Origin of the sequence: Salmonella sp. NW1250 (assembly GCF_051812965.1) — a bacterium.
In the GTDB taxonomy this organism is placed as follows: domain Bacteria; phylum Pseudomonadota; class Gammaproteobacteria; order Enterobacterales; family Enterobacteriaceae; genus Salmonella; species Salmonella enterica.
Map to the genome: position 1 here is coordinate 114,357 of NZ_JAMNDD010000006.1, position 57,671 is coordinate 172,027.

At 50.5% G+C, this 57,671-nt stretch carries 46 protein-coding genes, 1 tRNA gene and 2 pseudogenes (2 of these 49 cut by a window edge); 27 read left to right on the plus strand and 22 right to left on the minus strand.

Annotation, left to right across the window (positions count from 1 at the left end):
* A protein-coding gene (opgB, locus tag NBA72_RS12460; protein WP_042947772.1) for a phosphatidylglycerol--membrane-oligosaccharide glycerophosphotransferase crosses the window boundary here: on the plus strand, positions 1-1,402 show its 3' portion. The gene continues 890 nt to the left of window position 1, outside the view; the window shows 1,402 of its 2,292 coding nt (coding positions 891-2,292); its start codon lies beyond the left edge, outside the window; its stop codon occupies positions 1,400-1,402.
* A 168-nt stretch (positions 1,403-1,570) separates the two neighbouring features.
* On the opposite strand, the gene tsr is transcribed toward opgB, so the two are convergent.
* The gene (gene tsr / locus NBA72_RS12465; RefSeq protein ID WP_000919512.1) at positions 1,571-3,232 is read right to left on the minus strand and encodes a methyl-accepting chemotaxis protein; all 1,662 of its coding nucleotides are present in this window, start codon (positions 3,230-3,232) and stop codon (positions 1,571-1,573) included.
* A gap of 366 nt (positions 3,233-3,598) precedes the next feature.
* Between tsr and btsT the strand changes: the two genes are divergently transcribed.
* The 3 genes from btsT (at position 3,599) to yjiA (ending at position 7,014) form a co-directional block, all read left to right on the plus strand.
* Positions 3,599-5,749, plus strand: coding sequence for a pyruvate/proton symporter BtsT (btsT, locus tag NBA72_RS12470; protein WP_000379928.1), 2,151 nt, complete (start codon positions 3,599-3,601; stop codon positions 5,747-5,749).
* A gap of 94 nt (positions 5,750-5,843) precedes the next feature.
* The gene (locus tag NBA72_RS12475; RefSeq protein WP_000460616.1) at positions 5,844-6,047 is read left to right on the plus strand and encodes a YbdD/YjiX family protein; all 204 of its coding nucleotides are present in this window, start codon (positions 5,844-5,846) and stop codon (positions 6,045-6,047) included.
* A gap of 10 nt (positions 6,048-6,057) precedes the next feature.
* Positions 6,058-7,014 carry a GTPase gene (yjiA, locus tag NBA72_RS12480; protein WP_000187840.1) on the plus strand — a complete coding sequence of 319 codons (957 nt, stop codon included), beginning with the start codon at positions 6,058-6,060 and terminating at the stop codon, positions 7,012-7,014.
* Between the two features lie 74 nt (positions 7,015-7,088).
* On the opposite strand, the gene NBA72_RS12485 is transcribed toward yjiA, so the two are convergent.
* From NBA72_RS12485 to NBA72_RS12495, 3 genes are all read right to left on the minus strand, one after another.
* On the minus strand, positions 7,089-7,391 hold the full coding sequence (locus NBA72_RS12485; protein ID WP_000063143.1) for a BrnA antitoxin family protein: 303 nt from the start codon (positions 7,389-7,391) through the stop codon (positions 7,089-7,091).
* On the minus strand, positions 7,378-7,665 hold the full coding sequence (locus NBA72_RS12490) for a BrnT family toxin (protein WP_001131963.1): 288 nt from the start codon (positions 7,663-7,665) through the stop codon (positions 7,378-7,380). The genes NBA72_RS12485 and NBA72_RS12490 overlap by 14 nt, the downstream gene beginning before the upstream one ends.
* 268 nt (positions 7,666-7,933) lie before the next feature.
* Positions 7,934-8,848: a restriction endonuclease gene (locus tag NBA72_RS12495; RefSeq protein WP_000290515.1), complete on the minus strand. Its 915-nt coding sequence runs from the start codon at positions 8,846-8,848 to the stop codon at positions 7,934-7,936.
* Positions 8,849-9,045: 197 nt separating this feature from the next.
* Between NBA72_RS12495 and hsdR the strand changes: the two genes are divergently transcribed.
* The 5 genes from hsdR (at position 9,046) to NBA72_RS12520 (ending at position 17,054) form a co-directional block, all read left to right on the plus strand.
* A complete protein-coding gene (gene hsdR, locus NBA72_RS12500) occupies positions 9,046-12,555 on the plus strand; it encodes a type I restriction-modification system endonuclease (protein WP_042947773.1) in 3,510 nt (1,169 codons plus the stop codon).
* Between the two features lie 193 nt (positions 12,556-12,748).
* Positions 12,749-14,338 (plus strand): type I restriction-modification system methyltransferase, encoded by a 1,590-nt coding sequence (gene hsdM, locus NBA72_RS12505; RefSeq protein WP_042947774.1) that lies wholly within the window; start codon positions 12,749-12,751, stop codon positions 14,336-14,338.
* Positions 14,335-15,720 (plus strand): restriction endonuclease subunit S, encoded by a 1,386-nt coding sequence (locus NBA72_RS12510; protein ID WP_042947775.1) that lies wholly within the window; start codon positions 14,335-14,337, stop codon positions 15,718-15,720. Before hsdM ends, NBA72_RS12510 begins: the two co-directional genes overlap by 4 nt.
* A 226-nt stretch (positions 15,721-15,946) precedes the next feature.
* Entirely contained in the window at positions 15,947-16,279 is a 333-nt protein-coding gene (symE, locus tag NBA72_RS12515; protein WP_042947776.1) for an endoribonuclease SymE, read from the plus strand.
* Between the two features lie 73 nt (positions 16,280-16,352).
* Positions 16,353-17,054 (plus strand): hypothetical protein, encoded by a 702-nt coding sequence (locus NBA72_RS12520; RefSeq protein WP_042947777.1) that lies wholly within the window; start codon positions 16,353-16,355, stop codon positions 17,052-17,054.
* Between the two features lie 74 nt (positions 17,055-17,128).
* Here NBA72_RS12520 and yjiS read toward each other — a convergent pair whose 3' ends face one another.
* Complete coding sequence (gene yjiS, locus NBA72_RS12525) at positions 17,129-17,293, minus strand: DUF1127 domain-containing protein YjiS (RefSeq protein WP_000397916.1); 165 nt, start codon at positions 17,291-17,293, stop codon at positions 17,129-17,131.
* Here yjiS and NBA72_RS12530 point away from each other — a divergent pair.
* The gene (locus NBA72_RS12530; RefSeq protein ID WP_001541460.1) at positions 17,260-17,403 is read left to right on the plus strand and encodes a hypothetical protein; all 144 of its coding nucleotides are present in this window, start codon (positions 17,260-17,262) and stop codon (positions 17,401-17,403) included. The two genes, yjiS and NBA72_RS12530, sit on opposite strands and share 34 nt — an antisense overlap.
* Before the next feature lie 94 nt (positions 17,404-17,497).
* Here NBA72_RS12530 and NBA72_RS12535 read toward each other — a convergent pair whose 3' ends face one another.
* Together NBA72_RS12535 and NBA72_RS12540 are read right to left on the minus strand one after the other, a co-directional pair.
* Positions 17,498-18,868, minus strand: a complete 1,371-nt coding sequence (locus NBA72_RS12535; RefSeq protein WP_042947779.1) for an NAD-dependent succinate-semialdehyde dehydrogenase — start codon at positions 18,866-18,868, stop codon at positions 17,498-17,500.
* 180 nt (positions 18,869-19,048) lie between these two features.
* Positions 19,049-20,002, minus strand: coding sequence for an Rpn family recombination-promoting nuclease/putative transposase (locus NBA72_RS12540; protein ID WP_000749996.1), 954 nt, complete (start codon positions 20,000-20,002; stop codon positions 19,049-19,051).
* A gap of 478 nt (positions 20,003-20,480) precedes the next feature.
* Between NBA72_RS12540 and mdtM the strand changes: the two genes are divergently transcribed.
* The 7 genes from mdtM (at position 20,481) to hypT (ending at position 28,686) form a co-directional block, all read left to right on the plus strand.
* Complete coding sequence (gene mdtM / locus NBA72_RS12545; RefSeq protein WP_001188918.1) at positions 20,481-21,722, plus strand: multidrug efflux MFS transporter MdtM; 1,242 nt, start codon at positions 20,481-20,483, stop codon at positions 21,720-21,722.
* A gap of 86 nt (positions 21,723-21,808) precedes the next feature.
* A complete protein-coding gene (locus tag NBA72_RS12550) occupies positions 21,809-23,080 on the plus strand; it encodes a DUF445 domain-containing protein (RefSeq protein WP_001033033.1) in 1,272 nt (423 codons plus the stop codon).
* Between the two features lie 208 nt (positions 23,081-23,288).
* Positions 23,289-24,473: an MFS transporter gene (locus tag NBA72_RS12555; protein ID WP_000233266.1), complete on the plus strand. Its 1,185-nt coding sequence runs from the start codon at positions 23,289-23,291 to the stop codon at positions 24,471-24,473.
* Between the two features lie 871 nt (positions 24,474-25,344).
* Entirely contained in the window at positions 25,345-26,016 is a 672-nt protein-coding gene (locus tag NBA72_RS12560) for a nucleoside recognition domain-containing protein (RefSeq protein WP_000068752.1), read from the plus strand.
* A complete protein-coding gene (locus NBA72_RS12565) occupies positions 26,013-26,474 on the plus strand; it encodes a YjiG family protein (protein ID WP_000211979.1) in 462 nt (153 codons plus the stop codon). Before NBA72_RS12560 ends, NBA72_RS12565 begins: the two co-directional genes overlap by 4 nt.
* Before the next feature lie 12 nt (positions 26,475-26,486).
* Positions 26,487-27,659, plus strand: coding sequence for a beta-aspartyl-peptidase (gene iadA / locus NBA72_RS12570; protein WP_023194440.1), 1,173 nt, complete (start codon positions 26,487-26,489; stop codon positions 27,657-27,659).
* A gap of 118 nt (positions 27,660-27,777) precedes the next feature.
* Entirely contained in the window at positions 27,778-28,686 is a 909-nt protein-coding gene (gene hypT, locus NBA72_RS12575; protein WP_000383513.1) for a hypochlorite stress DNA-binding transcriptional regulator HypT, read from the plus strand.
* 5 nt (positions 28,687-28,691) lie between these two features.
* On the opposite strand, the gene NBA72_RS12580 is transcribed toward hypT, so the two are convergent.
* Both NBA72_RS12580 and NBA72_RS12585 read right to left on the minus strand, forming a co-directional pair.
* The gene (locus NBA72_RS12580) at positions 28,692-29,426 is read right to left on the minus strand and encodes an aspartate/glutamate racemase family protein (RefSeq protein WP_000683247.1); all 735 of its coding nucleotides are present in this window, start codon (positions 29,424-29,426) and stop codon (positions 28,692-28,694) included.
* Positions 29,427-29,664: 238 nt separating this feature from the next.
* Positions 29,665-30,195: an Hcp family type VI secretion system effector gene (locus NBA72_RS12585; protein WP_000907671.1), complete on the minus strand. Its 531-nt coding sequence runs from the start codon at positions 30,193-30,195 to the stop codon at positions 29,665-29,667.
* Between the two features lie 717 nt (positions 30,196-30,912).
* Here NBA72_RS12585 and trpS point away from each other — a divergent pair.
* Positions 30,913-31,926: a tryptophan--tRNA ligase gene (trpS, locus tag NBA72_RS12590; RefSeq protein ID WP_042947789.1), complete on the plus strand. Its 1,014-nt coding sequence runs from the start codon at positions 30,913-30,915 to the stop codon at positions 31,924-31,926.
* Here trpS and uxuR read toward each other — a convergent pair whose 3' ends face one another.
* The gene (uxuR, locus tag NBA72_RS12595) at positions 31,927-32,700 is read right to left on the minus strand and encodes a Uxu operon transcriptional regulator (protein ID WP_000841654.1); all 774 of its coding nucleotides are present in this window, start codon (positions 32,698-32,700) and stop codon (positions 31,927-31,929) included.
* Positions 32,701-33,049: 349 nt separating this feature from the next.
* Between uxuR and NBA72_RS12600 the strand changes: the two genes are divergently transcribed.
* On the plus strand, positions 33,050-33,724 hold the full coding sequence (locus NBA72_RS12600; RefSeq protein ID WP_042947792.1) for a dienelactone hydrolase family protein: 675 nt from the start codon (positions 33,050-33,052) through the stop codon (positions 33,722-33,724).
* Here the strand turns inward: NBA72_RS12600 and NBA72_RS12605 are convergent.
* From NBA72_RS12605 to NBA72_RS12620, 4 genes are all read right to left on the minus strand, one after another.
* Positions 33,721-34,182, minus strand: coding sequence for a DUF302 domain-containing protein (locus NBA72_RS12605; RefSeq protein WP_001654330.1), 462 nt, complete (start codon positions 34,180-34,182; stop codon positions 33,721-33,723). The two genes, NBA72_RS12600 and NBA72_RS12605, sit on opposite strands and share 4 nt — an antisense overlap.
* A 204-nt stretch (positions 34,183-34,386) precedes the next feature.
* Positions 34,387-35,298, minus strand: a complete 912-nt coding sequence (locus tag NBA72_RS12610; protein WP_042947795.1) for an STM4504/CBY_0614 family protein — start codon at positions 35,296-35,298, stop codon at positions 34,387-34,389.
* Between the two features lie 275 nt (positions 35,299-35,573).
* Complete coding sequence (locus NBA72_RS12615; protein WP_001240360.1) at positions 35,574-36,569, minus strand: membrane protein; 996 nt, start codon at positions 36,567-36,569, stop codon at positions 35,574-35,576.
* 251 nt (positions 36,570-36,820) lie between these two features.
* Positions 36,821-37,429, minus strand: a complete 609-nt coding sequence (locus tag NBA72_RS12620; protein WP_000864866.1) for a DUF1062 domain-containing protein — start codon at positions 37,427-37,429, stop codon at positions 36,821-36,823.
* Between the two features lie 487 nt (positions 37,430-37,916).
* Between NBA72_RS12620 and NBA72_RS12625 the strand changes: the two genes are divergently transcribed.
* The 3 genes from NBA72_RS12625 to NBA72_RS12635 all read left to right on the plus strand — a co-directional run bounded on the left by NBA72_RS12625 (position 37,917) and on the right by NBA72_RS12635 (position 41,085).
* A complete protein-coding gene (locus NBA72_RS12625) occupies positions 37,917-38,174 on the plus strand; it encodes a YjhX family toxin (RefSeq protein WP_001054380.1) in 258 nt (85 codons plus the stop codon).
* 4 nt (positions 38,175-38,178) lie between these two features.
* Positions 38,179-39,810, plus strand: coding sequence for a class I SAM-dependent methyltransferase (locus NBA72_RS12630; protein WP_077917526.1), 1,632 nt, complete (start codon positions 38,179-38,181; stop codon positions 39,808-39,810).
* 558 nt (positions 39,811-40,368) lie between these two features.
* Positions 40,369-41,085, plus strand: coding sequence for a YebC/PmpR family DNA-binding transcriptional regulator (locus NBA72_RS12635; RefSeq protein WP_000532939.1), 717 nt, complete (start codon positions 40,369-40,371; stop codon positions 41,083-41,085).
* A 479-nt stretch (positions 41,086-41,564) separates the two neighbouring features.
* Here NBA72_RS12635 and NBA72_RS12640 read toward each other — a convergent pair whose 3' ends face one another.
* The gene (locus NBA72_RS12640; protein WP_042947800.1) at positions 41,565-42,440 is read right to left on the minus strand and encodes a phosphorothioated DNA-binding restriction endonuclease; all 876 of its coding nucleotides are present in this window, start codon (positions 42,438-42,440) and stop codon (positions 41,565-41,567) included.
* 77 nt (positions 42,441-42,517) lie between these two features.
* A complete protein-coding gene (locus NBA72_RS12645; RefSeq protein WP_000422448.1) occupies positions 42,518-42,712 on the minus strand; it encodes a hypothetical protein in 195 nt (64 codons plus the stop codon).
* Between the two features lie 309 nt (positions 42,713-43,021).
* Between NBA72_RS12645 and NBA72_RS12650 the strand changes: the two genes are divergently transcribed.
* From NBA72_RS12650 to NBA72_RS12660, 3 genes and pseudogenes are all read left to right on the plus strand, one after another.
* The gene (locus NBA72_RS12650) at positions 43,022-46,321 is read left to right on the plus strand and encodes an STY4851/ECs_5259 family protein (protein ID WP_023194730.1); all 3,300 of its coding nucleotides are present in this window, start codon (positions 43,022-43,024) and stop codon (positions 46,319-46,321) included.
* A gap of 12 nt (positions 46,322-46,333) precedes the next feature.
* Positions 46,334-52,654: a DEAD/DEAH box helicase gene (locus tag NBA72_RS12655; protein ID WP_042947803.1), complete on the plus strand. Its 6,321-nt coding sequence runs from the start codon at positions 46,334-46,336 to the stop codon at positions 52,652-52,654.
* 157 nt (positions 52,655-52,811) lie between these two features.
* Positions 52,812-52,928 (plus strand): annotated as a pseudogene (locus tag NBA72_RS12660) (transposase); the annotation flags it as partial.
* Between the two features lie 225 nt (positions 52,929-53,153).
* Here the strand turns inward: NBA72_RS12660 and NBA72_RS12665 are convergent.
* A complete protein-coding gene (locus NBA72_RS12665; protein WP_042947805.1) occupies positions 53,154-54,170 on the minus strand; it encodes an IS110 family transposase in 1,017 nt (338 codons plus the stop codon).
* A 66-nt stretch (positions 54,171-54,236) separates the two neighbouring features.
* Here NBA72_RS12665 and NBA72_RS12670 point away from each other — a divergent pair.
* Positions 54,237-55,219: pseudogene (locus NBA72_RS12670) on the plus strand (IS3 family transposase); the annotation flags it as partial.
* A gap of 123 nt (positions 55,220-55,342) precedes the next feature.
* Here the strand turns inward: NBA72_RS12670 and NBA72_RS12675 are convergent.
* The 5 genes from NBA72_RS12675 to NBA72_RS12695 all read right to left on the minus strand — a co-directional run bounded on the left by NBA72_RS12675 (position 55,343) and on the right by NBA72_RS12695 (position 57,410).
* Complete coding sequence (locus tag NBA72_RS12675; protein WP_001199743.1) at positions 55,343-55,651, minus strand: CcdB family protein; 309 nt, start codon at positions 55,649-55,651, stop codon at positions 55,343-55,345.
* A 2-nt stretch (positions 55,652-55,653) separates the two neighbouring features.
* Complete coding sequence (locus NBA72_RS12680) at positions 55,654-55,893, minus strand: type II toxin-antitoxin system CcdA family antitoxin (protein ID WP_000016244.1); 240 nt, start codon at positions 55,891-55,893, stop codon at positions 55,654-55,656.
* A gap of 112 nt (positions 55,894-56,005) precedes the next feature.
* Positions 56,006-56,254 carry a CopG family ribbon-helix-helix protein gene (locus NBA72_RS12685; RefSeq protein WP_042947811.1) on the minus strand — a complete coding sequence of 83 codons (249 nt, stop codon included), beginning with the start codon at positions 56,252-56,254 and terminating at the stop codon, positions 56,006-56,008.
* Positions 56,255-56,330: 76 nt separating this feature from the next.
* Complete coding sequence (locus NBA72_RS12690) at positions 56,331-56,876, minus strand: DUF4942 domain-containing protein (RefSeq protein ID WP_223149441.1); 546 nt, start codon at positions 56,874-56,876, stop codon at positions 56,331-56,333.
* A 449-nt stretch (positions 56,877-57,325) separates the two neighbouring features.
* Positions 57,326-57,410 (minus strand) — tRNA-Leu (locus NBA72_RS12695).
* A gap of 222 nt (positions 57,411-57,632) precedes the next feature.
* Here NBA72_RS12695 and ahr point away from each other — a divergent pair.
* Positions 57,633-57,671: the 5' end (the start) of an NADPH-dependent aldehyde reductase Ahr gene (ahr, locus tag NBA72_RS12700; RefSeq protein ID WP_000152563.1), read on the plus strand. The gene runs 981 nt beyond the window's last position; only the first 39 of its 1,020 coding nucleotides appear in the window; its start codon is at positions 57,633-57,635; the stop codon falls past the right edge of the window.

Consider the following 57,671-nt stretch of genomic DNA (forward strand, 5'->3'; position numbering starts at 1 on the left):
TCGTAACGACTGGGGCTTCTACGACGATACGGTGCTTGATGAGGCATGGAAGAAATTTGAAGCGCTTTCCCGCTCAGGCCAGCGTTTTTCGCTGTTTACGCTGACCGTAGATACTCACCACCCGGACGGGTTTATCTCACGCACCTGCAACCGCAAACGCTACGATTACGACGGCAAGCCCAACCAGTCCTTTAGCGCCGTAAGTTGCAGCCAGGAAAACATCGCCGAGTTTATCAACAAAATCAAAGCGTCACCGTGGTTTAAAGATACCGTTATCGTCGTCTCTTCCGACCATCTGGCGATGAACAATACCGCCTGGAAATACCTGAATAAGCAAGATCGCAACAATCTGTTTTTCATTCTGCGCGGCGATAAACCGCAGCAGGAGACGCTGGCGGTCAAACGCAACACGATGGACAACGGCGCAACGGTGCTGGATATTCTCGGCGGCGATAATTTTATCGGTCTGGGACGTAGCAGCCTTTCCGGGCAGTCGCTGTCGGAAGTGTTCCTGAATGTAAAAGAGAAAGTGCTGGCGATGAAGCCGGATATTATTCGCCTGTGGAATTTTCCGAAAGAGATAAAAGCGTTCACTATCGATCGGGACAAAAACATGATCGCGTTTTCCGGCAGCCACTTCCGCCTGCCGTTACTACTGCGCGTATCGGATAAGCGTGTTGAACCGTTACCGGAAAGTGAATACTCCGCTCCGCTGCGGTTCCAGTTGGCCGACTTCGCCCCGCGCGATAATTTCGTTTGGATCGATCGCTGCTACAAAATGGCGCAGCTATGGGCACCGGCGCTGGCGCTCTCCACCGACTGGTGCGTCTCGCAGGGGCAGCTTGGCGGGCAGCAAACCGTACAGCATGTCGATAAAGCGCAGTGGCAGGGTAAGACGGCGTTTAAAGATACGATGATCGATATGGAACGCTACAAAGGCAACATCGATACCTTAAAGATTGTCGATAACGATATTCGTTATAAAGCCGATAGCTTTATCTTTAATGTGGCGGGCGCGCCGGAGGAGGTGAAGCAGTTTAGCGGCATTTCCCGGCCGGAGTCCTGGGGGCGCTGGTCAAATGCGCAGTTGGGCGATGAGGTTAAAATCGAATATAAAGCGCCGCTGCCGAAAAAGTTTGATCTGGTGATCACCGCCAAAGCCTTCGGCGACAACGCGAATCGGCCGATTCCGGTACGCGTAGGCAACGAAGAACAGACGCTGGTGCTGGGTCACGATGTGTCCACTATCACGCTGCATTTCAACAACCCGACGGACGCGAATACCTTAGTCATTGCGCCGCCCGCTCCCGTCTCCACCAACGAAGGTAATATTTTGGGCCATTCGCCGCGCAAATTGGGGATTGGCATGGTGGAGATCAAAGTGGTGAATGTTGAGAGTTAAAAGAGAATGTCATATATGCCGGGTGGCGGCTGCGCCTTACCCGGCTTACACATCATCTTTATCAATAAACTGGCGCACAGGCCTGATAAGCGAAGCGCCATCAGGCAAAAGTGTGAACATCTCATCCGGCCTACGATCATCTGTAGGCCGACTGTTCACCATACGCCCTTAAAACGTTTCCCAATTATCGCTGCCGTCGGCCACAGCGGCCTTTGGTGACGACACGGCTGCCGGGGTTTTTACCGCTGCCACATCACGCGCACGCTGCTGTTGCTGTTGAATACGGAACACCGCGACGGCCTGGGTCAGACGGCTGGCTTGCTCTTCCAGCGCCGCAGCCGCGGCGGCGGACTCTTCTACCAGCGAGGCGTTCTGCTGCGTTACGCGATCCATCTCCGCTACCGCCAGGCCCACCTGGTCGATGCCACGACTTTGCTCGTCAGACGCCGAGGCAATCTCGCCCATGATATCGGTCACGCGGGTCACTGCATTGACGATCTCATCCATGGTTTCACCGGCGCTTTCGACCAGCGTCGACCCCACATCAACACGGCTCACGGAATCCTCAATCAGACTCTTGATCTCTCGTGCCGCCTGCGCGCTACGCTGGGCCAGATTACGGACTTCACCGGCTACCACCGCGAACCCGCGTCCCTGCTCGCCTGCGCGCGCCGCTTCTACCGCCGCATTCAGCGCCAGGATATTGGTCTGGAAAGCAATACCGTCGATTACGCTGATAATATCGGCGATTTTCTGCGAACTGGAGGCGATATCGCGCATTGTTTGTACGACGTTATCCACCACTTTTCCGCCTTTTTGCGCTGTTTCAGAGGCGCTCAATGCCAGGTGACTGGCCTGACGGGCGTTTTCGGCGTTCTGTTTCACGGTGGCGGTCAGTTGTTCCATACTGGCGGCGGTCTCTTCCAGAGACGCTGCCTGCTGCTCAGTACGGGAAGAGAGATCGTTGTTACCCATCGCAATCTCGCTGGCACCGCTATAGATCGCATTCGCGCCGTTACGTACATCGCCAACGGTACGCATCAGTTCACTTTGCATATGACGCAGGTTTTCAGCCAACTGCCCCATTTCGTTGGAGCCTTCCACGTCGATACGCTTCACCAGATCGCCGCTGGCGATATGACGAATGCTTTCAATCAGACGATTCATCGGGGCGATAAGCGACAGTTTGATGCCGAACCAGACGGCGATAATGACCACCAGAACGGCAATCAGCACACTGACCAGTACCCACATCGCCTGGTTGTAGGAACTGTTGTTATCCTCAACAGCAATATCGTACAGACGATCGTTTTGCTGCATATAGGCCATGTACTGCTTCTCAAAAGCGTCCTGATAGCTTTGAGTCGGTTGATCAAAAAACTCGTTAATCTTACCCGCGCCAAGAAGCTGAATAAGCTCCGCCAACGCACCGTGGTAGATATCATAGGTTCGTTTGATCTCAAGGAAAGCCGCTTCACTCTGACGTGGATCGCGCGGTAACGCCTCATACTGCGCCCAGTTTTTTTCGGTCAGCTTCAGCGTATTGGTCGCCCCCTGCATCAGTTCAGCGACAGTTGCGCCGCTGCCAATATTGCTCTGGTCCATCATCCAGCGGATACCCGCGCGATTCAGGGTATTACGCGTTTGCAACAGCTCCACCCAGGTTGCATTCAGGGCAGACTGCTGCTGACGAATGGTTTGCAATACGGTGAAGTTTTCTTTGTCATTCTTCAGCGAGTTGAAGAACAGCCCGCCGGATGTCAGTTGTAAAAGGCCAAATAGCGCCAATACCAGCAGTAAGCTGGTAACAATTTTAATTCGCTTTAACATGTTTTCTCTTTCCGCTAGACAGATACAGAATTTTCGGCCTGGAAAGGGAAAACTTTATGGGATGCGCGCCATTAATATCACGATTAGCTCAGTGAAGTCGTTATGACGCCCCGCGCAACAAGGATCGTCCCATTTTATATCGTGATCTCAATCACATAAAATAGCCCACGCCCTCCTCCGCGAAACCGCTTACCGGTACGTCCGACCGCTTAAACCGCCATACAACCACTCACTGATTTACCTAACTTTACGCGCGCGATGATCTGGCAAGATCCTCTCAGCATAGCAGTCAATCTACCTCCTCAAACACGAACTCAATGTCCACCCAGCTTCGGCTGATAATTAAACTTACAACCAGGTTTTACTATGGATACGAAAAAGATATTCAAGCACATACCCTGGGTGATTCTCGGAATCATCGGTGCTTTCTGCCTCTCGGTCGTTGCCCTACGTCGGGGTGAACACGTGAGCGCCCTGTGGATCGTGGTCGCTTCCGTTTCCGTCTATCTGGTGGCTTACCGCTACTACAGCCTGTATATCGCCCAGAAGGTCATGAAACTCGACCCGACGCGCGCGACGCCGGCGGTTATCAATAACGACGGCCTGAACTACGTGCCGACTAACCGCTACGTGCTGTTTGGTCACCACTTCGCCGCCATCGCCGGCGCAGGTCCGCTGGTCGGGCCGGTATTGGCTGCGCAGATGGGCTATCTGCCGGGGACACTGTGGTTACTGGCGGGCGTGGTGCTCGCGGGCGCAGTGCAGGACTTTATGGTGCTGTTCATCTCCTCCCGCCGTAACGGCGCCTCTCTTGGCGAGATGATCAAAGAAGAGATGGGGACCGTTCCAGGCACCATCGCGCTGTTCGGCTGCTTCTTAATTATGATCATCATCCTCGCGGTGCTGGCATTAATCGTAGTTAAAGCGCTGGCCGAAAGCCCGTGGGGCGTCTTTACCGTCTGCTCCACGGTGCCGATTGCGCTGTTTATGGGCATCTACATGCGCTTCCTGCGTCCGGGACGCGTAGGCGAAGTCTCCGTTATTGGTATCGTGCTGCTGGTGGCGTCTATTTACTTCGGCGGCGTGATTGCCCACGACCCTTACTGGGGCCCGGCGCTGACCTTTAAAGACACCACCATTACCTTCGCGCTGATCGGCTACGCCTTTGTTTCCGCGCTGCTGCCGGTATGGCTGATCCTCGCCCCGCGCGACTATCTCGCTACCTTCCTGAAAATCGGCGTGATCGTCGGTCTGGCGCTGGGGATTGTGATCCTCAACCCGGAACTGAAAATGCCGGCATTGACGCAATATGTCGACGGTACTGGCCCGCTGTGGAAAGGCGCCCTGTTCCCGTTCCTGTTCATCACCATCGCCTGTGGCGCCGTCTCTGGCTTCCACGCGCTCATCTCTTCCGGTACCACGCCGAAACTGCTGGCCTGTGAGACCGATGCGCGTTTTATCGGCTACGGCGCGATGCTGATGGAGTCCTTTGTTGCGGTGATGGCGCTGGTGGCGGCCTCGATCATTGAACCGGGTCTCTACTTCGCGATGAACACCCCGCCGGCAGGTCTGGGCATTACCATGCCAAACCTGCACGAGATGGGCGGCGAGAACGCGCCGCTGATTATGGCGCAGTTGAAAGACGTTACCGCACACGCGGCGGCGACCGTCAGCTCCTGGGGCTTTGTGATTTCCCCGGAACAAATCCTGCAAACGGCGAAAGATATCGGTGAACCGTCAGTATTGAACCGCGCAGGCGGCGCGCCAACGCTGGCAGTAGGTATCGCGCATGTGTTCCACAAAGTCCTGCCGATGGCGGATATGGGCTTCTGGTATCACTTTGGTATTCTGTTCGAAGCACTGTTTATCCTGACCGCACTGGATGCGGGTACCCGTTCCGGCCGCTTTATGTTGCAGGATTTGCTGGGTAACTTCGTCCCGTTCCTGAAAAAAACCGATTCTCTGGTCGCGGGTATCATCGGTACCGCAGGCTGCGTCGGTTTGTGGGGCTATCTGCTGTATCAGGGCGTGGTCGACCCGCTGGGCGGCGTGAAGAGCCTGTGGCCGCTGTTCGGTATCTCTAACCAGATGCTGGCCGCCGTGGCGCTGGTGTTGAGCACCGTGGTACTGATCAAAATGCAGCGCACCAAGTACATCTGGGTGACGGTAATCCCGGCGGTATGGCTGCTGATCTGCACCACCTGGGCACTGGGCCTGAAACTGTTCAGCGCCAACCCACAGATGGAAGGTTTCTTCTACATGGCAAACCTGTATAAAGAGAAGATTGCCAACGGCACCAACCTGACCGCGCAGCAGATTGCCAATATGAACCATATCGTGGTGAACAACTACACTAACGCTGGTTTGAGTATTCTGTTCCTGGTGGTGGTGTACAGTATTATCTTCTACGGTTTCACCACCTGGATGAAGGTACGCAACAGCGATAAACGTACCGATAAAGAAACCCCGTATGTGCCCGTGCCGGAAGGCGGCGTGAAGATCTCTTCACACCACTAAAACTGATGCCGGGTAGCGCACAGCGACCCCGGCTAGTGTAGGCCGGATAAGGCGCAAGCCGCCATCCGGCTTTATTCATTAACAGGACGGCAGAATGTTTGATACTTTAGGTCAGGCAAAAAAATATCTCGGCCAGGCGGCAAAAATGTTGATTGGTATTCCGGACTACGACAACTATGTCGAGCACATGAAAACCAACCATCCCGACAAGCCGTACATGACCTATGAAGAGTTCTTCCGCGAACGTCAGCAAGCACGTTACGGCGGCGATGGCAAAGGCGGTATGCGCTGTTGTTAATGGAGAGACTATGACCCCGATTGCAGTTACCCTACTTACCGGTTTTCTTGGTGCCGGCAAAACCACCCTACTACGCCATATCCTCAACGAACAACATGGTTTTAAAATCGCCGTTATCGAAAACGAATTTGGCGAAGTCTCCGTTGACGATCAACTGATTGGCGATCGCGCTACACAGATCAAAACCCTGACTAACGGCTGCATCTGCTGTACCCGCTCCAACGAGCTGGAAGATGCGCTATTAGACCTGCTCGACAGCCGCGACCGCGGCGATATTGCTTTCGACCGCCTGGTGATTGAATGCACCGGCATGGCTGACCCCGGCCCGATTATTCAGACCTTTTTCTCCCATGACGTATTATGCGAACGCTACCTGTTAGACGGCGTGATTGCGCTGGTCGACGCGGTGCACGCTAACGAGCAGATGAACCAGTTCACCATCGCCCAGTCGCAGATAGGCTACGCCGACCGCATTCTGTTGACCAAAACCGACGTGGCAGGCGACAGCGAGAAACTGCGCGAGCGGCTGGCGCGTATCAACGCCCGCGCCCCGGTTTACACCGTGGTACACGGCGATATTGACCTGAGTCAGTTGTTTAATACCAGCGGCTTTATGCTGGAAGAGAACGTGCTGGCAAGCCAACCGCGTTTCCACTTTATTGCCGATAAACAGAACGATGTGTCGTCAATTGTGGTGGAACTGGATTACCCGGTGGATATCAGCGAGGTTTCGCGGGTGATGGAAAACCTGCTGCTGGAATCAGCGGATAAACTGCTGCGTTACAAAGGGATGCTGTGGATCGACGGCGAACCCAACCGCCTGCTGTTCCAGGGCGTGCAGCGTCTCTACAGCGCCGACTGGGACAGACCGTGGGGCGACGAAACGCCGCACAGCACGCTAGTGTTTATCGGGATCCAGTTGCCGGAAGACGAGATTAGAACGGCATTTGCGGGGTTAAGGAAGTAACCATTAAGCGCTTATCTGGCCTGGCGGGAATTTGTAGGCCGGATAAGGCGCAGCCGCCATCCGGCATCTTCGGGCTATTTCTTATTTTGCTCGCGCAGCATCGCCTCGCGCAGAATGGCATTGAGCCGCGTCTGGTAGCCTTTTCCTGGCCGTTTCAGCCACTCCATCACATCGGCGTCAATACGCACCGAGGCCTGAGTTTTTAACGGGCGAAAAAACTTACCACGCACTGCTTCAGACCACTGCCCATCCTCCGAAGCGGGAATGTCGCTGTAATCAATCTCATCATCTGATTTTTTCACCAGCGCCTTCAGTTCAGCCTCATGCTGAGCACTCAGCGCGGATGCGTTGCCGCGTTTATGTTTAACCATGCTCATAACGATTCCTCTCTTTTCTGTCTGCCTTGCGGGCGCTGATGATACGGATAACTTCAAAACCACTTTCGAACCGAACGCTATGAGCAACCAGAATGACCACAATGCCATGAACAAGGCCGAGGGTCTGCCAACGATATTCTCCATTCTCATAACGCTCCTGACGTGACAGGTGTCGGGGATCGTCAAACACCAGTACCGCATCCTCAAAGCGGACACCGTGCTTCCTCAGGTTGCTTTTAGCCTTGTTCGCATCCCATTCAAACTCCATCGGCATGTGTTTTCCCTAATTGTATATACAAAAATGTATATACAATTATCTTACGATTATACCTGGATTGTTGGAAATAGCTTCACAATTTGCGTATTCGAGATAAAAGAAAATTGACCAGAAGAGTAGGCTGCAGAAGGCGCAGCCGCTATCCGGCATGGGTTTAGGCTGATACGCAGCCATAGAAAGTCACGTGATTTCTGGGCGAGAGGAAACACTGGTGCCCACAACGTGATCCATCTCAATTACCCGCAATCAGGTTCCAGCGTTACCACTACTCAAAGTAATCCATATCGAGCTTTGGCAACTTGAGTAAACGTGAGGATACGCCAATATCATTATCAATCATCAGATGCACCAGCCTGTCGCCATCCACCAGCACCAGACCTTCAACTTTGTTAGCATAGTCTCTGGCATGCGCCGTAAAGCCTGAGGTGGTAATAAAGACGCCACGTTTCACTTTTTGCTCAGGCAATGCACCATAAAAGCCCCTGACTTCAGCGCTCCCAACGGTGCCTTTCCAGCGTTTGGCCTGAACGTAGACTTTTTCCAGCCCGAGCTTATCGAGAGAGATAATACCGTCAATGCCGCCATCGCCGGTTCCCCCGACGCGCTGCAAATCACCGCGATGACCGCCATATCCCAGGCGGTGCAACACATCTAACACAATCACTTCAAAACGCGCCGGCGAAACCTGAAGCAGGTTCTCCAGCAATTCTTCGGCAACAGATTCACGAATCTCATTGAGCGCTTGCTCCAGGCGATCGTCCGGGCTGCTTCTGGCAAGCTCATCATCCTCAATCGATTCTGGCTGTGGATCTAACGCCACCGCATCTGCCGGCTTACTGAGCTTTACGCCGTTAAAATCACAAGCAAAATGACTCACTTCCTGCTCGGTCATCGGCTGCGGATGCGAGGCAACCCAGCTCATTCCCGCTGGTGTTAAACACCATTTTCCCCGGGATAGGCTCTGCGATAACCCGGCGCGTTTGAGACGATCGTGCGCCCAACCGGTGCGGTTCTGGTACGTCAGTTGTCCACTGGTAATCACCTCTGCACGCTGCTGCTCATTTAACCCAAGCATTTCGGCTGCAGCTTCACGCACTTCTCTGACCAAAGCGCCCTCGGGTCGAGTGGCCAGAAAACGCAACACTGGTTCAATAAATTTGTCATATGTTGGAACAGCCATAAATCCATCCCTGCTATTGATATAGATTAGATACCCCGCCGGAGAACGATACTCTTCAGGAAAACATTAGGAAAGAAGCAGTTACTCTCTGATTGTTCGTTGATCACACACAATATGAAGTCTACCATGGGTCTGTTATTTTCCCTTTACGGCACAGGGTAATAACGTCTTCCCGCTCAGGAACCGGATAGATAAAAATGAACAAATCTAACTTCGACTTTCTCAAAGGCGTCAACGACTTCATTTACGCCATCGCCTGCGCGGCGGAAAACAACTATCCGGACGATCCTAATACCACTCTGATAAAAATGCGCATGTTTGGCGAAGCCACCGCGAAACATCTCGGCCAGTTGCTGGATATACCCGCCTGCGAAAACCAGCATGACCTGCTGCGCGAACTGGGCAAGATTGCGTTTATTGATGACAGCATCCTTTCTGTTTTCCATAAGCTGCGCCGTATCGGTAACCTGGCCGTCCACGAATTTCATAACGATCTGGACGATGCCCAGATGTGCCTGCGGCTCGGGTTCCGCCTCAGCGTCTGGTACTACCGGCTGGTGACCAAAGATTACGATTTCCCGGTGCCGATGTTTGTTCTGCCAGAACATGGCGAGAATCTTTATCACCAGGAAGTGCTGACGCTGAAACAACAGCTGGAACGCCAGGCGCAAGAAAAAGTACAAAGCCAGGCCGAGCTGGAAGCTCAGCAGCAAAGACTGGTTGCGCTCAACGGCTACATTGCCATCCTTGAGGGCAAACAGCAGGAAACCGAAGCCCAGACCAAAGCACGTCTGGCTGCGCTGGAGGCACAGCTTGCGGCAAAAGATGCCGAACTGGCGAAGCAAACCGAACAGGAACGTAAGGCCTATCACAAAGAGATCACCGATCAGGCTATTAAGCGCACGCTGAATCTCAGCGAAGAAGAGAGCCGCTTCCTGATCGACGCCCAGTTGCGTAAAGCGGGCTGGCAGGCCGACAGTAAAACGCTGCGCTTTGCCAAAGGCGCTCGCCCGGAACCCGGCGTCAATAAAGCGATTGCCGAATGGCCAACGGGTACAGATGAAACGGGAAAAACAGGCTTTGCCGATTACGTATTGTTCGTTGGCCTGAAGCCCATCGCTGTCGTTGAAGCGAAACGCAAAAATACCGATGTCTTCAGCAAACTCAACGAGTCTTACCGTTACAGTAAATACTTCGATAACGGATTTTTACGCGACACGCTGCTGGAGCACTACGCTCCCGACGAAGTGCATGACGCCGTGCCGGAGTATGAAATCAGTTGGCAGGACACCAGCGGTCAGCAGCGCTTTAAAATCCCCTTCTGCTACTCCACCAACGGACGCGAATACCGCGCAGCGATGAAGACCAAAAGCGGTATCTGGTATCGCGATATCCGCCACACCACCAATATGTCAAAAGCGCTGCCGGAATGGCATCGCCCGGAAGAGCTGGTCGCCATGCTGGGCAGCGATCCGCAGAAACAAAACCAGTGGTTTGCCGAAAACCCCGGAATGAGCGAACTCGGCCTGCGCTATTACCAGGAAGATGCCGTCCGCGCGGTGGAAAAAGCTATCGTTAACGGTCAGCAACACATCCTGCTGGCGATGGCGACCGGTACCGGTAAAACCCGTACCGCCATCGCCCTGATGTTCCGCTTGATCCAGTCGCAGCGTTTCAAGCGCGTGCTGTTTCTGGTCGACCGTCGCTCGCTCGGCGAGCAGGCGCTGGGATCGTTCGAAGACACGCGCATTAACGGCGACACCTTTAACAGCATTTTTGATATCAAAGGGTTAACCGACAAATTCCCGGAAGACAGCACCAAAATTCACGTCGCCACGGTGCAGTCACTGGTCAAGCGCACGCTGCAATCCGATGAACCGATGCCGGTTGGCCGCTACGACTGTATCGTGGTCGATGAAGCGCACCGTGGCTACATTCTCGATAAAGAGCAGACCGAAGGCGAGCTGCAGTTCCGTAGCCAGCTGGATTACGTTTCCGCCTACCGTCGCATTCTCGATCATTTCGACGCGGTAAAAATCGCCCTGACCGCCACGCCAGCGCTGCACACGGTGGATATTTTCGGCGAGCCGGTTTACCGCTACACCTACCGTACGGCGGTGATCGACGGTTACCTGATCGATCAGGATCCCCCTATTCAGATCGTCACCCGCAACGCACAGGACGGGGTCTATCTTTCCGAGGGTGAACAGGTGGAACGCCTGAACCCACAGGGCGAGCTGATCAACGACACGCTGGCCGACGATCAGGATTTTGAGGTCGCCGATTTTAACCGTGGCCTGGTGATCCCGGCGTTTAACCGCGCGGTATGCGGCGAGCTCACCAAATATCTGGATCCCACCGGGCAGCAAAAAACGCTGGTGTTCTGCGTCACCAACGCCCATGCCGATATGGTGGTCGACGAACTGCGTACCGCGTTTAAGAAAAAGTATCCGCAGCTTGAGCACGACGCGATCATCAAGATCACCGGCGATGCCGATAAAGACGCGAAGAAAGTGCAAAGCATGATCGTCCGCTTTAACAAAGAGCGGCTGCCCAATATCGTGGTCACCGTCGATCTGCTGACTACCGGCGTGGATATCCCGTCTATCTGCAATATCGTGTTTCTGCGCAAAGTCAAAAGCCGCATTCTCTACGAGCAGATGAAAGGACGCGCCACGCGTCTGTGCCCGTCAGTAGGGAAAACCAGCTTTAAGATTTTCGACTGCGTGGATATATACAGCTCGCTGGAAAGCGTCGATACCATGCGCCCGGTGGTCGTGCGTCCGCAGGTGGAGCTGCAAACGCTGGTCAACGAAATTACCGACTCAGAAACCTACAAAACTATCGAAGCGGATGGCCGCAGTTTTGCTGAACACAGCCATGAACAGCTGGTTGCTAAACTACAGCGGATCATCGGTCTTGCCACCTATAACCGTGACCGCAGCGAAGCGGTGGATAAGCAGGTCCGCCGTCTGGACGAACTGTGTCTGGACGCGGCAGGCGTCAACTTCGGCGGTCTGGCCTCGCGCCTGCGGGAAAAAGGGCCGCACTGGAGCGCCGAGATTTTCAATAAGCTTCCCGGCTTTATCGCCCGCCTCGAAAGGCTGAAAACCGATATCAACGCCCTGCGCGATGCCCCCATTTTCCTTGATATTGACGATGAGGTGGTGAGCGTCAAATCGCTGTACGGCGATTACGACACGCCGCAGGATTTCCTCGAAGCGTTTGATGCGCTGGTGCAGCACGCCCCTAACGCCCAGCCGGCGCTGCAGGCGGTGATCAATCGTCCGCGTGACCTCACCCGTAAAGGGCTGGTGGAATTGCAGGAGTGGTTTGACCGCCAGCATTTTGAAGAGTCCTCTCTGCGCAGCGCGTGGAAAGAAACACGCAATGAAGATATTGCCGCCCGCCTGATCGGCCATATCCGCCGCGCGGCGGTGGGCGATGCGCTCAAACCGTTCGACGAGCGTGTCGATCACGCGCTGGCGCGTATCAAAGGCGAGAACGACTGGAGCCCTGAGCAGCTAAGCTGGCTCGACCGTTTAGCGCAGGCGCTGAAAGAGAAAGTGGTGCTCGACGACGACGTCTTCAAAACCGGCAATTTCCACCGCCGCGGCGGTAAGCCCATGTTACAGCGCACCTTTGACGACAACCTCGACAGCGTGCTGGATAAGTTCAGCGATTATATCTGGGACGAGCTGGCTTAACGCGTATACACTTCATCCTTCAAGCTGCCTCCGCGTTGGCTGCGCTCATTCACCCCAGTCACGTACTTATGTACGCTCCTGGGGATTCATTCCCTTGCCGCCTTGATGCAACTTGAATGATTTTGTGTATATTACCCAACAATTTCTTCTTCTGCGGCCCCGATAAGGGCCGCTGTTTTACATGGGATCTTCAATGAACAATAACGATCTGGTCGCCAAACTGTGGAAACTGTGCGACAACCTGCGCGACGGCGGCGTCTCCTATCAAAACTACGTCAATGAACTCGCCTCGCTGCTGTTTTTGAAAATGTGCAAAGAAACCGGCCAGGAAGCGGACTACCTGCCGGAAGGCTACCGCTGGGATGACCTGAAATCGCGCATTGGCCAGGAGCAGTTGCAGTTTTACCGTAAAATGCTGGTGCATCTGGGGGAAGATAAGAAAAAACTGGTGCAGGCGGTATTTCATAATGTGAGTACAACCATCACTGAACCCAAACAGATAACAGAATTAGTCAGCAACATGGATTCGCTGGACTGGTACAGCGGTACACGCGGCAAGTCCCGCGACGACTTCGGCGATATGTACGAAGGGCTGCTGCAGAAGAACGCTAACGAAACCAAATCCGGCGCGGGCCAGTACTTCACCCCGCGTCCGCTGATCAAAACCATTATTCATCTGCTGAAGCCGCAGCCGCGTGAGGTGGTGCAGGACCCGGCTGCCGGGACCGCAGGTTTTTTGATTGAAGCCGACCGTTACGTGAAGTCGCAGACCAACGATCTGGATGACCTTGATGGCGACACCCAGGATTTCCAGATCCACCGCGCGTTTATCGGCCTCGAGCTGGTGCCCGGCACCCGTCGTCTGGCGCTGATGAACTGTCTGCTGCACGATATTGAAGGCAACCTCGACCACGGCGGCGCCATCCGTCTGGGCAACACCTTGGGCAGCGACGGCGAGAATTTACCGCAGGCCGATATCGTCGCCACCAACCCGCCGTTTGGCAGCGCCGCGGGCACCAACATTACCCGCACCTTCGTGCACCCGACCAGCAACAAACAGCTGTGCTTTATGCAGCATATTATTGAAACCCTGCGCCCCGGCGGCCGCGCGGCGGTGGTGGTGCCGGATAACGTGCTGTTTGAAGGCGGCAAGGGTACCGATATTCGTCGCGACCTGATGGACAAATGCCATCTGCACACCATCCTGCGCCTGCCGACCGGCATCTTTTACGCTCAGGGCGTCAAAACCAACGTGCTGTTCTTTACCAAAGGCACGGTCGCCAATCCGCATCAGGATAAAAACTGCACCAACGATGTGTGGGTGTATGACCTGCGTACCAATATGCCGAGCTTTGGCAAGCGCACGCCGTTTACCGAACAGCACCTGCAACCGTTTGAAACCGTCTATGGTGAAGATCCGCACGGCTTAAGCCCGCGCGCCGAAGGCGAGTGGAGCTTTAATGCCGAAGAGAGCGAAGTCGCCGACAGCGAAGAGAACAAGAACACCGACCAGCACCAGGCCACCAGCCGCTGGCGCAAGTTCAGCCGCGAGTGGATCCGCAGCGCAAAATCCGATTCGCTGGATATCTCCTGGCTGAAGGATAAAGACAGCATCGACGCCGACAACCTGCCGGAGCCGGACGTGCTGGCGGCAGAGGCGATGGGTGAGCTGGTGCAGGCGCTGGGCGAGTTGGATGCATTGATGCGCGAGCTGGGTGCGGGCGATGAAGCCGATGCTCAGCGTCAGTTGCTGAATGAAGCGTTTGGCGAGGTGAAGGCATGAGTGGGGGGAAATTGCCGGAGGGGTGGGGTAAAACAGTAATAGGTGATATTGCCGACGTTATCTCAGGTGGTACTCCAAAATCAGGGATTGCAGAAAATTTCGCCCCCTCTGGTGAAGGTATTGCCTGGCTAACGCCAGCAGACCTGAGCGGATATAAAAAGAAGTTCATTTCTCATGGAGCCCGAGATTTATCTACAGAGGGATATTCATCCTGTTCAGCAAAATTGATGCCAGCAGGAGCGATACTGTTTAGCAGCAGGGCCCCCATAGGCTACGTTGCGGTTGCATCAAATGAGATTTCAACTAATCAGGGATTCAAAAGTTTCGTTTTTACAAATGATATTTATCCCGATTATGCTTATTACTATCTCCGTAATATCAGGCATCTTGCGGAAGAAATGGGAACGGGTACAACATTTAAAGAAATCTCGGGTAGTGCAGCTAAAACACTTCCCTTCGTGATGGCCCCGCTCGCTGAACAAAAAATCATCGCCGAAAAACTCGATACGCTGCTGGCGCAGGTAGACAGCACCAAAGCACGTCTTGAGCAAATCCCACAAATCCTGAAACGTTTTCGTCAGGCTGTGCTGGCTGCGGCAATGAGAGGAGAACTGACTGAAATATGGAGAGCTCGTAATTCATTTAATCTTTCATTGCAAAAATATTATGAATTAACGAAAGGACAAAAATTAAAAGCCAAAAATATCTCTGAGCCTTGTGAGGAGAAGACGTGGTTACGTTGTAATATCGGGCATATTTTTAATGTTAAATCAGGTGATGGCCTTACAGCGAAAGAAATGAATGCCTCAGGAGATATCCCTGTTTACGGAGGCAATGGTATTACAGGTTACCATGATAAATATAACACTGAAGAACCAATCATTGTTATTGGTAGAGTGGGATATTATTGTGGTTCAGTTCATTTGACTCCTGAAAAATCGTGGATAACTGATAACGCATTACTTGTTGATTTTAACAGGGAATTGATTGCAAAACAGTTCGCGTATTGGCTACTTAAGGCTACAAATTTAAGGGTGGATACATCCTCCTCAGCTCAACCTGTTATAAGTGGAACAAAAATATATTCTATAGAAATAGTTATTCCTCCGATTGAAGAACAACACGAAATCGTCCGCCGCGTCGAACAACTCTTCGCCTGGGCCGACACCATTGAAAAGCAGGTCAACAACGCCCTGACCCGCGTCAACAGCCTCACCCAGTCGATCCTGGCGAAGGCCTTCCGCGGCGAGCTGACCGCCCAGTGGCGTGCGGAAAACCCTGAACTTATCAGCGGTGAAAACAGCGCCGCCGCCCTGCTGGAAAAAATTAAGGCCGAACGCGCCGCCAGCGGCGGTAAAAAAACCTCGCGTAAAAAAGCCTGACCTTTATTTTCAAGCGCACCTTCCCGGTGCGCTTTTTATTATTCTCCCGCCATCATAATCATCAAGAATATATCCAGTTCCTTCCTGAACTTTCCCATTACTGTCAATTTTCAGCTGGACTTTTCTTTTATTTACTGATGTTATGTACAGGTATTTAGCGCGATATGGCCGTGCGGGAACACGGCCATATCGCTCATCACAATCACTATTTTAGGGAATAGCCATCATGACTACCGTCCATTCTATTGCAGATCCGTGCGATCCAGAAGTCTCCCCAACAAATAACCGTCACCTTACCGTGAGTTATGCGAGTCGTTATCCGGATTATACCCGCATTCCCGCCCTCACCATGAAGGGCCAGTGGCTGGAAGCCGCCGGTTTCGCCACCGGTACCGAGGTGGATGTGAGGGTGATGAACGGCTGTATTGTGCTAACGGCACAGCAGCCGCAACCAGAAGAAAGCGAGTTGATGCAGTCGCTGCGCCAGGTGAGCAAGCTATCGACGCGTAAGCAAAAGCAGGTGCAGGCGTTTATCGACGTGATGGCAGGTTCTAAGTAAACGCATAAAATAAGCTGGCAAAGAACCCTTGCCAGCTTTAATGATAATTCATATCAATGAGTGAAGGAAAATCATGCGGCTAAAAGTAAAAGAAAACATTACGCTTTGGAGAAATGAAGGTTTAATTGCTTATGTCGCCCTTGGATTTCTATGTACTTTTTTTATGGAGGTCAACGCTCTATTACCATACTATCTTCAGCAAAGTATATTTTTCGAAACGCTGATGAGCTACATGGCCTTCAATACGTTATTTTCGCTTGCTTTATCTGAGATTTTTTTTGCGATGTTGGTAGTTATTTGTCATAACACTAAACTGGAAAAGCTCACAAATAGTATTTTGCAAGAGTTGCATAAAAGAATTATGCAAGGTTCTTTCATTATATCCTTCTTATCTTTCGGAATATCTCTATTTTGTATGATGGCATTCTGTATTGGTTCGCTGATAATAAATAATAATTACTATGGAAAACATGCCATAAATTTTGCTTACCCATTTGTTTTATTTCTATCCTTCCCTTATCTTATACATAAATGTATAACAATCCTGTGTACTCAATTAAAAGGATTTCCCAAAAGCAAAATTCATGCAGCCATAATAATGTTACTGATAATTGCAGCCGCCATTATCATTCCATGCATATTTAACAAAAAAGAAAAAATGACTATAACCATTGATAAGGAAAAATATCATGCAATTGAGCAAAAAACTAAGGTAAAACCAGAAAAATATATTGAGAAAAAGATTAATGATATTAATATTAATGATATAAAATAGTGAGCACGCATAACATAAGGGCATAGTAATATATCATAAAATCCTTTAACTACTATTGCCCTTGAATAGATCCACTATTCCACATCCTTCTTTTCCAACCCAATATCCCTTAACTGTTCGTCACTCATTCGCCGCAGCGCCTGACAGGCCCGCTTACGCAGCCACCACCTTTTTAGCGCCCGTCTGAGCTGCACAAAGCCAATAAATGGTTGTCTGGGGCGGTTCTCGTAAAATTCCATACCGACCTCCGCATAGAACAGAAAATGCGGGCATCATGAATGTCTGTACAAACAATATCGGGATAAAAAGCACGGTTAGTGCAACGTGGATAAATAAGGAGGGCGATTGAGGGTGTTTTGTTCGCTTATTTCGTTCTGATTTAAGATCTGCGTCCTTCGCTGCAAAAAGCCAGGCCCCTCCCGTTTTCAGAGGGGCAACAGGGATTAGCGGCGCACCACTACCAGCTTCTGGTTCACAAACTCCTTAATCCCCAGATCCGATAGCTCGCGTCCGAAGCCCGAACGCTTAACGCCGCCGAACGGCAGCTCCGCTGCGGTGTCGGTCAGCCAGTTGATATAAACCATCCCGGTTTCAATCCGGGAGGCCATGCGTTTAGCGCGTTCGACATTCTGACTAAACACCGCGCCGCCCAGACCGTAGTGGGAATCGTTGGCGAGTTTTACCGCCTCGTCATCGTCTTTCACCACATACATCTGCGCCACCGGGCCGAAGAACTCTTCAAAGTACGCCGGGTTGTCACGCGTAATGTGGGTCAGAATGGTCGGCTCAAAGAAGTTGCCTTTGCTTTCCAGCGGCTTGCCGCCAACGTGCAGCGTCGCGCCATTTTTCACCGCTTCCTCGACCTGTCTGGTCAGTGTATCCAGAGCATCTTTCGATGACAGCGGCCCCAGTTCGGTAGAAGCGTCCATCTGATCCCCCACCTTCACCTTCCTGAATGCCTCGGTGAACTGGCTGAGGAATTGATCGGCGATTTTCTCATGCAGGATAAAGCGCTTCGCCGCCGTACATACCTGCCCTGCATTAGTGAGTCGTGCCTGCACGCCAATTTTCACCGCTTTCTCAAGATCGGCATCGTCCAGCACGACGAACACATCGTTCCCGCCCAGTTCCAGCGTCGATTTTTTAATGTGCTTCGCCGCCTGTGCCGCCACGGCGCTCCCCGCTTTTTCAGATCCGGTCAGCGCCGCGCCCTGCACGCGCGGGTCGGCGATGATGTTCGCCACCTGATCGGAGGAAATAAACAGGTTGGTCCATGCGCCATCCGGCGCGCCAGCTTCACGCACCAGATGGGCAAATGTCTCGGCGCAGTGCGGTACGATGCTGGCATGTTTCGCCAGCACCGGGTTACCAGCGGCCAGGTTCGGCGCCAGCACACGCATCAACTGATAGTACGGGAAGTTCCACGGCTCAACGGCCATGATGACGCCAATCGGATGATGTTCTACCCACGCGTCGCCAAACTCGGTTTTATAAGGCACCGGGGCAAGAAACTGCTTCGCGTTATCCGCATAATAGCGAGCGATCTGCGCACACAGTTTGACTTCGCCACGGCTCTGCTCGATGAGCTTGCCCATCTCCTGGCTGGCGATTTTTGCCAGTTCTTCAACACGGCTGTCGATCAAGTCAGCCAGCTTATGCAGTACCGGCAGACGTTGGTCAATCTCTCCTTTGGACCAGTCGGAGTGATAGAGCGCGTCAGCTTTTTGCAGCGCGGCTTCAATATCCGCGTCCGTGTGCGGGGGATACTCTTTAATGAGCTGATTATTGGCAGGATTCACTGTCTGGTAAGCCATATCACATGTCTCCTTGTTATCGTCATTAAGGCAGCCGTAAATGCCGCTCAGAACAATAAGGGTAGTAGAGATGGCTGGCGCTATCGGTAAAGTTCGGTATATTCGTGCGGTTATCAGCGATAATTATAGAGAGCGTTGCCCGGCGGGCACCGGGCCTGCAACATTCAGACTGGAACCGCGTTAGTGGCTAACATCCTGAAGCTCTTCAGCCGTAAGGCCGGTGAACCGCTGGACAGTCTCGCGGTCAAGTCCGTCCGCCAGCATCTGTCTGGCGATACGCAATGCGGCAACGCGCTGACCTTTTTCCAGCCCTTTTTCTAATCCTTCCTCCAGACCGACCTGTCTTCCTTGCCGTTCCCCTTTTCTGCGATCCGCTGCGCGGATCCTCTCTATCAGCGTCATCAGTCTCTCCTTAGTGTGCGGGACATGCCCTACCACATCACGAATAAACGTGGTGAAACGAGGCGTATGTCCGTGCTGAATCATAAGATAATTAAACAGCGCTTTAAGCTGCCTGTCATTAGCGCAACCAGTAACTAACAGCGAAGCAATCCGTTCAACCAGTCCCAGCAGGTCCCGCTGGCGGATATGTTTTTGGATGAGCTCCAGCAGCGCAATGCGGCGGTGCTGCATAATGTCATCATCCGATACCACCGTAATATCGACCAGCGGAAAGGCAGCGGCATAGAGTCTTCTTGCCACTTCCGGGTTCGCAAACTCATCCAGCCAGCACAGCGAAAAAGGATACGGGCTATCAACACCGTGATAAAACAGCATCGGCACCACCAGCGGAAGATGCTTATGCCCCGCATCCAGATGCTGTTGCATTGCCGCCATCGCATACCGCATCAGCCGAAACGCCATATGCGCATCCGGCGTACTCTGATGTTCAATCACGACATAGATATAACCGTCGCCCTCGCGCGTTTTCAGCGACCAAAGCACATCGGAATAATAGGCTCGCAGATTTTTTTCAATAAAACTGCCGGGCTCCAGCTTTAGCGTCCGCAGGTCGCAAAGCTGGCGTAACGACACCGGCAGATGAATCTCCATAAAATCGCGGGCGGTTTCCGGGTGGCGCAAAAAGGTTTTAAACACCGCATCATGCGGTGTTGAGGTCGTCGATTTTTTCATGGCGCTCCGTCACCCCAAACCAGGATGCTGCGACTCTACCTCCTGAAAATTCCTTTCTCATCCGTACCTTTTCAGCATTGCGAGGCGCGACGGAAGATAAATCCTGTTATCTGTAATGCACATGCATTTTCGGAACTGAACACGCAAAATGCCAGTCTGCGCGCCCTGCCTTTATCTTTATTAACCAGACAAACTCTTTTGATTAACATCAAAATTTAATTACACTTAATGTGTATATTTTCCGTGCAACGTAAATTTCCCGAGGTGTGATGTGCTGATTGTTATCTGTAATCGCCACACGTTCTGACGAGATTCAGAACGCGTCTCTTCCTGTCTGTGTTTTCATCGGCAGCGTTTTTGATTACATGAAATTCAGTACATCCGCAGCCGCTGTTTCCATCGCCTGCCTGACGTCACGATGACGGTATTGAGTTTCGCTGTCCCATCATGGGGTTCTCCGACATGGAGCGCATTTTTTATGCAACGGATTATTCAGTTTTTCTCCCAACGCGCCACAACGTTATTTTTCCCGATGGCGCTGATTTTGTACGATTTTGCCGCCTATCTGACGACGGATCTGATTCAGCCTGGCATCATTAACGTCGTGCGCGATTTTAATGCTGACGTCAGTCTTGCGCCGGCCTCGGTCAGTCTCTATCTGGCGGGAGGAATGGCGTTGCAATGGCTTCTGGGGCCGCTATCCGACAGGATTGGCCGCCGGCCAGTGCTGATCGCAGGGGCATTAATTTTTACTCTCGCCTGCGCGGCAACGCTGTTGACGACCTCAATGACGCAGTTTCTGGTTGCCCGTTTTGTGCAGGGCACCAGCATTTGCTTTATCGCAACGGTCGGCTACGTCACGGTACAGGAGGCCTTCGGTCAAACCAAAGCCATTAAGCTGATGGCGATTATTACCTCCATTGTGCTGGTCGCTCCGGTTATCGGCCCGCTCTCCGGCGCCGCGCTGATGCACTTCGTTCACTGGAAGGTGCTGTTCGGTATTATTGCGGTGATGGGACTGTTGGCGTTGTGCGGCCTGCTGCTGGCGATGCCAGAAACGGTGCAACGCGGCGCGGTGCCGTTCAGTGCGGTGAGCGTACTGCGCGATTTTCGTAATGTGTTTCGCAACCCGATTTTTCTCACCGGGGCGGCGACGCTGTCGTTGAGCTATATCCCGATGATGAGCTGGGTGGCGGTGTCGCCGGTGATCCTGATCGATGCCGGCGGGATGAGTACTTCGCAATTCGCCTGGGCGCAGGTGCCCGTATTCGGCGCGGTGATCGTGGCCAATATGATCGTTGTGCGCCTGGTGAAAGATCCAACCCGACCGCGTTTTATCTGGCGCGCCGTACCAATCCAGTTAAGCGGGCTGGCGACATTGCTTCTCGGTAATCTTCTTCTGCCGCACGTCTGGCTTTGGTCTGTGCTGGGCACCAGCCTGTACGCGTTCGGCATTGGCATGATTTTCCCGACGCTGTTTCGCTTCACGCTTTTCTCCAACAACTTGCCAAAAGGGACGGTTTCGGCCTCGCTGAACATGGTGATTCTGACGGTGATGGCGGTGTCGGTCGAAGTTGGCCGCTGGCTGTGGTTTCACGGCGGGAGACTGCCGTTTCACCTGCTGGCAGCGGTGGCCGGGGTGATTGTGGTCTTCACCCTGGCGACATTATTACAGCGCGTGCGCCAGCATGAGGCGGCAGAACTGGCCGCTGAGAAGTAACTACTCTGCCGGATAGAGGCTTATCCGGCACAGGATAACCTGATGTTTTTTGCACGTTCCTGCCGTCTGGCTCTATCCTTAACCCTATGAATAAAATCGCCGAACTCAAACGCGCCAAACGCCTGGCGCTCTCACTGTTGCTGATAGCCGCCGCGACGTTTGTAACCACGCTTTTCCTGCCGCCCAGTTTTTGGGTGCTGGGCGTAAAAGCTATTGCCGAAGCGGCGATGGTTGGCGCGCTGGCGGACTGGTTTGCCGTGGTGGCGCTGTTTCGCCGTATTCCCATTCCGTTTATTTCACGACATACGGCGATTATTCCCCGTAATAAAGATCGAATCGGCGAAAATCTTGGGCAATTTGTGCAGGAGAAGTTCCTTGATACGCAGTCGCTGATCGCGCTAATCCGCCGCCATGAACCTGCGCTGCTTATCGGAAACTGGTTCAGCCAGCCGGACAACGCCAGCCGGGTCGGGCAGCATCTGCTGCAAATTATGAGCGGCTTTCTGGAACTGACCGATGACGCCCGTATTCAGCGGCTGCTCAAGCGAGCGGTACATAAAGCGATTGATAAAGTGGATCTTTCCGGCACCAGCGCCCTGATGCTGGAAAGCATGACCAAAAACGATCGTCACCAGGTGTTACTCGATACGCTGATCGCCCAGCTTATCGCCCTGTTACAGCGTGACAGTTCCCGAACATTTATCGCCAGACAGATCATACGCTGGCTGGAGACCGAGCATCCGTTAAAAGCGAAGATTCTGCCGACCGAATGGCTGGGAGAACACAGCGCTGAACTGGTCTCCGACGCGGTAAATTCTCTGCTGGATGATATCAGTCACGACCGCGCGCATCAGATTCGTCATGCCTTCGATCGCGCGACGTATAAGCTGATCGATAAACTTAAACATGATCCGGAAATGGCTGCCCGGGCAGAAAACATTAAAAGTTACCTGAAGGAAGATGAGGCGTTTAACCGTTATCTCGGCGAGATCTGGGCGGATCTACGCCAGTGGTTAAAAACAGATATCAACGCCGAAGACTCGAAGGTAAAGCAGCGCATCGCTCATGCCGGACAATGGTTTGGCGAGACGCTGATCGCCGACGACGCATTACGCGCCTCGCTTAACGGTCATCTGGAACAGGCCGCGCACCGCGTCGCACCGGAATTCGCCGCCTTCCTGACGCGCCACATCAGCGATACCGTAAAAGGCTGGGATGCGCGCGATATGTCGCAGCAGATTGAGCTTAATATCGGTAAAGATTTGCAGTTTATCCGCGTGAACGGTACGCTGGTCGGCGGCGCTATCGGTCTGGTGTTATATTTACTGTCGCAAATACCGGCACTGCTCAGTATTTAACGCCGTTCTCGTTCAGATTAACTGCCAAACCCCGCACGTGGGAGGCATTAATTTAATGCCATTTCCCACCGATGCCCCTCTTCTCAATCCGTTATTCGCCTGCGCTTCACTTTCTTTTCTTGCAAATTTGAAACATTAATTTTACTTTTTATTATCATTTACAACAACAATTCGGCATTCCTGCCTTACTTTAGCAAAGAGAAAAACCATGGTTCATGCTCAGAGCGCTTCACCTCGCCATCCCATTTTTACGGCGCTTTTCGGTATGATGGTATTGACGCTGGGGATGGGAGTTGGCCGCTTTCTGTATACGCCCATGCTGCCGGTAATGCTGGCGGAAAAGCAGCTAACGTTTAACCAACTCTCCTGGATTGCCAGCGCCAATTATGCAGGGTACCTGGCGGGAAGCTTACTGTTTTCCTTTGGCCTTTTTCATCTCCCCTCTCGTCTACGCCCCATGCTGCTGGCTTCGGCGGTCGCCACCGGTATTCTTATTCTGTCTATGGCGATATTTACTCAGCCCGCGGTCGTCATGTTGGTGCGCTTCCTGGCAGGTGTCGCGAGCGCGGGAATGATGATTTTTGGATCAATGATTGTGTTGCATCATACCCGCCATCCGTTTGTTATCGCCGCGCTCTTTTCCGGCGTCGGGGCCGGGATTGCACTGGGCAACGAATATGTCATTGGCGGTTTACATTATGCGCTTTCGGCCCATTCGCTATGGCTGGGGGCCGGGGCGCTCGCCGGTATATTACTATTAATTGTGGCAATGTTGATTCCCCCCCGCGCTCATGCGCTGCCGCCTGCGCCCTTAGCAAGAATCGAAAATCAGCCTATGCCCTGGTGGCAACTGGCGCTGTTGTACGGTTTCGCCGGATTCGGCTACATCATTGTCGCTACCTATTTGCCGCTGATGGCGAAAAGCGCGGGCTCTCCACTACTCACGGCGCACCTTTGGTCGTTAGTCGGCCTGGCGATCATTCCCGGCTGCTTCGGCTGGCTGTGGGCGGCAAAACATTGGGGTGTCCTGCCATGCCTGACCGCGAATCTGTTGATCCAGAGCGCCTGCGTGCTGCTGTCTCTCGCCAGCGACTCGTTGTTGCTGTTAATACTGAGCAGTATTGGTTTTGGCGCCACGTTTATGGGCACAACCTCGCTGGTGATGCCGCTTGCCCGACAACTCAGCGCGCCGGGTAATATTAATTTGTTAGGCCTGGTGACGCTAACGTATGGTATTGGGCAAATTCTCGGTCCGCTCGCCGCCAGTCTGTCAGGCAATGGCGCGTCGGCAATTATCAACGCCACGCTTTGCGGCGCCGCGGCGCTCTTTTTTGCCGCGCTGATCAGCGCCGCGCAGCAGATAAAACAAAAACGGTTTGTGATACGTGAATAAGCGGTAGAGTAAACCCGCGCTATCCGCACCGGGTTGTATCTTTAATGCTATTCGCGGCGCAATGCGGAGCTGTTTTTAATAGCACATCCTCAACACGTTATTTCAAGGTAAAGATGCCACTAAAAACTATACTTATTCTATGGTTTTTAGTGTTATCAATCTGCCTATTATTTTATATACCCTTCCTACTTCAAGTGGCTTCTGTGTTGGCTACGGATTACCCGGCCCATCCATGGGCCTCGCCCTGACGGGCCGTTGCTCACCCCAGTTACATCGTTATCTATGCTCCTGTGGACTCACTCCCTTGCCGCCTTTAAGCAACTCGAATTATTTTGGCTATATATTCCATTATGATGATTATCGCTCCCTCTCAAATCATCACAATTATAAATAAATCACATCATGAAATTAATTCGATTATTCGTTTTTTATTACCTGCCCGTAGGATTCTTAGGGCGCAAGCTGACCCATCAACGGCTACTGACCTGACCGTGACAATTCCTCTTAAGGCGTGAAAAATTACAATAAAAAAGTAAAATTTAGGTTAAAAAATCCTATTTTTTAACAACGATAATTAAGTGGCGTGAAATTGACTAACGTCAAATTTATTTCTCCTTTTTCCTGCTCCCGGCTCCGGCCTGCGCCAACACCTGTTTCTTTGCTTTTTTACCTCGCGTTATACCGTCCACGGTTCCCCGCGCCTCCGGCAGTAGCGAGGATGGTGATTTTTCGCGCTACTATGCAAGAAACGCATAGCACGATACATACTTGCATTTTGTCCTTACCCTTATGGCTGATAAGGTCTTTCTGTTTCGGGCTTTTTGGCCTGTGGCTACAACCAACACATCATCAAAAAAATTCGGGGATCGCTATGGCGCAACAAGTGGACGGGGCGGCCATGCCGCTTGATACAGAAAAGGTCGGGATAAAGGGATACCTGGCGTTTTTTCTCACCATTATTTTCTTTTCCGGCGTATTTTCCGGAAGCGAAGGCTGGTGGCGCGTTTTTGATTTTACCGTACTCAACGGGTCATTCGGTCATGTGACCGGTACGCAGACCTTTCGTGGCGCGGGCGGAACGGGCGCGAAAGATGGCTTCCTTTTTGCGCTGGAGCTGGCACCGTCGGTTATCCTTTCTCTGGGTATCATCGCGATTACGGATGGACTGGGCGGTCTGCGGGCGGCGCAGCAACTGATGACGCCCATCCTGAAACCGTTGCTTGGCATTCCCGGCATTTGCTCACTGGCGCTGATCGCCAACCTGCAAAATACCGACGCCGCGGCGGGTATGACCAAAGAACTGGCGCAGGAAGGCGAAATCACTGAACGCGATAAAGTGATTTTTGCCGCCTGGCAGACCAGCGGCAGCGCTATTATCACCAACTATTTCTCCTCCGGCGTTGCGGTATTCGCCTTTCTGGGGACGTCAGTCATCATTCCGCTGGTGGTCATTCTGCTATTCAAATTTATCGGCGCAAACCTTTTGCGCGTCTGGATTAACATCGAAGAACGCCGTCACCCTGCGCAAGGAGCCCAATCATGACGACTCAGGTACGTAAGAATGTCATGGATATGTTTATCGATGGCGCACGCCGCGGTTTTACCATCGCCACGACCAACCTGTTACCCAATGTGGTCATGGCATTTGTCATTATTCAGGCGCTGAAAATTACCGGTCTGCTCGACTGGGTAGGCCATATCTGCCAGCCCGTGATGGCGTTGTGGGGGCTTCCCGGCGAAGCGGCTACGGTGCTTCTGGCTTCGCTGATGAGTATGGGCGGCGCCGTTGGCGTGGCGGCCAGTCTGGCTACCGCCGGCGCGCTAAGCGGCCACGATGTTACCGTACTACTGCCAGCCATTTACCTGATGGGAAACCCGGTACAGAATGTCGGCCGCTGTCTCGGTACTGCCGAAGTCAACGCCAAATATTACCCGCATATTATCGCAGTCTGCGCCATCAATGCGCTGCTGTCGATCTGGGTCATGCAGCTTATTGTTTAATAAGGAGTTATCATGCCTGATTTATCCGCCGCGGAGTTTACCTTATTACAGGGTGCGCACCTGTTTGCGCCAGAAGACCGGGGCATCTGCGATGTTCTACTCGCGAATGGCAAAATTATTGCCGTCGGCGCTGACATCCCCGGCGATATCGTACCGGACTGTACGGTGATTAATCTTAGCGGTCGTATGCTGTGCCCGGGCTTTATCGACCAACACGTTCATCTGATCGGCGGCGGCGGCGAAGCGGGGCCGACGACGCGGACGCCGGAAGTCTCCCTGAGCCGCCTGACGGAAGCCGGGATAACAACGGTCGTCGGCCTGCTTGGCACCGACTCCGTCAGCCGTCATCCCGCGTCGCTGTTAGCCAAAACGCGAGCGCTAAATGAGGAGGGGATCACCGCCTGGATGCTCACGGGCGCTTATCACGTTCCGTCGCCGACCATTACTGGCTCGGTAGAAAAAGACGTCGCGCTGATCGATCGCGTCATTGGCGTGAAATGCGCAGTCTCCGACCACCGTTCCGCCGCGCCCGGCGGGAATCAACTCGCCAGCATGGCCGCCGAATCACGCGTTGGCGGCCTGCTGGGCGGTAAACCCGGTGTCAGCGTTTTCCATATGGGCAGCAGCAAAAAAGGGTTACAGCCGCTGTATGACATCCTGGAAAACAGCGACGTGCCGATCGGTAAACTACTGCCTACCCACGTCAACCGTAGCGAATCGCTTTTCGAGCAGGCGCTGGCGTTTGCGCTTAAAGGCGGCGTGATCGACATTACCACCAGTATCCCGGATCCCGTCGCGCCGGCGGAGGGCATTGCCAGAGCGGTAAAAGCCGGCGTCCCGCTTTCCCGGGTGACGCTCAGTTCAGACGGCAACGGCAGCCAGCCGCTATTTGACGCTGCCGGAAATCTGACGGGCATCGGCGTCGCGGGCTTCGAAAGTTTGCTGGAGACGTTGCAGACGCTGGTTAACCACTACGGATTCAGCCTGACCGATGCTCTGCGTCCGCTGACGACCAGCGTAGCCGCCTTCCTCAGTCTGGACGGCAAAGGCGAAATCCGTCCCGGTAACGATGCGGATCTGCTTGTCTTTAGCGAAGATTTACGCATTGAGCAGGTGTATGCGCGCGGCAAACGCATGGTCAATGAGGGGAAAGCCTGCGTAAAAGGTACCTTTGAACCGGCGTAATTCCCGCTAGTTTCAGGCTGCCCCATCACGGCATTCTGAAAGAGGACGGGATAAGCGGTTGTCAGCCGCCCGAATGGACGTAGAATGCCCCTTCGGGCGGCTGACAGGATAACGGTAAATGGATGTAACTGGAGCAGGTTTGCACAATATTGAGACAAAATGGTTATATGATTTTCTGACGCTGGAAAAGTGCCGCAATTTCTCTCAGGCCGCCATTATCCGCAACGTATCGCAACCCGCTTTTAGCCGGCGGATTCGCGCCCTGGAACATGCCGTGGGCGTTGAACTGTTTAACCGACAGGTCTCGCCGCTACAGCTTTCCGAACAGGGTAAAATCTTTCACTCCCAGGTTCGCCACCTGTTACAGCAACTGGAAAGTAATCTGACCGAACTGCGCGGCGGCAGCGATTATACGCTGCGTAAAATCAAGATTGCCGCCGCCCACTCGCTCTCCCTCGGCCTGTTGCCGACCATCGTTAAGCAGATGCCGACGCAGTTTACCTACGCCGTTGAGGCGATAGATGTCGACCAGGCGGTGGATATGTTACGTGAGGGACAAAGCGATTTTATCTTTTCTTATCACGATGAAAACCTGCAACAAGCGCCGTTTGATAACATCCGCCTGTTTGAGTCGAGACTGTTTCCGGTTTGCGCCAGCAATGGCCGGGGCGAGCCGCGCTATACGCTTGAGCAGCCGCACTTTCCCCTGCTTAATTACAGTCAGAACTCCTATATGGGCCGGCTGATAAATCGAACCCTGACTCGCCATGCTGAACTGAGTTTCAGTACATTTTTCGTCTCTTCGATGAGTGAATTGTTAAAACAGGTTGCGATGGACGGCTGCGGAATCGCCTGGTTGCCCGAGTATGCTATCCGTCAGGAGATTACCGACGGACGCCTGATAGTGCTTGATGCCGACGAACTGGTTATTCCGATCCAGGCTTATGCTTATCGCATGAATACCCGCATGAGTCAGGTAGCCGAAACATTTTGGCGCGACCTGCGTGGGCTTCAGGCCGCGCTGTAAACACCTCAGGCGGTAAGGCGTTGTTCCCCGGTCAAAGAGGCGCGGGTGTCCGGCCAGGACTCATACCAACGAATCGCCGCGCGCACCAGCGACGCTGTGGAATCAATCATCGGGCACGCTATCGCGCGTTCATGTCCGGCCACAATAAGCGGAATTTCGGTACACCCCATAATAATTGCCTGAGCGCCACGGGCAATAAGGCTATCGATTTGCGGCAGCAGCAGCGCTTGCGCCGCAGTTTTATCGCCACGTTTAAGCGTATAAATAGCCTGCATTACCAACGCCTGCCCCGCGTCTTCTGGCTGAATTAGCGTCAGCCCCCGCGCCAGCGCTTTCTTTTGATATAGCCCGGTCGCCAGCGTCGCATTGGTCGCCAGCAGACCAACGTGCCGCGCCGATGGCGGAATATCCCCCAGGGTGGCGTCCAGGATGCTGATCATTCGCGCTTTCGCGACGTTCTGTAAATCATCAAACCAATAATGCGCAGTGTTGCATGGGATAACGATACACTCTGCCCCGGCGTCTTCCAGCATATGCAGATAACGCTCCAGATAACGGTATGGCGAAGGCCCGCCGGATAACAGACATGCTGTACGATCGGGAATATCAGGGATAGAGCTGACAATGAGCGGGATGTGTTGTTGATCACAACTGGCATGTCGCAATTCAACAAATTTTTCCAACATATCCGCCGTTGCCGCAGGTCCCATCCCCCCCAGTATCCCAATGGTGTGTTTCATCGCTTTTCCCGCTTATTTACGTCAAGGTCAGAAACACACTATCAACTTGATGTGTATATAAAAAATGCCGTTTTATTAGCGGCTATGCGTAAAAATCATAACGGGTGTAAGGGCCATGCGTTATCGCCTTTTCAGGCAATCGATTGGTTACATGAGCGCTCACCAGCCTTCGCAAGCCGCTAAATGCCATTTCGCTATACAGCATCGCCCACTGCGAGTCCGCAAGCTTGTTTTGTCCTCATCGCCACAGCGCCTGTCGGTGAAGAGGCCGCCGTGTTTTGCTTTTCGACGCTAATGCGGGAATATCCCAGCGAATATGGCTATAAACCAAATCCACGGTCTCCGTGGCGCTGCCTTCGGCGTCGCCATGATTGCTCATGCGTGAAATTCGCACATTGGTGAGAGTATAAATAATAAATGGCAGCATTGCGCCCTTATCACGACGGCATAATGTCAGCACGCCTTCTTTCACCGTTTTCCCGTTACAATAGTGCTCATAGAGGCCTGGTGTAGCAAGATCGACTGGCTTTGTCAGCGTCAACCCTCCAATATATGTCCCTCTCGCTTCGCCGGACTCCCGTTTTGTCGGGTTGTGGTTGTAAGCAATAAGTTTTATTTGGTTTTCAAAACCTTTGATCCGGCTTTCGCCTTCAATACCGTCCAGTTTTAAATAGATGGCGTCCATCCCCCCTCCGTGATTATCATGCGGCAAAGCAGGCTGACAAGGACGGAACGCCAACAATGAAAGAACGTTCCATTTTCCAGCCATTTCGTTGGTGTCTCTGTATACCAGATTAAATACCGACAATCTGCTATAACTGGATTCTTGCTAAATACCTTCTGCCATCAACAATCCATTTTACAATAGCGCTACTGACCTGAAATCTATTACGCCAGGCATTCAAGCATCGTTTCCTGAATAACCATAGCCGCTATAAGAACCATATCAAAAAAGAAATATCAATATCATTTCTTATTTTTATCCGAGAAATTACTTAATTACACCGAATCGGAATATAGACAATTCTTATTCCTTTTCACATCAATGGGTTTTTTAGACTTTTGTCATATCGAAAACAACCATTCCAATAGAACATATTTACTATGTGAATATATTTAATGTTTTTATCGCGCGCAGTGTTATCACAGTAATAAATGATTTGCATCAAAAATGCGCCTTTCAGCGCCACGTATTTTTGGGCAGCAAATTATAAAATCGCGTTTCAAAGTCAGTAACATGTTCTCTGTTCAGGCGATATGACTTTATGCCCGGACGACACGCCAGCCGCTTTACCCTTACGTTTAGTCGTGATACGTTAGATCACATGAACACGAAACGATCCAACGCTACGCAACGTCATCTCCGCTGGTGGCTGCCTTCCTGAAGGCGGCACGGATCACTATCCCTTTTTAAGTAGCCGCCGAAAGGCGGCTACTGCGTTTCGGGACGTCTTTCGGCTTTACAGTAAGCATAAAGGAGTCCTTAATGAACACCCTTCCCATCATTCTGACTGGCGATCGCCCTACCGGCTCGCTGCACCTCGGCCATTATGTCGGTTCACTGCGCCAGCGCGTCGCGCTACAGCAGGATCACCAACAGTATGTCCTGATTGCCGACCTGCAGGGACTCACCGATAACGGCAGTAATCCGCAAAAAATCCGCGATAATATTCCGCAAGTGTTAGCTGACTATCTGGCCGTCGGCATCGATCCCACGCTGACGACGATCTGCCTGCAATCCGCGTTACCCGCCCTCGCTGAATTAACGGTGCTGTATATGAATATTGTTACCGTCGCCCGGGTGGAGCGTAATCCTACGGTAAAAAATGAGATTGCCCAAAAAGGCTTTACCCGTTCCCTGCCGGTCGGGTTCATGGCGTATCCCATTAGCCAGGCGGCAGATATCACCGCCTTTAAGGCCGAAATGGTACCGGTTGGCGACGACCAATTGCCCATGATTGAGCAAACGAATGAGATCGTTCATAAGATGAATAGTCTTTTCTCCTCGCCGGTATTGCGACCCTGTCAGGCGCTCCTGAGCGATACGGGTCGTCTGCCCGGCATTGACGGCAGCGCCAAGATGTCGAAATCGCTCGGCAATACCCTGCTTCTTTCCGCCAGCGAAGAGACCATCCACCGTGCGGTCAGCGCGATGTACACCGATCCCAATCATTTAAAAATTAGCGATCCGGGAAAAATAGAAGGTAACGTCGTCTTTACGTGGCTGGATGCGTTCCATCCGGATAAAGCCAAAGTCGCGGCGATGAAAGCACATTATCAACAAGGCGGATTAGGCGACCGTGCCTGTAAAAATGAGCTGGAGACCTGCCTGCAAGAACTGATCGCGCCAATACGCGAACGGCGGGCAACCTTTATTGCGGATAAGGGAATGCTAATGGAATTGCTGAAAAAAGGTAGCGAGCGGGCGCATGAGGTCACTCAAAAGACGCTACAGGAAGTAAAACGTGGACTGGGCCTGCCCACGCTATTCCAGGTATAATCAGGCATCAACGTTGTCCAGCGGCCATGACTCAAACAGATAGCCATCAAAGTAGATGTCATCAACATTGGAAAACTCCAGCAGACGCTGCTTCACGTTTTCCAGGTGCTGCCACATCGCCAGCTTCGCTGCGCGGGCGTCTTTCTTAATTAACGCCGCGAGGATCTGCTTATGATCGACCAGCCACTCCTTACGGTAAAGCGTATCGCCCAGATGGCTATGAAGCTGGAGCCACATCGGATTATTTTCACGCCATTGCCAGGACTGACGGAAGAGCTCTACCAACATACTGTTATGGGTCGCTTCGGCAATGGCCAGATGAAACTGCATATCGCCGCTTTCTGAGCCGCCCGGCGCGCTGGAGGCGAGCTCTCGCTCTTCCAGTTGTAACGCCTGGCGCATTTTAATGATGTCTTCGCGGGTGGCCTGCAGAGCGGCAAATTCAGCGATATTGCTTTCCAGCAACTGACGCGCCTGTAACAGTTCAAACGGCCCGGCGTCATTACAGTGATTGACGTCAGCGCCTTCCATCTCGTTATTATCCGCACTGTCGAGCACGTAGATCCCGGCGCCGCGGCGGACTTCAACCAGACCTTTAATTTCCAGCATGATCAGCGCTTCACGCACGACGGTACGCGTCACATTGAGCCTCTCAGCGATCTCTCTTTCCGGCGGCAAGCGCTCCCCGGGGCGGTACGGCGTCTGCACAATCAGATCCCGTATCATTGCGCCCACTTCCTGGTAAGGTCTTTGCTGAGAAGTGTTTGATTTCATATTGGTCGTGCCCGTCCGATGCGATTTCCCGGTATCAGACTATAGCATTTGTAAAGAGGGATAGCACGCGTAGCACACCAAAAACGCGAAACTGGTCAACCAACAAAACAATAATGCGCCCCGTTTCGTTAGTGAAGCCAGATGAAAGGAAAGGCAGTAGACAATACACGACTGATGTTCCACCTTTAGCCCTGATGCCTGAATATGAACAGCATATTGGTTTACCAATATAAAATTTATCAACCAAAAATTACGCCATAAAATGTGTCTGTACATTGACAGGAACAACGCCTCTGACATAGCGTGATCGGCGAAAATCCAGCCGCTCTCTTTGTATCAAGAACGCGTTATGATAAAAGACACCGTGTTTTTCGCCCCAGGCGTATCCGGGGGAAGCAACGCCTCCAGTCTGTCGAGCCGCCATCGCCGGGCAGCGATTATTCTGCATGAAATTTATGGTATTAACGCTCATATCCAACGCGCAGGCCATGAATGGATGACGCGCGGATTCGACATCTATATTCCCGCGCTGTTTCCTCACCATACCCCCTTTCGCTATGAACAGCAGGAGGAGGCTTACCGTCACTTTTCAGCAAATGTCGGCTTTGATCCCGCCGTCGTTACCACGTTACTCCACGATCTCAGAACGCAGTATGAGACGTTAATCGTCATAGGATATAGCGTCGGCGCAACGCTCGCATGGCTAAGTGCAGCCAGTGGGTTATGCGATGGCGTCATTTGCTATTACGGTTCCCGTATACGCCAGTACCTTCATCTTGCGCCTCTCTGTCCGACACTGGTTATTATCGCGCGTTATGAGCCGGCGTTTGATCCCCTCGCCATGCGACAGACGCTGGAAAAGCGCCCCCGGGTGCAGTGTAAAATGTACGATGCGCGGCACGGGTTCTGTGATGCTGATAGCGCCACGTTCGATGCCGCCCTGTCGCATCAGGTAATGGACGATGTGAGCGCATTTATTCGCGACATCACCCGTGCAAACACATCGCCCGATTTTCAGCTTTAGTGGAGACTTTTTTCAACGAGCTGTTCCAGTTTTTTCAAAGCCTGTATGTCTGCGGCATCAAGACCATAACGTTGCAGCGTTTCAGCGGGATGATAACTGACTAACGTTCGCCCATCGGCTTGCTGGCTAATGAGCACCCGAAACGGTAAATCCAGCGCCAGTTCGGGATGCGCCAGCATGAGAGGCGTTCCGCCTTTAGGATTGCCAAAGACCAGAACCGTTGTCGGCGGCATTTTCAGGTTAACATTCTGTGCCGCTCTGGCATGATCAAATTCCCCAAATAACACCAGACCGTGATCGGCGACAGCGTGCATCAACCGCGCTCGGGTCTGCAAATAGTCATAAGCGCTGTAGGTTTTAACCATGGTTATCGCTCCATCCTCCGTTGCAAAGCCAGGCCTTATTAAGATTAACATCAGGGTTACTGCCAATAAAAAAGGCTTTAAAATAGTGCTCATTCTTCTCTCTCCCTGACCCAATACCCATGAGTAAATGCGACACAGATGATATGCAGTTTAAAAATCAGTCATCGTACTGTACCCCTTATTATTGCACTGAACAGCTCATCACTAAAAAAACAGACGGCAGAACAAAAAATTCCGACGTCTGAACAAATTTAAATAACGATGATCCAGTCTGACTGAGCGACAGCGCGATCATTATTATGGCGCGACACTGTCTTCTTCAGCCCGCTGGGTAAGAAAAAATATACTCCGCTCAGTAAGATAATAAATACTACAGGCCAACTCTTCAGAGATACGGAGCATCATTGCGTAGTGATGATGCGATTTTTCTTGCGCCATCGGCAGAAATATTTCTGACTCCAGCACGTCACTTAAAAAATGAAATTTATGTACATATTCAGCAGATATAACGCCTCTCGCCATCAGATTAGCCATTAGTGTATTTAAACTATCTTGTTCATGATACACGATACCTTTTCTCTCATGAATTCTGAGAAGAACGCTTCTGAAGGCTGCATGACATTCCTTTACGACACAGGAAAAATCATTAAGCATCAGGCGATTATACGCTTCCATAAGATCATATTCGACAAAGCCATACTCTCCAGGAGAGTACAAATAATAACATATGTTTTTAAGCCGTTTTATTCTGCGCAACCTTACAATTCTACCATTTTCATATCGATATTTTAAACTATGCTCATGAAATATATTATTTAATTCACTAATCGCCTTATCCGGTTCTAACCCAAGCGTAACTTCATAGGTTCGAAGGTAGTTATCTATATAGTTAAAAGCAAGCTCAATGGTATCAATATGCTTTCTTTTATCATCTGTTTTTAATAACAGATTACTCATTTCATCCAGATATGACGTTGAATGCGCATATAAGGTGAATAATCCATACTCTTTGCGCAACGTTTTACATATTCTTCGATAAACTTCGTCAGAATGACTATTATGATAGCAGTATAATGTCATATCATAAAAAGAGGAGCAATTTCCTAGCGTATTGATAATCAATAAGATTATTTGCTCGCGTATTTCTAACGGAATATCGTCATATAACAGATCGCTATGCCTTAGTGAGTATGGTCTAAAGGTGTGCATTCCTCCCCCTGTAACCGCAACAGAAAAAATTACGCTATAGATAGCGTCACATTACTCTAATTCAGTGGTTCAGGTATTAATATAAGCTCAACAGTGAGTCATTTTTTCTTATTTTTTAATGGTGTTGAGTGAATATTTACATTAAATATAAATGATAAGCAAAGTAAAGAGGCTTGCGTAATTATGATGCTACTGACAAAGAGACCAGGGTCTTCGTATCGGATGAAACGTGAGATCCCATTAATGAATGGGATCTATTTTATTATTACTTCCTGTCAACCCACTTTTTCAACTACAAAATTATCCTGACGAACAAAATCAATAAGCAGTTCTATAGTCCCTAACCCCCATTGATTCGATATAGCAATACGCTCACCGGACGGCAACTCAATCAACGCATCTTCCTGCATATGATATCTGTTTTTCCTTTTTTCAGGGATCTGCTCAACCAGTGCTACTGTTCTTTTCTGTAAGTCTTCACTCAATTTATTCTTGAGATCATCTATATTCGCAGGATTATGTTTATTAATCCAGTCAGTGAAAAGTTCAAGTGCAAGCTTCCGTTTATTGAAGGTTTTTCCTTTATATTTATATAAGGAATAATCCCTCTCCGACTTTTGACTGCTAATAATTTGTTCCGTGCGTTTCTCTCTGAATCTGACCTGATATTCTTCCAGTTCAGGGACTGGTATTATTTGTTCAGCATTAATCAGCACTTCACCCTTAAAGTTGTAAGGCGTTAAGCGAACACAGCGAATATCGACACCTTTATCTCTTAGCCATATTGCGGTTGTCGTTAATTCTTTACTGAAATCCGCTGATGCCAGAACGATGCGAATATCTTTACCAAAATCAGCGAGTTCGTTTTCTTCTAACTCCACAAAATCCAGTAACTTCTCTTTTGCATTCTCATCGATCCCATGCTTCCAAAGATATGCCTGATAATATTCGCATGCTTTCGCAAAACTCATCGTTGAAATCATTGCCGCATACCTTAGCGCCTGCAGTTCCATATGCGCGCCGATTTCATCACGTTTCAGTTCAATGACAACCAAATTGGCCTGCTTGTCAATCGCTAATAAATCAATCCTCCGCCGACTATCCTCCCAATCAGAGAATTCTTCGGATATGACAAGGCAGCCCGGCGCGACAATATCAATATTCTTCTTGATAGCCTCCTGAAGATCATAGCGTTCCTGCAGCCTTTCGATGGTGAAAGATGTTTTTTCAAGGGTAGTCAGTATTTTCTCAGAGATATTGTATAGCGCCACATTATATTCCTTTTGTTTACTCTACAGATAATTGTAACCCATCGCCCTTTGTCATTCTGCTGGCTTGCGCAAAGAATCCATACAATATCATCACTGGTGCGAAAATCTGGATTATCCATGGCATTCAGCCTTCACTGAATGCCACAGACAAGGGTTATTCAACTAAAGCTCACCTGTCCCTTAGTCCTTCTTTCATTCCGTTGCGTCGTTGCCATACCAGCACACTTAAACGTAAGGTGAGCTTATTGTTTTTATCGACGGGTCAGAACAATCCTTCGCCGGTCATACAGTGTTTCAACTGAGAGCTGCAAATCATATTTTGCATTCTTCAGTTTTCGCGATTTAAGCATTTTCACCGTGACGCCACTTATTTGCCCTGTTTCAATCCGTCTCTTGATTTCGGCTGCGCTTAACAGGAGTTGCTTCTTCAAAATCGACAGCAGGCTGACCTGAAAAGAACGGGAAATCCTGACGCTAACACTGACCTGCTTGTGGGAGGCGATACTGACCAGCCACCGTTCCTGAATGTGAAAATCAGGCTGCCCCGATAATTCAGCATTGTTTCGCTTCAGGATCGCGTTGTCATAAGCAAAATATTGCACCGTGGCAGCATCATTCGCCATCAGTCGGCCATAAAGATCGCGGTTAATTTTGCTGACTGGCAGGCGCGAGAACAGGGAGATATTCCAGGTGTAATCGCAGTGTGTGCATTTATAGATACTCCAGACATCGAGTACCTTCTTTTGCGAATTAACCCGAAATGCCCCAGAAGGCGTGAAGTCCCGTTTTACGCTGCATGAAGGGCAACGTTTCGCTATGCGCTGATACCCCACAGGAGTGACAGTCCATATGACTTTCATAACGTACCTTTTTTAACCCATACAAAACCGGATCCGAACTCAGCGGACCATAAATGTTTATGTATGAAAAATATTTAAGTGATATTTTTCAGTGGGTTAAAAAAAGATTTCCAACGCAACAACCCTGTCAATGGCTAAAAAGATACGCCGAGACTATCAAAGCGGCCATTATCGGGTATATGAGTTTAATCAATATTCATTATGGTAATTGCGGGAGCTATTCATCTGATACGCTAAACGCATGATCCTCCCTTTGAGATCACACTTTTCACTCCCGGTTATTCACTTACAGAAATCAGGTGTTATCATTCACGACGTAAATACCTTTCAACTCAACCCGAGGCTTTGATGCTGGAGAATGTCATCATCTGATAATCAGTTCCCCGACCTTTTCAGGCCGGACTGATTATCAATGTGCCGAAATCGAATGCGGACACCGCAGTGTGTTTGCACGTTTTGCCTATGATGATTAAACAGGTTCTTCAGTATGAATTTATCCCGTCAGGAACAACGTACCTTACACGTTCTCGCCAAAGGCGGACGCATTACACACATCCGCGATGCGTCAGGCCGCGTCACCGCCGTTGAGTGCTATAGCCGCGAAGGGCTGTTGCTCGCCGATTGCACGCTCGCTGTATTCAAAAAACTCAAAACCAAAAAGCTGATCAAATCCGTTAACGGTCAGCCCTACCGCATTAATACAACCGGGCTGAACAACGTTCGCGCCCAGCCTGATAATCGCTAAGGAGATGATGATGGATATCAGCGCCGTTATTTTTGCAACGCATCGCATTCGGCTATTACCCGATGAAGGCAAAATCCCCTGGGACGAGCCAGCCTTCAGCCAACGCATGCTGGAAAATCATCTGTCACAGGACCACGACTGGGCCAGCCGCCGGCTAACCGTGATTGAGCAACAGGTAACATGGATTACCCGTCAGTTACCCGCTGGCGCCCGCATTCTGGATCTCGGCTGTGGACCCGGTTTTTATACCCGCCTGTTAGCGGAGCGTGGGTTTCACTGCACAGGCGTAGATTTCTCTCCGGCATCCATCACATGGGCTCGCCAGCAGGCGCAAGCCGCAAACCTGAATATTGACTACATTCAGCAAGATATTCGTACATACCCCCCCACGGAACCTTTCGATTTCATTATGATGACGTTTGGGGAACTGAATGTCTTTAGCGCTGCGGATGCGCAAAGCCTCATCAGTCATTGCGCGCAGTGGTTGAAACCGGACGGCAAACTGCTTGTTGAAGTGCATACCTTCGATGAAGTTAAACGCCAGGGCATGGCGCAGCCATGCTGGCAGCGTTGTCCGCACGGCCTGTTTCTTGCCGAGCCTCATCTGCTGTTAACGGAAAATGCCTGGGATGAAGAGGCCCAAACCAGCTCAACGCAGTTCTGGGCGATAGCGGAAAATGGCTGTACCACCCGTTTCGGCAGTCAAATGAAGGCCTGGCGCGATGATGAATATATCAGCCTGCTTGGTGATGCTGGCTTCACTGTGTTGCAGCGCCCGGACAGTCACACCTGGCCGGTCGGCGAGACTTTTGCAGGCAAGCTGTTTGCGCTGCTGGCTGAAAAAGCATCCACTTCTGAGGGAATCGCCCTCAGTAAAAGGAATAACCCAATGGATATCCCACGTATTTTTACCATTAGCGAAAGCGAACACCGTATCCATAATCCGTTTACAGCGGAAAAGTACGCCACACTGGGCCATGCGTTACGCATGAAGCCAGGCACGCGGATTCTCGATCTCGGTAGCGGTTCGGGTGAGATGCTCTGCACCTGGGCTCGCGATTACGGTGTTACAGGTACTGGTATTGACATAAGCCCGCTCTTCACCACACAGGCAAAACAACGTGCAGAAGAGCTCGGCGTCAGTGAATACGTACATTTTATTCATAACGACGCGGCCGGTTATATCGACGAGGAAAAATATGACGTGGCGGCCTGCGTAGGCGCGACCTGGATTGCGAGCGGTGTCGCGGGGACAATAGATCTGCTGGCCAAAAGCCTCAAACCAGGCGGGATCATTCTCATCGGTGAACCGTACTGGCGTCGGATCCCCGCAACGGAAGAGATCGCCCACGCCTGTGGCGCCTCATCCGTCGCCGATTTTCGCCCCCTGCCCGAACTGGTCGCCTTTTTCGACCAACTCGGCTATGACGTAGTGGAAATGGTGCTGGCGGACCCGCAAGGCTGGGACAGATATGAAGCCGCGAAGTGGATGACCATGCGCCGCTGGCTGGAGGAAAACCCTGACGATGAGTTTGCGCAAGAGGTTCGAACAGAACTGACGGCAGCCTCCAAACGTCACGTCACCTGGACGCGAGAATACTTTGGCTGGGGCGTATTTGCGTTAATCGCGCGATAACGTGAAGCAGGAGGTATAGCCTACAAGAGGTATACCTCCGTTTAAAAGTATGCAACAAATTAACGCGGCTCAAGGCGGGAATATATCGTCTTAGAGACTATCCCACCAGGCGTTATTGGCGCAGCCAGTTTGGACACGGACAGCGCGCAAAAACCGGAGCGTACACGTAGTACGTGAGGATTTTGAGCACTGCCCAGGTCCAAAATGGCAAGTAAAATAGCCCTAATGGGATAGGCTCTTAATTTCGCCATTAAGTTTCTGCCACAATATGTCGCAAGACGTGCAAGCGTTCCACCTCACCTGATGAGCGAAACCACCATCAATAAGACGTTATTGCTGCGATTCAATTATTAAAAATAAAAAAGAACCAGAAGAAAATTAAAAAATGACTTACCCACCATATTAGCCATTGTTAAAATCAAAGTAATCCCCCGTAAAAGCTGGATATTTTTATTTCTCATAGACGAGAATTTATATATTATGATATAATGCGGCAGAAAAACATGTAGGTTATTAACCTTTCATTAATGTAAATAATTTTTTGAGGAGATGTTTCCAGTGGGACGTAAATGGGCAAATATTGTTGCTAAAAAAACGGCGAAAGACGGTGCAACGTCTAAAGTATATGCAAAATTTGGTGTAGAAATCTATGCTGCGGCTAAACAAGGTGAACCAGACCCGGAATCAAACTCAGCTTTAAAATTCGTTATTGAACGTGCGAAACAAGCACAGGTTCCAAAACATGTTATTGATAAAGCCATTGATAAAGCCAAAGGTGGCGGAGATGAAACGTTCGTGCAAGGGCGTTATGAAGGCTTTGGACCAAATGGTTCAATGGTTATCGCTGAAACGTTGACGTCTAATGTTAACCGTACGATTGCTAATATCCGCACAATTTTTAATAAAAAAGGCGGGAATATCGGAGCGGCAGGTGCTGTCAGCTATATGTTTGACAATACTGGAGTGATTGTATTTAAAGGAACAGACCCTGACCATATTTTCGAAATTTTGCTTGATGCTGAAGTTGATGTTCGTGATGTAACCGAAGAAGAAGGGAATATCGTTATTTATACTGAAGCTACAGACCTGCATAAAGGAATCGCAGCGCTAAAAGCAGCTGGAATTACTGAATTTTCAACAACAGAATTAGAAATGATTGCTCAATCAGAAGTTGAACTTTCACCAGAAGATTTAGAAATCTTTGAAGGACTTGTTGATGCCCTTGAAGATGATGATGATGTGCAAAAAGTATATCATAACGTTGCAAACCTCTAATTATAAATTAAACAAATCTGTCTCTATGGCAGATTTGTTTAATTTATAAAGCTGTTATAAAAAAGTCTATCTGGCCAGATATATAGATTTTTAAATTTACGTGTCTTATCACGACCTGATCTGACACATAGCTTTGAAAGATTGAGAGTTACCGGTTTTGATATAGTGTCGAATCCTTATATAAAACATGAGGTAATTTTCATGTTTCATACGACGAATCCCGTCAGCAAGCTAAGCAAAAGCCAGCAATATCGGGCTACTTACAATCTCCCTGTGCTCTTTAAGATGCCGCGTCTCATAAATTCCGCTTGCGCTCATGATGACTCATCTGGCGCTCTACGCGTCGCTTGACCACAGGTGTGACTCCACCAGCGCGCTACAGACCATAGTGCGAGAACCGTGGCCGATTACTTCGATGCTTTTGATGTGGAGCTATTTTTAACAGATAACGTATACCACACTCAAAATACTCCCCCAGATCAATGCCCTTCTCTGAACACCTCCCTCTTGTGCCATTCCACAAACCGTTCACCCGGATAATTTTCTTTCATCTGCGGCAACGCGATCTCTTTCCCCGCAAAATCCCAGAACAGCCGCTGTACCACTCCGCCACCATTCACCGCGTCGGAAACCACCACGCGCATATTTTCATCCAGGCCAATCGAACCGCGATCGAACGCTTTATGATGAATTGCGCACAACGCCAGGCCATTAGGTACTTCACAAGGACCATGATGCTGCTTCCATCTGATATGGGCTGCTTCAAGGGCTATAGGGGCGTTGTCGTGGCGCATATTGAAGCCGCAGACCGCACATTGATAATTGTAAGCTCGTAGCACCGCCTGGCGGAACTTCGGATCGCGTTGACGGAGAGAGGTGCGAATATCAAAACCCATCTCGTCAGCGATGTCTTCCTGAATACTGGTCGGAAAGTGCGCCTCAAGGATCTGCTGCGCCAGCGTGTCGATTAGCTTACGTTTTTTTGTTACCAGCGCGAAATTGTCGACATCAAACCCACCAGCAACATTATATTCAATGAGTTCACGTTTAGGTGGCTGGCGGCTACCGCTGGTTGAGCAGAATTCCGCGTTTTGCAATTCCCAGAAACCATCGCCCTTCAGACGCCAGAACGGCATATCCGGGCGCTGTTCACGGCGCTGTGGCCCATAGCGCTCCAGCAAATCCAGCAATTGCTCATGAATTTCAGAACCATAATCAAACAGGCGATCGTGACCCTGCCGATAGTGCGAGAGGACATATAACAGCAATAACGGCTTATGCGGCGCTCGCTGTTCGCCTTTGCGCCAAATAGTAATATTTGATATCGCTTGCTTGAGGGTTTTGTCAGAGGTCATTACGTTGAAGAATCCATGAGCACATAGTTGCGATGATTCTCTCCCAGTGGATCATGGTGCGGGCGGCGAGCTGTGCATCACCCTTTCGCGTCCTCAAGATAACGGGCGGCAAGCATTTCAGCGGATTCGATGCCTGCGATACCACTGACTGCTTTGTCGTAGAGCCAACCGATGATGGACTGGAAAGAGCGCGGGCGGTGGGATGGAGGGAGGTCGTCAGCGCTTTCGTCGTCCTCGTCTTCGTAGTTTTGGTATTCGTTATTCAGCTCCATATCACCCCTTTGTAGGCAGGCAGATAAAAAGAAGGCCTTAACCATCGTAAAGACGGTTCTGGCCGGAGGTTCAATGGGATGATATGGGGTTGAAAAGATTTGGAGCTACAAATCATCTCCTTACAGATTAAAACAAATGGCGAGTAGCCCTCCGTATAATAAACTTAGCTTATTGATTAAAATCAAACTAATATCAATTTCAAATTTAATTAAATTCATAATTCAATTATTGTTATCTGTTTTTTTTCAAAATAACAAAATGTTATAATAACTTTCAGCCATTCACTGTTCTAATGCAAGGAGCTTGCTTTGAGTCAGTCCGAATACACATCCATTCTAAAGTGTACCCCATGGCTAGCTAAATTCCTCACCCGCAGAGGATTGAAGCAACCAGACCATCGTCCGTTATATGAATACCACGCAACGAGTGAAGAATATGATGAATTGAAATGGCTGCTGCGATCTATAGGGGTACCCGATGGTTATAAAAGTGATAAAGGGTACGCAGCCTGTTTCACATTGTTCTGCTCAGAGTGGTATCGAAGAGATTATGAAAGGGAGTATGGATGGGCATGGGAGCCAATTTACAAGACGATAGGTATCTCAGCATCTTCCTCGGAGATGGGGAAAATTATCCCTAAAGGCCTGGATGGTTACTGGGGGCGTCCAGTGCGGTTTTATGACACAGAAAGGCGGAATTTCTTAGGTTCCTTATTCAGTGAAGGCGGCCTACCTTTCAGGTTGCTAAAGGAATCTAATAGCCGTTTTCAGTCGATGTTTTCTCTCATTCTAAATCAATACGATCAGGCTAAATATTCTAACATTTCCACGTTCGCGTTAGTCCATGCAGCGGTAGAAAAATCATCCCTGCCAGTCGTTTTCAAAGAGGATACTTCAGTTGAGCTTATTAGTCGGATGGCTGAACAGTTAGTATCTCTTGTTCAAATTTATGATTTGAGTAATCATACCGAACCCGTAAAAGAACTTGAACGTGTTCATCCTAAGTGGCGTGACAGTTTCCCTGTTCCTCTCGATGATGATACGGGTACCAGTTTCCTTAATGGACTTTTACGAACAGCTTCTACTGAATCAAAACCCCGCCTTCAAAAGAATAAAACCACTCTCTGTCAGTTTTTATGGTCAGAAAATCATCCTGAAGCCGTCCAGGCCCTCATTTCTCTGCCTGAAGAGCTGAGTTTTTCAATTGATATTGAGCCTTCAACAACGCGCTTCGAGCTTGCTATCTATGAAGATGGTAACGAAATCGCAAGTCTGGGACCTGCCTATGCAACGCTAAGTAACTCCCAGGCAAAAATAAAAGTTCGTAAGCGCGAGATTAAATTTTACCGAAGAAATCCTACGGTCAGTTTGTTTATTGTGGCGAGAGCTGGGGGTATGTTTGTCGGCTCCAATCTTTTAGAAGGCAGTGAAGTTGCGGTTGGCGATGTTCCATTGGTTTTTGTTTCTGATAAAAATGAATGGCTGTTACAGGGACAAGCCTCTTGCAGCGTACGTGGCAGCCATGTACTTATTGTGCTGCCAAAGGATGGTTGTCTGGCTTCAGAACATGAGGATTGTGACTCTGGCTTTTCGGCTTTGGGATGCCGTGCTCTGACCATCAAAGGTCGCCAGGATATCATTATTGAAGGCGACGAAACGTACCGCATAAAGACTGGAAGGGATCAGATTATCCATGCTGGATTCTCTTTCCAGGGGAAGCGGTTAAATTGGACAAGTTACCCGGATGAACTCTTCCTCGGTGTTCCTGGGATTACTCAACATTCTGAGAATCTATCAACGCACCATTACAAGCGTTTTTTCAACGGAACATTTATAGATAATTGTGATGTACAAGAAAAAATGGGAGCACAGTTTATTTCGGTGCGTAACGAAAATAATGAAACGTTACTGCGTAAGAAAATTGGCATTCTCCCCAATGATTTTAGTCTGGAAATAAAAAATGGACAACAGGCGAACGAAGGCTCTGTCATTATTACTACTCAGCACCCTTGTTTGTATAGCTTGAAGGAAAAAACACTTGAAGTTGGACGGAAGCGGTTGCCCGGTAGTACAGAAATAATGATGAAGGCGGAGGGCATTCCTCCTGCATCAATTTCATTACAAATAACACCAAACCTCACTGCAAACCCGATTGTTATTTGGTTACCATTTCCTGCACGAGGCTGTCTTGCGTTCGATAAAGATGAGAAGCCTCTCCCGAAAAATTTAACGATTAACGATCTTCTGGGTGCCAGAGCATATCTTTTCGGAAAAAATGGTGAGCCTACGCGATACCAGCTTGAACTACGTTTACGTTCGCGTAGTGGAATGCAGGCCTGGTATGAGTGGCACTACAGTGCGGGAGAATGTCCGGTAGAGCTTACTTTATATAGCTTAAGGGAACATATTGATAATTTACTCTCCCTAGAGGAAGGAATTGATCAAACAGTTGATATGCGCATAAAAGGAGGTGGTAGTTCTTTTACCTGGCAGATCCGACGTTATAAATATAGTCTGGACTATGATCGTGGCAGGCAGATTCTTCTCGCAAACTCAATAAGTAATCGTACAGGCCAGATCCCTTCGCCCGTCATTATGTTACTCAGCGAACCGGAGAGAAAAGTTGTACCGCTGACGTCAAGAATGAGCGAAGGTGTACCAGTTGGTGAATTTGAACTAAGTTCGATAATACAAAAGAATGGCCCATGGCTGGTGCTGCCGAAACCAGGTGAAGAAGCCTCATTTCGACCTTGCTTTATTGCAGGTGAGCCGGTAATTCAAAGCAACGCGACAGCAATACAGTCTTTACAAAAAGCAACGCAGCTTTTTAATCCTCGTTCAGATGTCAATACCATTATGTTAGTTCTGGAACAAATGGCGAGCGACCCGGCACACTCGGGCTGGCAGTTCTTACGCAATTTATACGATCAGTTCGGGTATTTACCTTTGGCTACCTTTGAAGTATGGCGGGCACTTGTTCAGCATCCACAAGCGTTGGCGATGTCGCTGTTCAAATTTGAAATGTCCATTGATTATCTCAGCCGTATTGAAAGTGAGTTTCCCGTTTTCTGGGAGTTTTTACCCATTACAGAAGTTAAACGTTCCGCCACACGTTTTCGTGCTTTTTTGGCTCATAAAGGTGCACCGGAGGAAATGCAGATAAGGTTGCTGGACAGAATGTATCAGCAGCTGGGCACAACATTCCCGACTTATGCCAGTGAGGTGCAATTATGGTTGAGTCAAGGGAAATTACCACCGGTTTTTCCTGAGTTGACGATGAAAGGTATTATCCTTGAGTGGTATCAGGAACTTCTACGCGAACATGGTGAATCTCGCTGGCCAGAATTTGGTGGCCCGGGCCTTTTACGTTGGTATATGTCACAACAAAATCCTGTTATCGATATTTCCCCTGATGCCAGCTACCGCTATTCCGTCACCTTGCTCCCCGTATTTGCTGCTGCTGTTGCCAGCGGTAAAACAACATTTGACAGTGTTTTTGAGAATAAGCCCGGCGCCGTATTTTTTTTGAGACAGGTTAGAGACTTTGACTCGCGATGGTTTAACGCCATTTTCCAGTACTGTCTATTGCGTAATGTTACTGAAAAATAAAAAGGAATAAGAATGACTACACGCTATTTTTCTTCGCTGATTGAACAATCACTGTCGCGTTCTACGGAGGCGACGCTGAGTATTATGGGGGTGACCAACCCGAATCTTCGCGAGCATCTCACGCAACAAATGGCGGCCGATTGCGGGAAAGAAGGATCGTTTCTTGCCTCACCCGTATTTGAACAGACATTTGGCTGGAAAGAGTCCAACAGCACAATGAAAGACCTTGCAACAAAACAAACGTTGCTAAGCAAGGAGGTGGTGGACTCGCTGGATAGTGAGGAAAATGGTCGTTATCGTTTTGGCTCTGACTGGAAACCTTTCACGCATCAGTTAGCCAGCTGGCAATCATTACTTGAGAAAAAACATTCGGTCGTGGTGACCAGCGGGACAGGCTCTGGCAAAACGGAATGCTTTATGGTTCCGGTGCTGGAAGACCTCTATCGTGAGCTTCAGGTTAAGAACAAAAAACCGTTGATAGGTGTGAGAGCACTTTTTCTTTACCCACTGAATGCCCTGATTAATTCCCAGCGCGAGCGTTTAGATGCGTGGACCCGGAGTTTTGGTTCCGGAATTCGGTACTGTCTGTATAACGGTAACACGGAAGAATTGCATGCTTTGGTCAAAAGTGAGCAGGCAAACAGGCCTAATGAGGTTTTGTCACGAGAGAAGATGCGTGAAGAGCCCGCTCCCATTTTAGTGACCAACGGTACCATGCTGGAATACATGATGGTTCGTCAGGTTGATGCGCCGATTATTCAGAAATCAAAAGCGGAAAAATCATTACGCTGGATAGTTCTGGATGAAGCCCATACCTACGTTGGTTCTCAGGCCGCTGAGTTGGCTCTACAGCTCCGTCGCGTCATGACGGCATTTGGCGTCACGCCTGATGATGTTCGCTTTGTGGCGACGTCGGCCACCATGGCCGGAAGTGATGCTGAAAAGCAGCTGAAAAAATTCTTGTCTGAGCTGTCAGGAGTGCCACAGGAACGTATTGATGTTCTGGGGGGAAGCCGCGTTATTCCTGAGCTCGAACCCTGCAAACAATATTCTCTGTCACTGGATGAGATTGAGCATATCCCTGATTCGGAGAGTGAAGGGATCAGCCCGGAGCGTTATAGTGCGTTGACCCACTCTCCGGAAGCGCGCTGTTTACGCGAAATGCTGGTTAGCCAACCCCGACCAATGAAACTTGATACGCTGACCCAGCGTTTGAACGAACTGACCAAACATCAGTACACGCAGCAGGATGTTTTACGCTGGATCGATCTTTGCTCTGGCACACTCCCTAATGCAAAGGATCCTGCATTTCTGAAAGTCAGAGCACATATTTTCCAGCGAAACACCCAGGGCATCTGGGCCTGTGTGGATAAGAACTGTGCAGCTAAAAAAAATACCGCGCTGGAAAAAAACTGGTCTTTTGGCAATGTGTATGTAAATCAGCGGCAAAACTGCGAGTGCGGCAGTCCCGTTTTTGAACTGGCATTCTGCAATGAGTGTAATGAACCGCATCTTCTTGCACGGGATAAAAAAGGCAAACTCGTACAGTGGGATAATAAAGGTGGAGATGAATTCTCCCTGCAGGATGAAATTTCTGACGATTTTGAAACATCCGGAGAAAAGGTTCAGAAGGATTTTGTATTCCAGTCGCCACAAATTATTGCTGCGGAATGTAATACGGAAGCTGGCTATATTATGCAGCGGCTCGATCGTCAGACCCGCAGTATCGGCGTGGTGAACCCGGACAGTATTCCGCTGGCAATTAATGATATCGAACAAATCTGTAGTGCCAGCAATTGTGGCTATAAAGGCGGAAAGGGTAAACAGCCCTTCCGACGGGCGTTACTGGGCGGGCCTTTTTATGTCACCAATATTGTGCCTACGGTGCTGGAGTATTGCCAGGACTTCACTAGCGATGAAGGTAAAGATGGCGTCGGCCCGCTCTCTTTGCCTGGTCGAGGTCGTCGCCTGATTACCTTTACCGACAGTCGTCAGGGGACGGCGCGAATGGCAGTACGTATGCAGCAGGAAGCAGAGCGCAGCCGATTACGTGGTAGCGTAGTAGAAATTCTTGGCTGGCACCAACGAAAACAACCAACGAGTGCTCCGAACGACCAGGCTGACGTGATGAAACTGGTTGCAAGGGTGACACAATACCGTGAAGAAGCCCGGGAGTATCGCGAGTGGGGAATGCCCGAGGAAGCAAAACTTTCTGAAGCTCAGGCCGAACGCCTTGAACAGGCAATCCAGACGGCGACGGGGGGAAAGGCTGCAACCATTTTAGTTTGCCGAACCTGGACGGAAATGGTCAATGAGCTGAAAGAGAAAGCCGATATACAGGGACCAATTTTACAATATAACCATTATCTAAAGCCTGAAATTTTCACCGAAAATGGTGGCCCTTTGAAACTCGCCGAAATGCTGCTTTTCCGTGAGTTTATGCGACGCCCGAAACGAACCAACAGCCTGGAAACCCAGGGGCTGGTTCAGGTTGGCTATCAGGGGCTGGAGAAGGCGCACAGTGTTCCTGCTCACTGGCAGGCTAAAGGCTTAACCCTTGATGACTGGCGCGATTTTCTGAAGGTGACGCTGGATTTCTATGTCAGAGAAAGTAACTACATCCAACTGGATGACGATCTAAGAAACTGGATCGGTAGCCGTTTCTCTTCCAAATTTGTCCGCAACCCGGATTCGAAAGAGCCAGATGACAACCAGGTTAAACGCTGGCCGCAAATTCGCCACGGTAATGTGACTCAGCGCCTAGTCAAACTGTTGATTTTAGGAGCCAAATTTAACACCGTAAATACGGTAACTATTGATATTGTTAACGCCTGGCTGAAAGAAGCCTGGCTCCAGCTAACAGGATCTCTGGCGGTATTGAAGCCTGATGGAAACCGTTTTTATTTACCGAAAGAGCATCTAACATTCTCTCTGGTTCAAAAAGCACGCATTTGTCCAGTGACCAATAAATTACTGGCGACAACCTTCAAAGGTTTGACCCCCTATTTGCCCATGCATATCCAGTTCGAGCGACTGACGAGTGCACAGTACGACGCGTTTTTGGCTCAGGAAGTCACGCTGCCAGCGATCTGGGAACACGATCGCTCTCAGGATGATTATGTCGACGGGTTAACAAAAGTGCGTGACTGGGTAAGCCTGGATCCGCAAGTGCTATCATTACGCTCGCAAAACCTCTGGACGGACATTAACGATCGCGTGGTAGAAGGTGGATTTTACTACCGCACCGCAGAACACTCGGCACAGCAATCGTCGGAGCGCCTGCAAAGCTACGAAAGAATGTTTAAAAACGGGCAGCTTAACGTCCTTAACTGCTCAACCACAATGGAAATGGGTGTGGATATTGGCGGTATTTCTGCAGTGGTGATGAACAACGTTCCTCCGCATCCGGCCAACTATTTACAGCGAGCCGGGCGTGCCGGGCGTAGTAAAGAGTCACGCGCTATTTCGTACACCTTGTGCAAAGGGAACCCGCACGATCAGCAGGTTTTTGCTAATCCCCTCTGGCCATTTGAGACGGTGATCCCGGCTCCAATGGTGGCAATGAACTCAGAGCGTCTGGTGCAGCGTCACGTCAATTCCCTGCTGCTGTCAGAATATTTATGCCATGTGGTCGGGGAAACCGAAAAAGAGCGTACCAGCCTTAATAGCCAGTGGTTCTTTGGCGAAGAGCTCGACCAGTCGGTATGCAATCGTTTTAAAGCCTGGCTCGAACGTCCGACGCTGAGCATTGATAACGCGCTGGAGCGTCTGGTTAAAGGGACTGCATTGCACGGCGTTACTGCAGAAAAACTGCGTGATAAAACGCAGGAGGCTATTGCCGTCTTACAGACACGCTGGCTGGGGATCTTCCGCGATCTCGTGAAACAGGAAAGTGAATCGCAGCCCAATACGCCGTACCGCAGGCGACTGGAGCTGGAGAAAAAACGGCATTGTGGTGAATACCTGTTACGCGATCTGGCGGCCCGAACTTTCCTGCCCGGATATGGCTTCCCAACGGATGTTGTCACTTTTGATAACTTCACCATGGAAGATTATATCCGCGAGAAAACGCACAAAGGCCGTGATAAGAACGACCGGGAGGATAACGTTTCTCGTTATAAGGGGCTGCCTTCGCGCAATCTTTCCGTTGCGATCCGTGAATATGCGCCGGGTGCAGAGATTATCCTTGATGGTCGGGTATTCCGCTCGGCCGGTGTTTCGCTGCACTGGCATAACCTTAACGCCGATACTAACGAAGCCCAGCGTCTGGACAGCGCCTGGCGTTGCCACAAATGCGGTACCTTAGGCTATGAGGAAGGTATTGGTGGCCCGGGGGATTTATTCTGTACCAATAGCGCGTGCGGGGAGCGGATCACGCTGGATAACCGACGTCAGGTATTACAGCCCGCCGGTTTTGTCACCGATGCCCATACTCCCGTTACGAACAACATTGAAACAATGAAATTCATCCCGGTGGTGCCTGCCTGGGTATTTGTGAAGGCAGAACGCGTGCCACTGCCAAACCCGCTGATGGGCTTTATGGCTTCAGGCGCGGATGGCCATGTTTTCCAGCAGAGCATGGGCGAAGGTGGGCACGGTTATGCGCTGTGCCTGAGCTGCGGCCGGGCGGAGTCAATGCTCAGTGCTACCGATGCGCCGAAATCGATGGAAGCGCATTATCCTCCGCGCCCCGGTAAATCTGATCGCGACAGCCAGAATCAGCGGATTATCTGCCCTGGATCCACAGCACTGAATAAGAATGTCACGCTGGGTGCGCTGGCCCGCACCGATGTGTTTGAGCTCATTTTGCGCCGTCCGCAAAACGGGGAGTATATCCCCGATAATTCTGATGAAGGCCGTATTGTGGCTATGACGCTGGTGGTTGCGCTACGTCGGGCGCTGGCCAGCGTGCTGGGGGTATCGGCGGCAGAATTGGGCTATGCGGTGCGTCCGGTCAGGCTAGAGAATGAGCAATCGGTCCTGGCGGTGCAACTTTACGACATTATCAGCGGCGGTGCGGGGTTTGCTTCCAGTGCGCCATTGCATATTGAAGCAGTCCTCAAAGGGATGGTGAAACAGCTGGGATGCCGCCACTGTGATACCGCCTGTAGCGAATGTCTGCTCGATTCGCAGACCCGCCACGATCACGATCAGCTGGATCGTAAAGCCGCGCAGGCCTGGCTGGGGGAGGATTTCAGTCACTATATCGGTTTGCCGGAGGCGGAAAAATTCTCCCTGGCCGACGCGCAGTATTGCCCAGGCAGCATTGAGGATGCTATCCGTCGTGCCATTAACGACGGGGCGCGCAAACTCACGTTGTGGATGAATGGGCCGCTTAACGAGTGGGATTTGTATGCCCGCCAGTTCCGAACGGCGATCCAGAACTATCGGCTGAAAGATGAGGTTGAGGTTACGCTGGTTGTGCCCGGTCATATTGAAGATCCGGAGCTTTTACAGGAGATTGCGCAGTTTGCCGCTATTGGCGTACAGCTTTGCCAGTCTGAGCTGAATACGGATACGCCGGTTGTCGCACAGGTGGCATTCAACGATCGCCTGATGACGTTGATTTCTCGCAGCCCAGAGGCCACCATCCCCGGCCCGAACTGGCATCTGAATAGCCAGATGGTTATTCGTAGCCATGCGTTTGAGCCGATAACGCTTAGTAAAGCTGAGCTATTATCCGATGCCGCAGGTAGCAGAGGCCTGGTCAACGATATTGAGATCCATAAGCAGCTTAATGGCCCGGTTTCTCAGTTTGGTCAGCGTTTCTGGGGCGTGTTAACCGGGGCGCAGGAAGATATTCAGACGCTGCTGAAGGAAAACCAGGTGACGCGCATTCACTATAGCGATCGTTATCTGCAAAACCCGGTGGCGCTGGCGTTGTTAGGCGGGCTGTTAAAACCGCTGAAATCGATCCTGGCGCAGGATGCGCAAGTGACGATTGATACGCTGTTTAAGAGTAAAGAGCGGCCAGGCAACAAGCCGTTCCATGACTGGATGAGTGAAGCGGATTTTCAGGATTTTGCCGACCAGTGGTTTGCGGCATCTATGGGCAGAGCCGTCGTGGTTAACGCCTTTGGCTCGCCGCGTGATATTCCACACCATCGCAAACTGATGGTGACCTTCAGTAATGGTCAGGCGCTGAAGATCCGGTTTGATCAGGGGATGGGATACTGGCGCATCGTCTTTGCGCGAGCGTATCGCGATTTTGATTTTAACGATAATGTGGCTTTCCAGCTCGGGAATATGGCCAAAGCCTGCGTGGAAGGTCAGGTGGTCAACAGCGAGGAAAGCTGGGCAACCGATGTGCTGGTGCAGGTGATCGTTCCTTAATGCGAAACCGCTCCCGATTAAACATCGGGAGCGGCTAACATCAGGCGGTGGTGCGCTTGCCGGTAATCATGTCGATAATGACCTTCCCCCTGTAAACAGTGCCAGTCTAAACTGAAGTTTCCGGTCTTTCTTCCATCTTACAGAGAGGCGCATTGTCATGAAAAAGACCCATTATACCGAAGAACAAATCGCGTTTGCCCTGAAACAGGCTGAAACCGGCACCCGCGTCGGGGAAGTCTGCAGAAAGATGGGAATTTCTGAGGCCACATTTTACATCTATGGACTACCTCCGTTTTGCAAGTACTGAATCTGGTTTTGGGTTGTTGCTTACATCTATCCGGCATCAGGAAAATCTGTGCCCAAATGGGTAATCCGCACACAATCGCCTCAACAACTGGACGGCCTCTGAGGCCAGTATAAAAATCAGGTTCCGATTGTGCAGGTGCAACCTGTCATCATTTCTCGGTACGCTGCAACTTTTGCTGGCAGGGGATTAATTTCACACTACCTGATACCCGGTATCATTTCTCAGCATCGACCAGATTATTCTCGCGTTTTTGTTAGCGACCGCCACGGTCGTTTTATTAAATCCGCGCCGTTCCTTTAACCGGTTAACCCACTGATTCATATGACCATCATTGTTATTCGTGGCAACCCTGACGACAGCGCGGGCACCATGAATAAAAAGTGTCCGCAGATGCTTGTCGCCTTTTTTCGTCATATTCATCAGCACCTGCCTGTCGCCACTCGAATGCTGGCGTGGAACCAGACCCAGCCATGCAGCAAAGTGGCGACCATTCTTAAATTCAGTTCCTTTGCCAATAGCAACAACGGCCGTGGCCGTTTTAGGACCAATGCCTTTAACTTTGGCGATACGCTGACAGGCTTCTGATTGCCTGAATACTGTTTCAATTTCCTTATCAAAAAAATGGATCCGACGCCCGAGATCGTTAAAGAGATCATAGAGTTCGGCAATTGTTCTGCGCATACGGGAACTTAGACCGTTTTCTGCATCTTCAAGGATAAGAGGAATAGCACGGCGAGCTCTGGAGACAGCACTGCCAATGGGGATCCCCCGGTCAAGTAACAGCCCCCTTATTTGAAAGACTGTAGCAGTGCGGTGATTGACAATACGCTGCCTTGCCCGGTGTAAAGCCTGGATATCCTGCTGTTCGGGGCTTTTTGGCGGCACGAACTGCATTGTCGGTTGCATCAGAGCCACTACAATGGCCTGTGCATCATTACCATCATTTTTTTGCCCGCGGACAAAGGGTTTTACATACTGAGGACTGATGACCCTTACTTTGTGCCCCAGTTTCTCAAACTCACGCTGCCAGTAATAAAATGCCCCGGTGGACGCTTCGATCCCAATCAGACATGCAGGAATATTTGCCAGCGTCTGGAGCAATTCTTTTCGGCCAGTGCGTTTCGTATAAACCGGTTTGCCGGCCTGGTTTAACCCGCAGAGCTGAAAAACATTTTTGGCCAGATCAATACCCAGAAATACGATATTCATGGTGATTCTCCTGGTGAGCACATTTCGTACAGTTAACCGCAGCGGGAGGAGGTAGTCCATCCCATTAACTGGAAGAAAAAATTTGCCGGGCCGGGCGTGACGGAACTGCGGCGTCTGCGGCAACTGGAGGATGAGAATCAGCGGCTGAAGAAGCTGGTCGCTGAGCTGAGTCTGGACAAGGAGATGCTGCAGGAGGTACTGAAGCAAAAGTTCTGAGGCCGGCTCAGAAGCGCCAGGCGGTGACATTTTTGCGGGAGGCTTACCGTATCAGCGTCCGGCGGGGATGCGGGTTGCTGATGCAGAGCAGAACCGTTTACCACTGGCAGAGCCAGCGTGACGATCGGGCGATAACCCTGCGTATCCGGGAAATAGCGGAAACTCGGATACGCTACAGTTGCCCGCGTATTCATATTCAGTTGCGCCGGGAGGGATGGCCTGTTAACCACAAGAAAACCCACCGGATTTATTGTCCGGAAGGCCTGAACCTGCGCAGAAAACGCCCCCGCAGACATGTCAGTGCAGCACTCCGTCAGCAGCGCCCGGTCCTGACGCATGTCGATCAGTGCTGGAGTATGGATTTTGTGTCAGATAATCTGTTTAACGGGCGGCGTTTTCGGGCGCTGACTGTAGTGGATAATTTTAGTCGGGAATGCCTGGCGAGCCATGCCGGAAAATCGTTAAAAGGCGAGGATGTGGTCAGAATAATGGAGGCACTGCGGGTGCCGGATAAGCGGCTGCCGGTACGTATCCAGACGAATAACGGTAGCGAGTTTATCTCAAAAAGTCTGGATAAATGGGCGTATGAACACGGCGTCACAATGGACTTCTCACGTCCTGGAAAGCCGACAGATAACCCGTTTATTGAATCATTTAACGGCAGTCTGCGGGATGAATGCCTGAACATTCACTGGTTCCTGTCACTGGAAGATGCGCAGGAAAAAACCGACAACTGGCGCAGGGAATACAATCATGAGAGAATGCATTCGTCATTAAATGACATGACTCCGGCTGAATTTATCCGAAGTCTCCGGAAAGACGAAGATCTCTGATTTTGCACTGTACTGAATTTGGGCCAGGGTCATTAAAATCACTCCTCATCTTCTTCCACAGGCTCAAGCGCGTCAAGTCCCCTCCAGAACGGTGAACAACTCTCCATTTGACCTGCAAGCCATTCAGAACCCGTCAAAGATAAAATCGAGAGCATTTTTGATGGTTTGCCTGTGGGAACGAACGTCCATCACCTCATCACCAATCTGCGAAAGCCTGATACTCGCCATTTCGTGAGTCATCACCAGATAGTCATTACCTTCCACATTCAGAGTGGGCGTGAGGCGCTTAACTGGGTTATTTACCAATCTGCTCACAGGAAACAATGGGATAACCATGCGAGTATGCAGTTCATCAATAATATCGCTTTGCACATCAAGTAAATAAGGATAAGCCTTGCTGTTTCCCTTATTGCGATAAACCATGTATTGCATGATTAAAACGTCCTGTAATCGTCCGATAAAAGGCCGTGCTCATCAGTAATACGATTGAGCTCCTGCAAACCCGCTCTATTTTCTGCTTTCCAGCGTTCAACGCCCGTGGCACTGATTTCCTCTTTCAGCGCGGCGGTAAGCACCGCAGACAGATTAATACCTGCATCACGGGCTTGCTGAAGCAATGCAGGTTCCAGCGTGACACTGACTGTTTTTTTATGTCGTACACTCATACCCGACATAGAGCCTCCTGAAATTACACGTGTAATAAACACATGTATCTAGTATGGGGAGTATTTAAGCAAATGGCAATGAGAGGCGACTATCTCGCTCGGATAGCAACATCTTTTCCTGTCAGGTTTCCTTTAAACGGTTGTCAAAATCTACCATATCCGAATGACTCACCACACGACCAGCATCCACATCGGCAAGACCGGCCTGGATGCTCTGATGACCCCGTTCTCTTTCAGCCAGCATGGAGAGTAATGCTTCCTTTATGACCCAGCTCTTTGAACGATCCAGCTCTACAGCCAGATTCTCAACGGCAAGAGCCAACTCAACTGGAATCTGAGCGCTGATGGTCTGTTTAGCAGAAGAAACCATAGGGATCACCTCATTTAATAACACTTAATAACTACTATTAAGATTAGCATAGCGGTGCCTATAAAAACATCACATCTTATTTCGCAGGCAACATCCCCGGATAGTGTTTCGCCACGATATCATTCATCTTCTCCATCAGATCCAGACGCTTGAACGTGATATGTCCGCTGCCCTTCTGGAAGTAGCGAATAGACATCTTTTCATCTTTATGCGGGTCACGGATACGCAGAGTTGGCGCGGCCCTTCGCCACACAAGCCCCGCAGACGGCAACCAGCGGCGAACGGTTCCGGCATGTAACTGGCAACCGGTTATCTCATTGATTTTTATTGCCAGAAGTTCTGTACTCCAGCGGGAACGCTGGTAGCCAAAATCACCGGGAGAGTGTTTTACCAGCTCACGTAACAGCGTGCAGATATGCTCAAACGGCCAGCGACGGGTACGCCCGGCAGGTAATGATTTCAGACCTTCAATACCCGACAACGTGAACCAGTTAATCCAGCGACCGACGGAGGAACGGGCACAGCAGAGCGTTCTGGCAACGTCGCTGACGCGATCGCCCCGGTGCAGCATCAGCATGGCAGTCAGCCTGCGGGCATAATTTTTATCGTGCGTTTTATGGATAGCTTTCTACATCAGGCGTCGTTCGTCACGTGGAATTGGTGCTATGATCGGCATCGCTCAGTCCGGTTGGTGATTTGTGATTTTTGGCGATTGATCAGATCGCACAATCCGGGCTGAGTTCCCTCAAAGTGATCTACTATTTGGCGCAGCTATTTAGGTTTTACAAGTAAGGACATGCCGTCACCGTCAACAAGTGAATACTCTTTATCCTCAGGTTTCGCAGAACGAACTTTAGTATCCGTTAGGTCATGATGGACCTCCTTCGATTGGTACCTCGTGAGTATACAAGCAATATAGAATCGGAAAATATACTCATTAGTATACTCACAAGCTTGTTGATGTGGGTTGAGTTAGATTGACTTCAGTTGAAGGAAAAATCGTGAAAAGCCTTGTGTGGCGCGGATTTCAGGCATAAAAAAGACCTCAGTTGAGGTCCATTTACATGCTTTTGGTGCCGAAGGCCGGACTCGAACCGGCACGTATTTCTACGGTTGATTTTGAATCAACTGCGTCTACCGATTTCGCCACTTCGGCACTGAAGAGGTATGCGGAAAACGTTGTGGATTATACCTGTCATACGCCGCCATGCAAGCACGAGCATACACCTGTATCGCTAAGTGCCGAAAATTTCAGCAGCGTTGAGTATTAAATAGAATAATCAGGCTACTTCCCGCCTTCTCCAGCAGATTAACGCCGGGCGTCCCTTGCCTCCATGCTCTACACTTTTCAGTTCAACACCACATTAAGGGAAACACAATGACGATAATAAAAAGCTACGCCGCCAAAGAGGCGGGC

Coding starts and splice junctions, on each gene's coding strand:
- tsr (WP_000919512.1), bottom strand. CDS start 3,232: ATGTTAAAGCGAATTAAAATTGTTACCAGCTTACTGCTGGTATTGGCG.
- btsT (WP_000379928.1), top strand. CDS start 3,599: ATGGATACGAAAAAGATATTCAAGCACATACCCTGGGTGATTCTCGGA.
- NBA72_RS12475 (WP_000460616.1), top strand. CDS start 5,844: ATGTTTGATACTTTAGGTCAGGCAAAAAAATATCTCGGCCAGGCGGCA.
- yjiA (WP_000187840.1), top strand. CDS start 6,058: ATGACCCCGATTGCAGTTACCCTACTTACCGGTTTTCTTGGTGCCGGC.
- NBA72_RS12485 (WP_000063143.1), bottom strand. CDS start 7,391: ATGAGCATGGTTAAACATAAACGCGGCAACGCATCCGCGCTGAGTGCT.
- NBA72_RS12490 (WP_001131963.1), bottom strand. CDS start 7,665: ATGCCGATGGAGTTTGAATGGGATGCGAACAAGGCTAAAAGCAACCTG.
- NBA72_RS12495 (WP_000290515.1), bottom strand. CDS start 8,848: ATGGCTGTTCCAACATATGACAAATTTATTGAACCAGTGTTGCGTTTT.
- hsdR (WP_042947773.1), top strand. CDS start 9,046: ATGAACAAATCTAACTTCGACTTTCTCAAAGGCGTCAACGACTTCATT.
- hsdM (WP_042947774.1), top strand. CDS start 12,749: ATGAACAATAACGATCTGGTCGCCAAACTGTGGAAACTGTGCGACAAC.
- NBA72_RS12510 (WP_042947775.1), top strand. CDS start 14,335: ATGAGTGGGGGGAAATTGCCGGAGGGGTGGGGTAAAACAGTAATAGGT.
- symE (WP_042947776.1), top strand. CDS start 15,947: ATGACTACCGTCCATTCTATTGCAGATCCGTGCGATCCAGAAGTCTCC.
- NBA72_RS12520 (WP_042947777.1), top strand. CDS start 16,353: ATGCGGCTAAAAGTAAAAGAAAACATTACGCTTTGGAGAAATGAAGGT.
- NBA72_RS12530 (WP_001541460.1), top strand. CDS start 17,260: ATGGTTGTCTGGGGCGGTTCTCGTAAAATTCCATACCGACCTCCGCAT.
- yjiS (WP_000397916.1), bottom strand. CDS start 17,293: ATGGAATTTTACGAGAACCGCCCCAGACAACCATTTATTGGCTTTGTG.
- NBA72_RS12535 (WP_042947779.1), bottom strand. CDS start 18,868: ATGGCTTACCAGACAGTGAATCCTGCCAATAATCAGCTCATTAAAGAG.
- NBA72_RS12540 (WP_000749996.1), bottom strand. CDS start 20,002: ATGAAAAAATCGACGACCTCAACACCGCATGATGCGGTGTTTAAAACC.
- mdtM (WP_001188918.1), top strand. CDS start 20,481: ATGCAACGGATTATTCAGTTTTTCTCCCAACGCGCCACAACGTTATTT.
- NBA72_RS12550 (WP_001033033.1), top strand. CDS start 21,809: ATGAATAAAATCGCCGAACTCAAACGCGCCAAACGCCTGGCGCTCTCA.
- NBA72_RS12555 (WP_000233266.1), top strand. CDS start 23,289: ATGGTTCATGCTCAGAGCGCTTCACCTCGCCATCCCATTTTTACGGCG.
- NBA72_RS12560 (WP_000068752.1), top strand. CDS start 25,345: ATGGCGCAACAAGTGGACGGGGCGGCCATGCCGCTTGATACAGAAAAG.
- NBA72_RS12565 (WP_000211979.1), top strand. CDS start 26,013: ATGACGACTCAGGTACGTAAGAATGTCATGGATATGTTTATCGATGGC.
- iadA (WP_023194440.1), top strand. CDS start 26,487: ATGCCTGATTTATCCGCCGCGGAGTTTACCTTATTACAGGGTGCGCAC.
- hypT (WP_000383513.1), top strand. CDS start 27,778: ATGGATGTAACTGGAGCAGGTTTGCACAATATTGAGACAAAATGGTTA.
- NBA72_RS12580 (WP_000683247.1), bottom strand. CDS start 29,426: ATGAAACACACCATTGGGATACTGGGGGGGATGGGACCTGCGGCAACG.
- NBA72_RS12585 (WP_000907671.1), bottom strand. CDS start 30,195: ATGGCTGGAAAATGGAACGTTCTTTCATTGTTGGCGTTCCGTCCTTGT.
- trpS (WP_042947789.1), top strand. CDS start 30,913: ATGAACACCCTTCCCATCATTCTGACTGGCGATCGCCCTACCGGCTCG.
- uxuR (WP_000841654.1), bottom strand. CDS start 32,700: ATGAAATCAAACACTTCTCAGCAAAGACCTTACCAGGAAGTGGGCGCA.
- NBA72_RS12600 (WP_042947792.1), top strand. CDS start 33,050: ATGATAAAAGACACCGTGTTTTTCGCCCCAGGCGTATCCGGGGGAAGC.
- NBA72_RS12605 (WP_001654330.1), bottom strand. CDS start 34,182: ATGAGCACTATTTTAAAGCCTTTTTTATTGGCAGTAACCCTGATGTTA.
- NBA72_RS12610 (WP_042947795.1), bottom strand. CDS start 35,298: ATGCACACCTTTAGACCATACTCACTAAGGCATAGCGATCTGTTATAT.
- NBA72_RS12620 (WP_000864866.1), bottom strand. CDS start 37,429: ATGAAAGTCATATGGACTGTCACTCCTGTGGGGTATCAGCGCATAGCG.
- NBA72_RS12625 (WP_001054380.1), top strand. CDS start 37,917: ATGAATTTATCCCGTCAGGAACAACGTACCTTACACGTTCTCGCCAAA.
- NBA72_RS12630 (WP_077917526.1), top strand. CDS start 38,179: ATGATGATGGATATCAGCGCCGTTATTTTTGCAACGCATCGCATTCGG.
- NBA72_RS12640 (WP_042947800.1), bottom strand. CDS start 42,440: ATGACCTCTGACAAAACCCTCAAGCAAGCGATATCAAATATTACTATT.
- NBA72_RS12645 (WP_000422448.1), bottom strand. CDS start 42,712: ATGGAGCTGAATAACGAATACCAAAACTACGAAGACGAGGACGACGAA.
- NBA72_RS12655 (WP_042947803.1), top strand. CDS start 46,334: ATGACTACACGCTATTTTTCTTCGCTGATTGAACAATCACTGTCGCGT.
- NBA72_RS12665 (WP_042947805.1), bottom strand. CDS start 54,170: ATGAATATCGTATTTCTGGGTATTGATCTGGCCAAAAATGTTTTTCAG.
- NBA72_RS12675 (WP_001199743.1), bottom strand. CDS start 55,651: ATGCAATACATGGTTTATCGCAATAAGGGAAACAGCAAGGCTTATCCT.
- NBA72_RS12680 (WP_000016244.1), bottom strand. CDS start 55,893: ATGTCGGGTATGAGTGTACGACATAAAAAAACAGTCAGTGTCACGCTG.
- NBA72_RS12685 (WP_042947811.1), bottom strand. CDS start 56,254: ATGGTTTCTTCTGCTAAACAGACCATCAGCGCTCAGATTCCAGTTGAG.